Source organism: Erythrobacter sanguineus (assembly GCF_900143235.1).
In the GTDB taxonomy this organism is placed as follows: domain Bacteria; phylum Pseudomonadota; class Alphaproteobacteria; order Sphingomonadales; family Sphingomonadaceae; genus Erythrobacter; species Erythrobacter sanguineus.
The window spans coordinates 114,138-169,232 of the sequence record NZ_FRDF01000001.1 but is presented as its reverse complement, the minus strand read 5'-3'; the positions used below and the strand labels follow the sequence as shown (position 1 = coordinate 169,232).

At 64.6% G+C, this 55,095-nt stretch carries 55 protein-coding genes and 1 tRNA gene (2 of these 56 running past the window's edge); 24 read left to right on the top strand and 32 right to left on the bottom strand.

Annotated elements, in window-relative coordinates; genetic code table 11:
• Window positions 1–2,206: the 5' portion of a TonB-dependent receptor gene (locus BUA05_RS14650; RefSeq protein WP_158093673.1), read on the bottom strand. The gene continues 941 nt to the left of window position 1, outside the view; only the first 2,206 of its 3,147 coding nucleotides appear in the window; the start codon lies at window positions 2,204–2,206; the stop codon falls past the left edge of the window.
• Between the two features lie 223 nt (window positions 2,207–2,429).
• On the opposite strand from BUA05_RS14650, the gene infA reads away from it, so the two are divergent.
• The 7 genes from infA (at window position 2,430) to BUA05_RS00745 (ending at window position 8,661) form a co-directional block, all read left to right on the top strand.
• On the top strand, window positions 2,430–2,675 hold the full coding sequence (infA, locus tag BUA05_RS00775) for a translation initiation factor IF-1 (RefSeq protein WP_007163491.1): 246 nt from the start codon (window positions 2,430–2,432) through the stop codon (window positions 2,673–2,675).
• 15 nt (window positions 2,676–2,690) lie between these two features.
• Entirely contained in the window at window positions 2,691–3,275 is a 585-nt protein-coding gene (locus BUA05_RS00770; protein ID WP_072672755.1) for a Maf family protein, read from the top strand.
• A 58-nt stretch (window positions 3,276–3,333) separates the two neighbouring features.
• Window positions 3,334–4,245, top strand: a complete 912-nt coding sequence (locus tag BUA05_RS00765) for a ribonuclease E/G (RefSeq protein WP_072672862.1) — start codon at window positions 3,334–3,336, stop codon at window positions 4,243–4,245.
• Window positions 4,242–4,430: a DNA gyrase inhibitor YacG gene (locus BUA05_RS00760; RefSeq protein ID WP_072672754.1), complete on the top strand. Its 189-nt coding sequence runs from the start codon at window positions 4,242–4,244 to the stop codon at window positions 4,428–4,430. The genes BUA05_RS00765 and BUA05_RS00760 overlap by 4 nt, the downstream gene beginning before the upstream one ends.
• A 130-nt stretch (window positions 4,431–4,560) precedes the next feature.
• Window positions 4,561–4,635: transfer RNA gene (locus BUA05_RS00755), tRNA-Phe, on the top strand.
• Between the two features lie 39 nt (window positions 4,636–4,674).
• Window positions 4,675–5,478 (top strand): phosphoribosylaminoimidazolesuccinocarboxamide synthase, encoded by an 804-nt coding sequence (gene purC, locus BUA05_RS00750; RefSeq protein WP_072672753.1) that lies wholly within the window; start codon window positions 4,675–4,677, stop codon window positions 5,476–5,478.
• 330 nt (window positions 5,479–5,808) lie between these two features.
• Window positions 5,809–8,661, top strand: coding sequence for a M16 family metallopeptidase (locus BUA05_RS00745; protein WP_072672752.1), 2,853 nt, complete (start codon window positions 5,809–5,811; stop codon window positions 8,659–8,661).
• A gap of 110 nt (window positions 8,662–8,771) precedes the next feature.
• Here BUA05_RS00745 and BUA05_RS00740 read toward each other — a convergent pair whose 3' ends face one another.
• The gene (locus BUA05_RS00740) at window positions 8,772–9,074 is read right to left on the bottom strand and encodes a hypothetical protein (RefSeq protein ID WP_072672751.1); all 303 of its coding nucleotides are present in this window, start codon (window positions 9,072–9,074) and stop codon (window positions 8,772–8,774) included.
• A 99-nt stretch (window positions 9,075–9,173) separates the two neighbouring features.
• Here BUA05_RS00740 and purS point away from each other — a divergent pair, with 99 nt between their 5' ends.
• Complete coding sequence (gene purS, locus BUA05_RS00735; RefSeq protein WP_072672750.1) at window positions 9,174–9,413, top strand: phosphoribosylformylglycinamidine synthase subunit PurS; 240 nt, start codon at window positions 9,174–9,176, stop codon at window positions 9,411–9,413.
• On the top strand, window positions 9,413–10,117 hold the full coding sequence (purQ, locus tag BUA05_RS00730; RefSeq protein ID WP_072672749.1) for a phosphoribosylformylglycinamidine synthase subunit PurQ: 705 nt from the start codon (window positions 9,413–9,415) through the stop codon (window positions 10,115–10,117). Before purS ends, purQ begins: the two co-directional genes overlap by 1 nt.
• 11 nt (window positions 10,118–10,128) lie before the next feature.
• On the opposite strand, the gene BUA05_RS00725 is transcribed toward purQ, so the two are convergent.
• The 3 genes from BUA05_RS00725 to BUA05_RS00715 form a co-directional block, all read right to left on the bottom strand.
• Window positions 10,129–12,396 (bottom strand): putative bifunctional diguanylate cyclase/phosphodiesterase, encoded by a 2,268-nt coding sequence (locus BUA05_RS00725; RefSeq protein WP_084662401.1) that lies wholly within the window; start codon window positions 12,394–12,396, stop codon window positions 10,129–10,131.
• 174 nt (window positions 12,397–12,570) lie between these two features.
• A complete protein-coding gene (glmS, locus tag BUA05_RS00720; protein ID WP_072672747.1) occupies window positions 12,571–14,406 on the bottom strand; it encodes a glutamine--fructose-6-phosphate transaminase (isomerizing) in 1,836 nt (611 codons plus the stop codon).
• A gap of 43 nt (window positions 14,407–14,449) precedes the next feature.
• The gene (locus tag BUA05_RS00715; RefSeq protein ID WP_072672861.1) at window positions 14,450–15,349 is read right to left on the bottom strand and encodes a DMT family transporter; all 900 of its coding nucleotides are present in this window, start codon (window positions 15,347–15,349) and stop codon (window positions 14,450–14,452) included.
• 283 nt (window positions 15,350–15,632) lie between these two features.
• On the opposite strand from BUA05_RS00715, the gene BUA05_RS00710 reads away from it, so the two are divergent.
• Window positions 15,633–17,168 carry a TadA family conjugal transfer-associated ATPase gene (locus BUA05_RS00710; protein ID WP_086616474.1) on the top strand — a complete coding sequence of 512 codons (1,536 nt, stop codon included), beginning with the start codon at window positions 15,633–15,635 and terminating at the stop codon, window positions 17,166–17,168.
• A gap of 226 nt (window positions 17,169–17,394) precedes the next feature.
• Here the strand turns inward: BUA05_RS00710 and BUA05_RS00705 are convergent, their stop codons facing one another.
• Window positions 17,395–17,637 carry a hypothetical protein gene (locus tag BUA05_RS00705; protein WP_072672746.1) on the bottom strand — a complete coding sequence of 81 codons (243 nt, stop codon included), beginning with the start codon at window positions 17,635–17,637 and terminating at the stop codon, window positions 17,395–17,397.
• A gap of 65 nt (window positions 17,638–17,702) precedes the next feature.
• On the opposite strand from BUA05_RS00705, the gene BUA05_RS00700 reads away from it, so the two are divergent.
• Both BUA05_RS00700 and BUA05_RS00695 read left to right on the top strand, forming a co-directional pair.
• Window positions 17,703–18,626, top strand: coding sequence for a DMT family transporter (locus tag BUA05_RS00700; RefSeq protein WP_072672745.1), 924 nt, complete (start codon window positions 17,703–17,705; stop codon window positions 18,624–18,626).
• A gap of 46 nt (window positions 18,627–18,672) precedes the next feature.
• Window positions 18,673–18,804: an Entericidin EcnA/B family protein gene (locus BUA05_RS00695; protein ID WP_072672744.1), complete on the top strand. Its 132-nt coding sequence runs from the start codon at window positions 18,673–18,675 to the stop codon at window positions 18,802–18,804.
• Between the two features lie 18 nt (window positions 18,805–18,822).
• On the opposite strand, the gene BUA05_RS00690 is transcribed toward BUA05_RS00695, so the two are convergent.
• From BUA05_RS00690 to BUA05_RS00625, 15 genes are all read right to left on the bottom strand, one after another.
• The gene (locus BUA05_RS00690; RefSeq protein WP_072672743.1) at window positions 18,823–19,422 is read right to left on the bottom strand and encodes a DUF938 domain-containing protein; all 600 of its coding nucleotides are present in this window, start codon (window positions 19,420–19,422) and stop codon (window positions 18,823–18,825) included.
• Between the two features lie 13 nt (window positions 19,423–19,435).
• Window positions 19,436–21,001, bottom strand: a complete 1,566-nt coding sequence (locus BUA05_RS00685; protein ID WP_072672742.1) for a long-chain-fatty-acid--CoA ligase — start codon at window positions 20,999–21,001, stop codon at window positions 19,436–19,438.
• A 74-nt stretch (window positions 21,002–21,075) separates the two neighbouring features.
• Window positions 21,076–21,528 (bottom strand): ABA4-like family protein, encoded by a 453-nt coding sequence (locus BUA05_RS00680; RefSeq protein ID WP_072672741.1) that lies wholly within the window; start codon window positions 21,526–21,528, stop codon window positions 21,076–21,078.
• Entirely contained in the window at window positions 21,525–22,241 is a 717-nt protein-coding gene (locus BUA05_RS00675) for an NAD(P)H-binding protein (RefSeq protein WP_072672859.1), read from the bottom strand. Before BUA05_RS00675 ends, BUA05_RS00680 begins: the two co-directional genes overlap by 4 nt.
• Window positions 22,234–23,400 carry a deoxyguanosinetriphosphate triphosphohydrolase gene (locus tag BUA05_RS00670; protein WP_072672740.1) on the bottom strand — a complete coding sequence of 389 codons (1,167 nt, stop codon included), beginning with the start codon at window positions 23,398–23,400 and terminating at the stop codon, window positions 22,234–22,236. Before BUA05_RS00670 ends, BUA05_RS00675 begins: the two co-directional genes overlap by 8 nt.
• 304 nt (window positions 23,401–23,704) lie before the next feature.
• A complete protein-coding gene (locus tag BUA05_RS00665) occupies window positions 23,705–24,409 on the bottom strand; it encodes an aspartate/glutamate racemase family protein (RefSeq protein WP_072672739.1) in 705 nt (234 codons plus the stop codon).
• Between the two features lie 88 nt (window positions 24,410–24,497).
• Window positions 24,498–25,496, bottom strand: coding sequence for an alpha/beta fold hydrolase (locus tag BUA05_RS00660; protein ID WP_072672738.1), 999 nt, complete (start codon window positions 25,494–25,496; stop codon window positions 24,498–24,500).
• Entirely contained in the window at window positions 25,496–26,500 is a 1,005-nt protein-coding gene (locus BUA05_RS00655; RefSeq protein ID WP_072672737.1) for an SO2930 family diheme c-type cytochrome, read from the bottom strand. Before BUA05_RS00655 ends, BUA05_RS00660 begins: the two co-directional genes overlap by 1 nt.
• 10 nt (window positions 26,501–26,510) lie before the next feature.
• On the bottom strand, window positions 26,511–27,716 hold the full coding sequence (locus BUA05_RS00650; protein WP_072672736.1) for a parallel beta-helix domain-containing protein: 1,206 nt from the start codon (window positions 27,714–27,716) through the stop codon (window positions 26,511–26,513).
• A 60-nt stretch (window positions 27,717–27,776) separates the two neighbouring features.
• Entirely contained in the window at window positions 27,777–29,297 is a 1,521-nt protein-coding gene (locus tag BUA05_RS00645; protein ID WP_143150222.1) for a hypothetical protein, read from the bottom strand.
• A gap of 72 nt (window positions 29,298–29,369) precedes the next feature.
• Window positions 29,370–29,513 (bottom strand): hypothetical protein, encoded by a 144-nt coding sequence (locus BUA05_RS14645; protein ID WP_158093672.1) that lies wholly within the window; start codon window positions 29,511–29,513, stop codon window positions 29,370–29,372.
• Window positions 29,514–29,526: 13 nt separating this feature from the next.
• The gene (locus tag BUA05_RS00640; protein WP_072672734.1) at window positions 29,527–30,984 is read right to left on the bottom strand and encodes an NAD(P)(+) transhydrogenase (Re/Si-specific) subunit beta; all 1,458 of its coding nucleotides are present in this window, start codon (window positions 30,982–30,984) and stop codon (window positions 29,527–29,529) included.
• Between the two features lie 3 nt (window positions 30,985–30,987).
• The gene (locus BUA05_RS00635) at window positions 30,988–31,269 is read right to left on the bottom strand and encodes an NAD(P) transhydrogenase subunit alpha part 2 (protein WP_072672733.1); all 282 of its coding nucleotides are present in this window, start codon (window positions 31,267–31,269) and stop codon (window positions 30,988–30,990) included.
• Window positions 31,270–31,272: 3 nt separating this feature from the next.
• On the bottom strand, window positions 31,273–32,397 hold the full coding sequence (locus BUA05_RS00630) for an NAD(P) transhydrogenase subunit alpha (protein ID WP_072672732.1): 1,125 nt from the start codon (window positions 32,395–32,397) through the stop codon (window positions 31,273–31,275).
• A gap of 12 nt (window positions 32,398–32,409) precedes the next feature.
• Window positions 32,410–32,532 carry an aa3-type cytochrome c oxidase subunit IV gene (locus tag BUA05_RS00625; RefSeq protein ID WP_072672731.1) on the bottom strand — a complete coding sequence of 41 codons (123 nt, stop codon included), beginning with the start codon at window positions 32,530–32,532 and terminating at the stop codon, window positions 32,410–32,412.
• A 272-nt stretch (window positions 32,533–32,804) separates the two neighbouring features.
• On the opposite strand from BUA05_RS00625, the gene BUA05_RS00620 reads away from it, so the two are divergent.
• Together BUA05_RS00620 and BUA05_RS00615 are read left to right on the top strand one after the other, a co-directional pair.
• Window positions 32,805–34,250, top strand: coding sequence for a sigma-54-dependent transcriptional regulator (locus BUA05_RS00620; RefSeq protein WP_425429498.1), 1,446 nt, complete (start codon window positions 32,805–32,807; stop codon window positions 34,248–34,250).
• 31 nt (window positions 34,251–34,281) lie between these two features.
• A complete protein-coding gene (locus BUA05_RS00615) occupies window positions 34,282–35,040 on the top strand; it encodes an SDR family NAD(P)-dependent oxidoreductase (RefSeq protein WP_072672730.1) in 759 nt (252 codons plus the stop codon).
• Between the two features lie 68 nt (window positions 35,041–35,108).
• On the opposite strand, the gene BUA05_RS00610 is transcribed toward BUA05_RS00615, so the two are convergent.
• The 4 genes from BUA05_RS00610 to BUA05_RS00595 all read right to left on the bottom strand — a co-directional run bounded on the left by BUA05_RS00610 (window position 35,109) and on the right by BUA05_RS00595 (window position 39,509).
• Entirely contained in the window at window positions 35,109–36,287 is a 1,179-nt protein-coding gene (locus tag BUA05_RS00610) for an alkaline phosphatase D family protein (RefSeq protein WP_072672729.1), read from the bottom strand.
• An 83-nt stretch (window positions 36,288–36,370) separates the two neighbouring features.
• Window positions 36,371–37,486 (bottom strand): dihydropteroate synthase, encoded by a 1,116-nt coding sequence (folP, locus tag BUA05_RS00605; protein WP_072672728.1) that lies wholly within the window; start codon window positions 37,484–37,486, stop codon window positions 36,371–36,373.
• A gap of 17 nt (window positions 37,487–37,503) precedes the next feature.
• Window positions 37,504–38,688 (bottom strand): site-specific DNA-methyltransferase, encoded by a 1,185-nt coding sequence (locus BUA05_RS00600; RefSeq protein ID WP_072672727.1) that lies wholly within the window; start codon window positions 38,686–38,688, stop codon window positions 37,504–37,506.
• A gap of 197 nt (window positions 38,689–38,885) precedes the next feature.
• Window positions 38,886–39,509 (bottom strand): ribonuclease HII, encoded by a 624-nt coding sequence (locus BUA05_RS00595; protein WP_072672726.1) that lies wholly within the window; start codon window positions 39,507–39,509, stop codon window positions 38,886–38,888.
• On the opposite strand from BUA05_RS00595, the gene BUA05_RS00590 reads away from it, so the two are divergent.
• From BUA05_RS00590 to BUA05_RS00565, 6 genes are all read left to right on the top strand, one after another.
• Window positions 39,508–40,680 (top strand): PQQ-dependent sugar dehydrogenase, encoded by a 1,173-nt coding sequence (locus BUA05_RS00590; RefSeq protein ID WP_072672725.1) that lies wholly within the window; start codon window positions 39,508–39,510, stop codon window positions 40,678–40,680. The two genes, BUA05_RS00595 and BUA05_RS00590, sit on opposite strands and share 2 nt — an antisense overlap.
• Window positions 40,677–41,285 (top strand): GNAT family N-acetyltransferase, encoded by a 609-nt coding sequence (locus BUA05_RS00585; RefSeq protein ID WP_072672724.1) that lies wholly within the window; start codon window positions 40,677–40,679, stop codon window positions 41,283–41,285. Before BUA05_RS00590 ends, BUA05_RS00585 begins: the two co-directional genes overlap by 4 nt.
• A 54-nt stretch (window positions 41,286–41,339) precedes the next feature.
• Window positions 41,340–41,894, top strand: a complete 555-nt coding sequence (locus tag BUA05_RS00580) for a DUF1285 domain-containing protein (protein ID WP_072672723.1) — start codon at window positions 41,340–41,342, stop codon at window positions 41,892–41,894.
• On the top strand, window positions 41,891–42,517 hold the full coding sequence (locus BUA05_RS00575; RefSeq protein ID WP_084662388.1) for a CoA pyrophosphatase: 627 nt from the start codon (window positions 41,891–41,893) through the stop codon (window positions 42,515–42,517). Before BUA05_RS00580 ends, BUA05_RS00575 begins: the two co-directional genes overlap by 4 nt.
• Window positions 42,507–43,697, top strand: coding sequence for a CCA tRNA nucleotidyltransferase (locus tag BUA05_RS00570; protein ID WP_072672721.1), 1,191 nt, complete (start codon window positions 42,507–42,509; stop codon window positions 43,695–43,697). Before BUA05_RS00575 ends, BUA05_RS00570 begins: the two co-directional genes overlap by 11 nt.
• 238 nt (window positions 43,698–43,935) lie before the next feature.
• Window positions 43,936–44,541, top strand: coding sequence for a hypothetical protein (locus tag BUA05_RS00565; RefSeq protein WP_072672720.1), 606 nt, complete (start codon window positions 43,936–43,938; stop codon window positions 44,539–44,541).
• A gap of 78 nt (window positions 44,542–44,619) precedes the next feature.
• Here the strand turns inward: BUA05_RS00565 and parC are convergent, their stop codons facing one another.
• The 4 genes from parC to BUA05_RS00545 all read right to left on the bottom strand — a co-directional run bounded on the left by parC (window position 44,620) and on the right by BUA05_RS00545 (window position 49,547).
• On the bottom strand, window positions 44,620–46,914 hold the full coding sequence (parC, locus tag BUA05_RS00560) for a DNA topoisomerase IV subunit A (protein WP_072672719.1): 2,295 nt from the start codon (window positions 46,912–46,914) through the stop codon (window positions 44,620–44,622).
• 60 nt (window positions 46,915–46,974) lie between these two features.
• Window positions 46,975–47,304 carry a 2Fe-2S iron-sulfur cluster-binding protein gene (locus BUA05_RS00555; protein ID WP_072672857.1) on the bottom strand — a complete coding sequence of 110 codons (330 nt, stop codon included), beginning with the start codon at window positions 47,302–47,304 and terminating at the stop codon, window positions 46,975–46,977.
• Between the two features lie 2 nt (window positions 47,305–47,306).
• On the bottom strand, window positions 47,307–48,416 hold the full coding sequence (locus BUA05_RS00550) for a cysteine desulfurase family protein (protein WP_072672718.1): 1,110 nt from the start codon (window positions 48,414–48,416) through the stop codon (window positions 47,307–47,309).
• 159 nt (window positions 48,417–48,575) lie between these two features.
• A complete protein-coding gene (locus tag BUA05_RS00545; RefSeq protein WP_245790036.1) occupies window positions 48,576–49,547 on the bottom strand; it encodes a cysteine desulfurase family protein in 972 nt (323 codons plus the stop codon).
• A 200-nt stretch (window positions 49,548–49,747) separates the two neighbouring features.
• Between BUA05_RS00545 and BUA05_RS00540 the strand changes: the two genes are divergently transcribed.
• The gene (locus BUA05_RS00540) at window positions 49,748–50,404 is read left to right on the top strand and encodes an alpha/beta hydrolase (protein WP_072672716.1); all 657 of its coding nucleotides are present in this window, start codon (window positions 49,748–49,750) and stop codon (window positions 50,402–50,404) included.
• 293 nt (window positions 50,405–50,697) lie between these two features.
• Window positions 50,698–51,381, top strand: coding sequence for an energy transducer TonB (locus BUA05_RS00535; RefSeq protein WP_072672715.1), 684 nt, complete (start codon window positions 50,698–50,700; stop codon window positions 51,379–51,381).
• Between the two features lie 54 nt (window positions 51,382–51,435).
• On the opposite strand, the gene BUA05_RS00530 is transcribed toward BUA05_RS00535, so the two are convergent.
• A complete protein-coding gene (locus tag BUA05_RS00530; protein ID WP_072672714.1) occupies window positions 51,436–51,648 on the bottom strand; it encodes a hypothetical protein in 213 nt (70 codons plus the stop codon).
• Window positions 51,649–51,719: 71 nt separating this feature from the next.
• Between BUA05_RS00530 and BUA05_RS00525 the strand changes: the two genes are divergently transcribed.
• Both BUA05_RS00525 and BUA05_RS00520 read left to right on the top strand, forming a co-directional pair.
• The gene (locus BUA05_RS00525; RefSeq protein ID WP_072672713.1) at window positions 51,720–53,564 is read left to right on the top strand and encodes a DUF885 domain-containing protein; all 1,845 of its coding nucleotides are present in this window, start codon (window positions 51,720–51,722) and stop codon (window positions 53,562–53,564) included.
• 175 nt (window positions 53,565–53,739) lie between these two features.
• Window positions 53,740–54,039 carry an NAD(P)/FAD-dependent oxidoreductase gene (locus BUA05_RS00520; protein ID WP_072672712.1) on the top strand — a complete coding sequence of 100 codons (300 nt, stop codon included), beginning with the start codon at window positions 53,740–53,742 and terminating at the stop codon, window positions 54,037–54,039.
• A gap of 8 nt (window positions 54,040–54,047) precedes the next feature.
• On the opposite strand, the gene BUA05_RS00515 is transcribed toward BUA05_RS00520, so the two are convergent.
• Both BUA05_RS00515 and BUA05_RS00510 read right to left on the bottom strand, forming a co-directional pair.
• Complete coding sequence (locus BUA05_RS00515; RefSeq protein WP_072672711.1) at window positions 54,048–54,371, bottom strand: hypothetical protein; 324 nt, start codon at window positions 54,369–54,371, stop codon at window positions 54,048–54,050.
• Window positions 54,372–54,477: 106 nt separating this feature from the next.
• On the bottom strand, window positions 54,478–55,095 hold the 3' portion of the coding sequence (locus tag BUA05_RS00510; RefSeq protein ID WP_072672710.1) for a phosphoenolpyruvate carboxykinase. It continues 996 nt past the right edge of the window; 618 of the gene's 1,614 nt are visible here — the last part of the coding sequence; its start codon lies beyond the right edge, outside the window — the gene reads right to left on this strand; it ends in the stop codon at window positions 54,478–54,480.

The window sequence follows — 55,095 nt, the reverse complement described above, 5'->3', positions numbered from 1 at the left end:
GTGCAGGGTCGACACCGGGAAATTCTGCCGAAAGATCCGCGCCGCTATCGATGGCAGCCACCAGCCGCTGCATGAAGTCGAGCCCGTCATCGGCGCACAGCCGTTCGCGCAAGGCCATGAACTGTTCGCGCTGGGCCGCTGTCGGCGCACCACCTGCCGCAGGCGCACCGCCCGCGCCGCCCGCCGCCGGAGCAGCATCGCCGCCAGCCCCAGCCGGGCGACCACCGCCCGATGCACCGGGCCGTCCGCCGCCCCCAAAGCCGCCGCTTGCGCCCCCGCCGATATTGCCATTGGTCGACAGGGTGAACTGCAGCCGGTCGGCGCGGGTTTCGGCAAAGCTGACCGAACGCCGATCAAGCGCGATCAGGCGGCCATCTGCATCGCGCGTGACCCGTCCCGGGAACGCGGCTTCGACTTCGGGGGTGATCTGCGGAAAGGCGCTGACGACATTATCCGAACGGTTGCGGATATATTCCACTGTCAGCCGGGTGTTGTCCCAGAACGGCAGCCGCCAATTGGCGGCGAATTTCCAGTCGCGCTGGGTTTCTGCCGGAAGCGCGGGATTGCCCCCTGTGGTGACATCGGCCAGCACCACCTCACCGCGGCTGAAATCGAACACTGGCACATTCAGATTGACGATAATCGGATTGCCGAGCGCCCCAAGACCCGGCGCAACTTCGCGCCAGATATAGGTCGCCGACAGGTCGAGATTGCCGAACGGCGCCCAGGTCAGCCCCGCATTCCAATCACCCAGCACGCCGAAATCGGAAAGATCCTGCACCCCGGCCTGAAGGTTGAGGGTGAAGCTGCCAAGTGCATCGGCAAACCCGGCGCGGCTGCTGGTAAGCGGCACCACAAGGTTCGCACCGGTCGAAATCTGGCGGCGGGTCAGCGTGGCTTCGGTCAGGCTGCGGGTGTCGTTGCTCTCGATCCGCTGCCAGTCGATCCCGACATCGAAGGTCGCCAGCACTTCACCGGCGGGCAGTTCGCCCAGCGGGCCTTCGAGCGTGGTCAGCGACTGGCCGTTGATGGCCCGGCTGCGCGCCACGTCAAAGCCAGCCGCGGCAGTGGCGGGCAGCGGGCCGTCGGGCGCAAGCGTACCGGCAAGCGCGGCATCGACCAGCGCCTGCGTATCAAAGCGGCGGTCGATCTCGGTCTCGGTCTCGTCAAGCGTGGCATCAAAGGTGGTGGTGAGGCGGAAGGAATTGACCGGACGGGTGAGCGAGCCCGCCGCCGACAGCGAATCGGTCGACGAACGCCGCGCCAGCGGAGTCTCGGCACCAAAGGTTCGCACGATGCCCGGCACTGCGGGATCATCGGTCAGCACCACGGTATTGAGCCCGTCGAGGCTGCGGCTTTCATTGCGGGTGTAATTCAGATTCGCGCTGAGCGAAGTGCCGCTTTCAATCAGCGCCTTGGCCCACGAAAGATTCCCTTCAAAGCTGAAGGTATCGGCACGCAGGCTGCGGAATGCGGCCTGATCGGGATCGCCGGCGACCTGCGAGATCGAACCGGGGGTCTGCGGAATATCACGTTCATCCTCGGTCAGCAGCGAGGTATCGGTCAGTTCGAAATCGAGGTTGAACCTGCCGCCATCGGCAATCTTGAGATAGCCGAAATCCTGTTCGGTACGGAAAAATCCGCCGCGCGAGGGGGCCTCGAACTCGAATTCGACCTCGCGGTTGGAATAATTGTCCTTGAGGATCAGGTTGATCACGCGGCGATCGGGCGGAAAGCCGAACCGCTGGGCCACCTCTTCGGGGAACACCTCGACCCGCGCCAGCGCTTCGGGTGGATAGGAAGCAAACTCGCGGAACGAGCCGATGCGGATGCCGTTCACGAGGATCACCGGCCGTCCGCCGCCGCGCCCGCGTGCCGAACCGGTCTGAGCGCTGATCTGGGCGATAAGGTCGGTAATCGAGGTCACGCCCTCTGCTGCAATCGCCGCCTCGTCGAGCTCGAGCAGCGGGGCCTGTTCCACCACCAGCTGGCCGCGCAGCCGACCTGCGGTGACGACGATTTCGCCCGACGAGACCGCCGTGCCGCTGGCCGTTTCGGGATCATCATCCCGATCGGCCTGCGCCACCGCGCCCTGTTGTGGCTGGCTGGCCGTGGTTTCGCTGGCGAAAACCGGCATGGCTGCGGCGAGGCTGACGATACATGTGCCGGCGCGCAGTACGGCGCAGGAAAGTGGGGAGAGGTTCATTTTGTCCCTTTAGGTAAAGATCGTCAGCGAGGCCGTCTGTTAACGGTCCTCGTCCGCCGCCCGGCATACGGCAAAGGGCCGCAAGCAGGACGCAGAGTGCCCGGCCAATTCAGGCCCGCACGGCTCATAACGCTTGAGCCTTCCCTTTTGGTTCCTGCATCGCTAAAGCGCGCAGGCTTTTCGACAGGCGTCATTTGCGCCGCACCAGAGACAAAGGAAATACATGGCCAAGGAAGAACTCCTCGAAATGCGCGGGCGCGTGGTTGAGTTGCTGCCCAATGCGATGTTCCGGGTGGAGCTTGAAAACGGCCATGAAGTGCTCGGCCATACGGCAGGCAAGATGCGCAAGAACCGCATCCGCGTGCTGGTCGGCGATGAAGTGCTGTGCGAGCTGACCCCGTATGACCTCACCAAGGCACGCATCACCTATCGCTTCATGCCGGGCCGCGGTGGTCCCGGGCCGCAGTAAGCGTTCGCGCTGCTGATGGGCTGCCCAAGGGACAAGGCGCACATCACGCTGGCCTCAGCCTCGCCCCGGCGGCGCGAATTGCTCGCGCGGCTGGGCCTTGCGCCCGATGCCGTGACCCCCGCCGATATCGACGAAACGCCGCTGGGGGATGAATTGCCCCGCGCCTATGCCCTGCGCATGGGGCGCGAAAAGGCGCGCGCCGTCGATGCGCCCGGATATGTGCTGGCGGGCGATACGGTGGTGGCAGTCGGGCGGCGGATCCTGCCCAAGACCGAAACCGCAGCCGAGGCGCGGGCGTGCCTCGAACTGATCAGCGGACGGCGCCATCAGGTCCTGTCCAGCGTGGTGCTGCGTTCGCCCGACGGTTCCTTGCGCGAACGGTTGAGCGAAACGGTGGTGCGTTTCAAGCGGCTCTCCGACGCGGAAATCACCGATTATCTGGCGGGCGACGAATGGCGCGGCAAGGCGGGCGGCTATGCCATTCAGGGGGCAGCCGAAGGCCTCGTCGAATGGATCAGGGGCACCCATTCGGGGGTGATGGGTCTGCCGCTTTATGAAACGCGGGTGCTGCTGAAGGCGGCGGGTTTCGCAATTGGCTAGGCAAGCGCCGCCCGAGTGGCTGATCGAGCAGGGGATTGCCGAAACCCGCGCGCTGCTGATGGGCGGCGAACAGGTGCTGGCGGCACGGATCTATTGGCCGGGCGAACTGCGCGCAGGCGAACATCGGCGCGCCAGACTTATCTCCAAACTCGCCGGGACGCGGCGCGGCGTGGCATTGCTAGATGATGGCACCGAGGCGCTGGTCGATCATCTGCCACCTGGCGTGACCGAGGGGCAGACGATCGCGGTGGTGATCACCCGAGCCGCGCTGGCCGAGCGCGGGCGGCTGAAGCGGGCGCAGGCACGCGTCGCCAGCACGGATGCCCCCGTCGCGGCCCCACCGCTGCCCGAAGGCCGCGTGGTCCAGCGTTTTCCCGCAGGATCGTGGGATGAAGTGTGGCATGCAGCATCTTCGGCCAGTCTCGATTTTCCGGGCGGCGAAATTCTCCTCAGCGTCACCCCTGCAATGACCGTGATCGATATTGACGGGGTCGGCTCCCCGCGCGACGTCGCACTGGCCGCCGTCCCTGGAATCGCGCGGGCGCTGCGGTGGTTCGACCTTGGCGGGAATATCGGGATCGACTTTCCCACGCTGGCCGCCAAGGCGGATCGCCGTGCGGTGGACGAGGCATTGGAGGCAGCGCTGGCCGGCTGGCCGCATGAACGCACCGCGATGAACGGTTTCGGCTTTGTCCAGCTGGTTGCGCGGGCGCTGGGCCCCTCGCTGCTGCATCGCTTCGCGACCGCCCGGCTGGGGGCGGCAACGCGCATGGCGTTGAGGCGTGCCGAGTTGGCAGCCGCTGGCGGCACAGGCAGGACCTTGCTGCTGACGGTCCATCCGGCGCTCAAGGCGAAGATCAAGCAGCCGTGGCTGGCCGAGCTGTCGCGCCGGACGGGGCGCGCGCTGGAGGTTGCCGTCGATCCGGCCCTTGCCATCGAGGCCGCACATGCCCAGCTATTGCAGGCATGACCCGATCTGTTCCCAAACCCTGCCCGATCTGCCGCAAGCCGCGCCACAGCGATCACCATCCCTTCTGCTCGCAGCGGTGCCGCGACCGCGACCTTGCCCGCTGGTTTTCCGATTCCTACGCCGTCCCCGGCCCGCCTGCCGAACCCGAGGACCTGGCGCAGGAGAACTGGCGCGAGCAGGATTGAAAGCCGCCCGGGCCTTATCCGTGCCAGCCTGCGCAAAAGCCTCTTGCCAAGCGCCCCCCGCTTCGCCATAGGCGCGCACTCATTTGCTCGCCGGGGCAGCGTTTGATGCTGACCCGCCGCTGCAGCGAATGCCCGGGTAGCTCAGGGGTAGAGCAGCGGATTGAAAATCCGCGTGTCGGTGGTTCAAATCCGCCCCCGGGCACCATTCGCTGTTTGCACGGGCCGAGCTGGGAGTTGCGTTATCATGTCCCGCCGCACCAAGATCTACGAAGGCAAGGCCAAGATCCTTTACGAAGGGCCCGAACCCGGCACGATCATCCAGTATTTCAAAGATGATGCGACCGCCTTCAACGCCGAGAAGAAAGGCACGATCGCCGGCAAGGGCGTGATCAACAACCGCATCAGCGAACACGTGTTCACACGGCTCGCGCATATCGGCATCCCCACCCATTTCATCCGTCGCCTCAACATGCGCGAGCAGCTGGTCCGGCAGGTCGAAATCATCCCGATCGAAGTGGTGCTGCGCAATGTTGCGGCCGGATCTCTGTCGAAACGCCTCGGGATCGAGGAAGGCGAGCCGCTGCCCCACACCCTGATCGAATATTATTACAAGGACGATGCACTGGGCGATCCGCTGGTGGCCGAGGAACACATCGCCTGCTTCAACTGGTGCAGCCACGAGGAAATGCACGACATTTCCTCGATGGCGATCCGGATCAACGATTTCCTGTGCGGGATGTTCGCCGCGATCGATATCCGGCTGGTCGATTTCAAACTCGAATTCGGGCGGCTTTACGATGGCGATTACAGCCGCGTGATCCTGGCCGACGAAATCAGCCCCGATGGCTGCCGCCTGTGGGACATGGCCACCGGCGAAAAGCTCGACAAGGATCGCTTCCGCCGCGATCTCGGCGGCGAGGAAGAGGCCTATCGCGAAGTCGCGCGCCGGCTGGGCCTCCTCAACGGTGAGGATAATGGCCCGGGTGAGGTGTTCGACCTGTCGCACGCCCGCAGCCGCCTGCGCGGCCCCCCGCCCCTGAAGAAGTAACGAGGCGCGGAAAATCGCGCCTTTTCCGCGCCGCTCATCCTCGCATAATCTGACAAGCCCCGCGGGTGTTGCCGCGAAATAACCGTGCCCAAGGTGGTGATTCCGGACAATATCGGGCAGCCGCGGGGCGCGCTGCGGACAGGTCCGGCAATGTTCGAAATTGACTGGACGGGCCCCGCCCCACCCTGCCAGCCGACATGCGGACAACAAGCGGGCAAGCGACGATCGACACGGCCGCGAAATCAAGGGGCTGACACGGCGGGACTTTGCGCTAGTCTGCCCGCTTCCATGCCTTTGCGACCGGTTGCCTCTCCTCCGATAATCACAGGTTTGCGCGCTCTTGCGGCAGGCTTTCTGCTGGCGTTGTGCCCCCTTGCACTGACCGCACAGGATCGCCCGGTTGTCGAGGCGAGCACGGAGATATCCCGCGCGGCCCCGGCCTGGGCGTTCGACGTCAGCGATGTTCCGGTCGACCAAGGCTACACCTTTGGCCAGCTCGACAACGGGCTGCGCTATATCATCCGCCGCAATGCCACGCCTGAAGGGACGGCGCTGGTGCGGATGCGGATCGGCTCAGGGAGCCTTGAGGAGCGCGACGACGAACGCGGGCTTGCACATTTTCTCGAACATATGGCCTTCAACGGTTCGACCGGCATTCCCGAGGGCGAGATGATCAAGCTGCTCGAACGCGAGGGGCTGGCCTTCGGGGCGGACACCAATGCCTCGACCGGGTTCGAAAGCATCACCTACATGCTCAACCTCCCGCGCAATGACGAAGCGCTGCTCGATACCGCGCTGATGCTGATGCGCGAGACTGCGAGCGAACTTACCATCGCGCAAGGCGCGGTGGAGCGTGAGCGCGGCGTGATCCTTGCCGAACGGCGCGACCGGGCAGGCTTCCAGCAGCGCAATTTCGAGGACAATGTCGCCTTCCTCGCTCCCGGCGCGCGTTATGGCGAGCGCCTGCCGATCGGGACGCTCGACGTGCTGGAGAGCGCCGGTGCCGAACAGATCAGAGGCCTCTATGCGCGCACCTACACCCCCGCCAACGCCGTGCTGGTGGTGGTCGGCGATTACCCGGTCGAAGTCGTCGAAGCCGCCATTGCGCAGCACTTTGCCGACTGGGCGCCCGCCCCTGCCCCGCCGCAACCCGCCGCCGGGCCGATCGACGTCACCCGCAAGGGATTGACCGACATCTATCTCGACCCGGCGCTGGCAGAGGAAGTCACGATCTCGCGCCTGTCGGCGTGGCGCGACCAGCCCGATACCATTGCCAACCGCGATGCCGCGCTGGTGGAGCGGATCGGTTATGGCATCATCAACCGCCGCCTTGCGCGCCTTGCCCGCGGCGCTGACGCACCTTTTCGCGGGGCGAGCTTCGGCACCGGAGACCTGTTCGAGGATGCGCGCATCACCAGCCTCACCGTACGCGCCGCCGATGGCGAGTGGAAGCCGGGCATGCTCGCGGCAATGCGCGAGATCAATGCGGCGCTGGCCTATGGCTTCACCCGCGCCGAGGTGGACGAACAGCTGGCCAACCTGCGCACCGCCTATGAAAACGCGGTTGAAGGGGCCGAGACCCGCAGCCATGCCGTGTTCGTCGGCGGGGCACTGGCGCTGGCGAGCGACGAGCGGGTGCCGGCCACGCCGCAATGGCAACTGGCGCAGTTCGAACGGGTGGCCGCAACCCTGACGCCCGGGGCGGCGTGGGATGCGGTCAAGGCGGATGCTGTCCCGCTCGAAGATCCGCTGATCCGGTTTGAAGGCCGCACCGCACCTGTAGGCGGAGAGGCAGCCCTGCGCGCCGCCCTTGCCGAAGCGATGGCGCTGCCCATTGCTCCGCCCGCGGATAACGGCCCGCAGACCTTTGCCTATGACGATTTCGGCGCGCCGGGCGCGATCATCTCGGATATGCGCGAACCCCGGCTTGGCCTGCGGCTGATCCGCTTTGCCAATGGGGTTCGCCTGACCTTGAAGCCAACCACCATCCGCGAGGATCGCATCGCCTTCACGCTTGCAGTCGATGGCGGTGATCTGATGAATTCCGCCGAGGCGCCCCTGCGGGTGGCGTTGACGGATTCGCTCGCGCTGGGCGGGCTCGGGCGACATAGTCAGGACGAACTTTCAAGCGTGCTGGCCGGGCGCAGCGTCGGTTTCAGCCTGTCGAGCGCGGCCGATGCCTTCACCACCTCTGGCAACACCACCACCCGCGACCTTGCGCTGCAGATGCAGGTGCTGGCCGCATTGCTGAGCGATCCGGGCTATCGTCCGGAAGGTGAGGAGCGCTTCCGCAAGGGGATCGAGAATTACTTCGCCACGCTTGATGCGACCCCGGCCCGCGCGCTTGGCACGGCGCTGGGCGGGATCCTGTCGGACAATGACCCGCGCTTCACGCTCCAGCCCAAAGAAGCGTTCCTCGCGCTTGATTATGCGGGCTTGCGCGAAGCGATCGGCGACCGGCTGACAGGCGGCGCTGCCGAACTCGCGCTGGCGGGTGATTTCGACGAGGATGAGGCGATTGCCGCGGTTGCCGCGACATTGGGCGCGCTCCCGGTTCGCGAACCCGAATTCAACCCGCGCGAGGCGGCCCGCAACCGCCGTTTCACCGCAACCCGCGGCCAGCGCGTGCTCACCCATCAGGGCGAGGCCGATCAGGCGCTGCTGCGCTGGGTCTGGCCAACCACCGACGACCGCGATCAGGCGGAAACCTTGCGTCTCGCCCTGCTGGCCCGGGTGGTGCGGATCGCGCTGACCGAAAAGCTGCGCGAGGAACTGGGACAGGCCTATTCGCCCTCTGCCAGCGCATCGAACAGCCGCCATTATCGCGATTTCGGGACCTTCAGCCTTGGCGTGTCGGTCGATGTCGCACAGGTCGAGGCCGCCCGCGCGGCGGTGGAAGATGTGCTTTCCGAACTGCGTGCCGCGCCGCCCAGCGCCGACCTGATCGAACGGGCGCGCCGCCCGCTGCTCGAAAACTATGACAATGCGCTCAAGGACCTGGGGGGCTGGATCAGCCTTGCCGCACGCGCGCAGAGCGATCCCGCACGGCTCGACCGCTGGTTTGCCGCGCCCGATCTGATCCGCGCGGCAACCCCTGAAGACCTGCAAGCCGCTGCGGCAAGGTGGCTCGCCGAAGGCGCTGCCGTGGAGGTGATGGTGGTGCCCGCAGCCAACGCCGATTAGGCCGTTGCAGGCACGGGAAGACCGGCAGGATCACCCCTGCCGGTTGTCCGATTGCGCATTCCCTCAACAGGGACGGCGCGATCAGTAACTGATCCCGAAGGATACCCCGATCACGCCCGGTTCGTTGACGAAGGCGGTGTTGTTGTTGAAATCGGCCACGCCCAGCACATTGTCTTCATTGGTGATATTGCGGGCAATGGCGGCGATTTCCTACTCGGCTTGCCAGCGATATAACCCACGCGAAGACCGCCGGTGACACGCGGGCTTTCGGTCAATGCGCAGCTGACCTGACCGAACAGCGCCCAGGCTTCGTTGGTGTGGTTGACCGTGACCGGCGGCGGGAAATCGAAACTGACGGTGGTGACATCGAAATCGCTGTCGAAATAGAAGCCGCGCGCGGTGCCGCGCGTCACGGCGTGAACAACCGGCAGGCTTGCGATTGCACCTTGGCGCGCGCGCGCTATATCGGCGGCAGATTTCGTCCCGGCCAGCCCTGCGAGGAACCATTGCCCATGAAAGTTCGCGTCCTTGTCCGTTTGAAGCCCGGCGTGCTCGATCCGCAGGGCCGTGCGGTGCATCATGCGCTTGAAGGCCTCGGCTTTGCCGGGGTCGAGGATGTGCGGATCGGGCGGATGATCGAACTCGACGTGGCCGATGGCACCGATCCTGCGACGCTGACCGAAATGTGCGAAAAACTGCTCGCCAACACCGTGATCGAGAATTTCACCATCGAGACCGGGGACAACATCTGATGGCCTTCCCGGCGAATGGCTTCAGGGCCGCCGTGGTCACCTTCCCCGGCTCGAATTGCGACCGCGACATGGCTGCCGCGCTTGAGGCCGTGTCGGGACAACCCGCGGTCAGGGTATGGCACGGCGATGCCGATCTGCCCGAACGGCTCGATTTGATCGCCCTGCCCGGCGGCTTTTCCTATGGCGATTACCTGCGTTCAGGCGCGATGGCCGCGATGAGCCCGATCATGCGCGCGGTGGCTGCTGCTGCGGCACGCGGCGTGCCGGTGCTGGGCGTGTGCAACGGCTTTCAGGTTCTGACCGAGGCACGGCTGCTGCCCGGCGCACTGATGCGCAATGCCGACCAGCGCTTCATCTGCCGCACCGTCACGCTCAAGGTCGAGAACACCAGTTCGCTGTTCACCAATGGCTTTGCGGCGGGTGAGAGCCTGCGCATTCCGGTGGCGCATCACGATGGCAACTATTTTGCCGATGCCGAAACGCTTGACCGGCTCGAGGGCGAAGGCCGGATCGCGTTCCGCTATGCCGAGACCTGCAATGGTTCGGCGCGCGATATTGCCGGTGTCCTGAGCGACAATGGCCGGATTCTGGGCATGATGCCGCACCCCGAGCGCGCGATCGAACCGGCGGCTGTGGCATCGCTTGGCGGGGCCGACGGCCGGCGCCTTTTCGAAAACATCCTCTCAGCGCTTGCGAGCGCCTGAGAAGACGCGCGTCAGGCGCGGCGCTGCGCCAGTCCCGGAAACAACTGCCGGGCATCATGGCTCGCCATCGGGCGGCCGAAATAATAGCCCTGGATCTTGTCGCATCCCAGATTGCGGATCAGTTCGGCTTCCTCGGCGGTTTCCACCCCTTCAGCCGTAGTGGTCATATTCAGGCTGTTCGCCATCGCCACCACCGCGTTGATGATGGCAAGGCTTTCCGCGCTGCCCTGAGCTGCACCCTGCACGAAGGTGCGATCGACCTTGATCGTCGAGAACCGCAGCTTGCGGATGTATCCTAGCGAGGAATAGCCGGTTCCAAAATCGTCAAGCGCGACGGAACAACCCAGCGCCATCACCTGTTCGAGCGCGTTGCGCGCAACGCTGGCATCGCGCAGGAAGATGCTTTCGGTCACTTCCACTTCGAGCCGTTCGGGCCTGAGACCGCTCGCCGCCAAGGCCTCAACCACCTCCTGATGGAAACCTGGCTCAAGCAGCTGCTCGGGCGAGACGTTGACATTGACCTTGATGTGGTCAGGCCAGTTGCGCGCTTCCTCGCAGGCCTTGCGCATCACCCACTTGCCGATCGGCACGATCAGGCGGGTATCTTCTGCCAGCGGAATGAACTTGCCGGGGCTCACGAAGCCGTGATCGGCGCTGTTCCAGCGCACCAGCGCCTCGAAACCGACCACACTTTCACTGCGGGCATCGACCACGGGCTGGTAATGCAGCTCCATTTCGTCTCGGCCCAACGCCTTGCGCAGCGCCACCTCAAGCTGGCGGCGTTCCTCGGCCGAGGCGTGGAGCACAGGCTCGAACTGGCAGTGCTCGGCCCCGCCGGTATCCTTGGCGCGGTAGAGCGCGAGGTCCGCGTTGCGCATCAGTTCCTCAACCGATTTGCCATCGCGCGGGCCCATGGCCGAACCCACACTGGCCCCGACATAAAGCGTGTGTTGATCGACCTGATAGGGCTCCGACAGACGGTCGATCACGCGCTTCGCAAGCTGGTTCATTTCGTCGGCTTTTTGCAGATCGCGAATGACGATGGCGAACTCGTCACCACCCAGACGCCCGCACATCTGGTTCTCCTCCATCAGCGATTGCAACCTGGCTGAAACCTGCGCCAGCAGCTTGTCGCCGGTCATGTGCCCGAGCGAATCATTGACCGACTTGAACCGGTCGAGATCGACCATCAACAGCGCGCAGCGCGAACGCCATTGCGCGGCATAGCGCAGCGCCTCGCCCAGCGCTTCGGTCAGCTGGAGGCGGTTGGGCAACTGGGTCAGCGTATCATAGCGCGCAAGGTAGGCGATCTTTTCCGACGACTTGCGCTGTTCGGTAACGTCGGAACCGACCCCGCGGAAACCGGTGAAACGCCCATGTTCATCGCGCATCGGTGTGCCCGACAATTCCCACCAGCGTTCCTCGCCAAGGATCGAGACCTGCACTGGCATGTTCGAGAAGTTTTCGCGGTTCTTGAGCTGCTCGGCAAGGTCGTGCAGGCTCTGCGGAAACTGGCCACTCGCCCAGCTCCGGCCGGCAACCAGTTCAAGCAACGGCATGCCCTCAACTTCGACCTGCGGCCGTCCCAGCGCAAAGGCGAAGCGCGGGCTGACTGATCGTAGCCGGCGGGTGACATCGATTTCCCACAGCCAGTCGGCCTCGTTCTCCTCGAATTCGCGCAGCAGCAGCGAAACGACCTGTTCCTTTTCGGCGATGGTTGCCTCGGCAAGCCGCGCGGTCAGGAAGTTGCGGCCCATCTCGATCGTCCCGAGCAGCGCCACGATGACAAACAGCAGGGTTGCAACCATGGCAAACCAGGCACCGGCAAAGGCGAGTTGGATCATCGTGCAGGCGCCAAGGATGATCAGGAAGAAGACAATCCCGATCGGCGCGGCGGTGTAGAAAAACACCGACGCCGCGCAAAGGATCGCGATGACCAGCAGCATCGCCATCAGGTCGGCCAGATTGCCGAAGAAAGGGAAGGTCAGAACAGCGCCGCCCCAGACCAGACCGGACAGCACCGCAGTCAGGGACTGCTGGCGCAACTCCGTACGGGTAATCCGGCATCGGTTGATATCAGCAAGCGTGAGATTGAGCCGCGTACTGCGCCATTGCAACGCAGCCAGCAGCACGGCCCACAGGCCAAATCCGATCAGCCCGACCTTGCCTAGGTAGATCTGGGCCACGAACACCGCAAGGATGGCGTTCGCGATGGCCCGATAGAGCGACAGCTTGGCCGTCGCTGCCAATTGCAGCCCGCGCAGCCGTGCCCAGTCCATGTCGCCCTTGTCCGACAGACCAAGCACGACAGAAACAGGCAGATCGGCCGACAGCAGGCTGGCAGAAGAGGTGGACGGTTCGGTCACCCGTTCGGCGTTAACCGTCAAAGGTTAGGTTGCGGTAAATTCCCGCGGGCTGCACGCCGAAGCGATAGTTAACCGCTTGTCCCGCGTTTACTCGACAGTCACCGACTTGGCGAGGTTGCGCGGCTGGTCGACATCGGTGCCCTTCACCACCGCCACATGATAGGCGAGCAATTGCACGGGGATAGCATAGACCAGCGGCACGATCAGCGGGTGAACCACCGGCATTTCGATGGTGGCAATGCAGCCTTCGCCGGCCTCTTCCAGCCCCTTGGCATCGGAAATCAGCACCACCTGCCCGCCGCGCGCGCGCACTTCCTCCATGTTGGAAACGGTCTTTTCGAACAACGGCCCCGATGGGGCGATCACCACCACCGGCACTGATTCGTCGATCAGAGCGATCGGCCCGTGCTTCATTTCACCCGCGGCATAGCCTTCGGCATGGATATAGCTGATTTCCTTGAGCTTCAACGCGCCTTCCAGCGCCAGCGGATAATCCTGCCCGCGCCCGAGATAAAGCACATCACGCGCCGGAGCGATAAGGTGGGCCATGGCGGCAATGTCGTCATCATGGTCGAGCGCTGCATTCAGTGCGGCGGGCGCTTCTAGCAGGTGGCGCACGATGTCCGCCTCCTGATCGCGGGTGAGTCGGCCCTTCTTGACCGCCATATGCGCGGCCAGCGCGGCCAGCACCGCCAGCTGGCAGGTGAACGCCTTGGTCGAGGCGACGCCGATTTCCGGCCCGGCATGGGTCGGCAGCAACAGATCGGCCTCGCGCGCCATGGTGCTGGTCGGCACGTTGACCACCACTGCGATAGTCTGCCCGTGCGCCTTGCAATGGCGCAGCGCGGCGAGCGTATCGGCGGTTTCCCCACTCTGCGAAATGAACAGAGCAAGGCCACCTTCTTCCAGCACCGGTTCGCGGTAGCGGAATTCCGAAGCGACATCGATATCCACCGGCACGCGGGCGAATTGTTCAAACCAGTATTTCGCCACCATCCCGGCATAGAAGGAGGTGCCGCAGGCAACGATCGTCAGGCGGCGCACCTGCGACAGGTCGACCTCCATCTGCGGCAGTGCCACCGAATTATCCGAACGGCGCAGATAGGAGGCGAGGGTCTGCGCCACGACGGTCGGCTGCTCGTAGATTTCCTTCTGCATGAAGTGGCGGTAACTGCCCTTCTCCACCGCCGCCGCCGAAGCGCCCGAGGCGCGGATTTCGCGGGTAACTCGCTGGTTCTCGACGTCGTAGATCTGCGCGCTGTCGCGCGCGACAACGACCCAGTCGCCTTCTTCGAGATAGGCGATGCGCTGAGTCAGGGGGGCGAGTGCCAGAGCATCGGAACCCAGATACATCTCGGCCTCCTCGCCTTCGGGGCCATAGCCCAGCACCAGCGGCGAACCAAGCCGCGCGCCGATCAACAGATCAGGATGCCGGCGAAAGGCGATGGCCAGCGCGAAGGCTCCGCGCAGTCGGGGCAGCACCTCGCGCACGGCTTCGACCGGGTCGGCACCGCGCTCGATTTCGGCGGAGATCAGGTGGGCGACCACCTCGCTGTCGGTCTCGCTTTCGAACACGCGGCCATGCGCGGCCAGTTCGGCGCGCAATTCCCTGAAATTCTCGATGATGCCGTTGTGGACGATCGCGACCTCGCCGGTCGCGTGCGGATGGGCATTGGCCGCGGTCGGGGCGCCATGCGTGGCCCAGCGGGTGTGCGCGATGCCAACAGTGCCGAGCGCCGGATCGGCATCAAGCACGCGGGCGAGATTGGAAAGCTTGCCTTCGGCCCGGCGCCGCACCAGCGCGCCTTCATGCAATGTGCAGATCCCGGCGCTGTCATAACCGCGATATTCCATGCGCCTGAGGCCGTCGACCAGCCGTTCGGCGACACTGGTGCTACCCACGATACCGATTATGCCGCACATTGCCTGCCTGTCCTTCCTTTCGGCCCGCCGACCGCTCTAGCCATTAGCGGTTGATCGGCAAGGCCCCGCGTGCGCTACCGTGCCAAAGATAGAGCCCGGCAGAAATAATCAGCCCGGCCCCGGCAAGGGTGTAGAGATCGGGCCGGTCATCGAACCACCACCAGCCCAGGGTGATCGCGACCAGCATCTGCACATAGATCGCCGGGGCAACCTGCGCCGCGCCAGCCTTGGTGGTGCCGATATAGGCAAGCCAGTGCGCGGAGCTGGCGGTAACCGCAACCACCGTGCAACGCGCTGCCACATCCCATGTCGGCCAACCGAAATCGAACGCCGGGATCCCCGACAGCTTGGCCGCTGCCGCGCCCGCAATCAGAATCGGCGCGCAGAAACCGGCGATGAAAACCTGCGCCGAAAGCGCGCTGCCCAGCCCGGCGCTGGCGCGGTTGGCGACCATCATCAGCGCAAAGAACAGCGCCGAATTGAGCGGCAGCAGGGCGACAAGACCAAGCTCTGCCAGATTGGGCCGCAGCACGATGGCCACGCCCGCAAGCGCGACCAGCGACGCCAGCCAGACGCGGCGCTCGACCCGCTCGCCCAGCAGCAGCCCGGCCAGCATCTGGGTCAGCACCGGCGCAAGAAATCCGATCGCCATGGCCTCGGCCAGCGGCATCAGGTAGATCGCCGAAAAGAAGCTGACCGAAGCCACTGCCAGACATACCCCGCGTGCCGCCTGCAGCCACGGCCGCACCGGCACAAAGGCATGCAGGCCCTCGGTTCTGAAAAGCAGCAGCGAAAGCCCCGCAGCGCCGATGGTGAAACGCAAGGCCGCGACGGCAAAGGCGGGCCAGGCGCCAGCCATCGACTTGACCACCGCATCCCCGACAGAAAGAATGGCAAATCCGGTGACGGCATAGGCCAGTCCGGCGCGGCGCTGATCAGTCATGCCCATCCGCCTAGAGCGTTCTGGAGCCGGATGGAATCACCCGTTAACCCTGAAAACGCGGTAAATCAGAATTCTGGAGCAGTTGATCCAATACCATCGGATTGCAAACCGCCCCAGAAGCGCCGGGCCTACCCGCGCAATACCCTTCACCATTCACGAGAGCGCCCGCGCGGCCTTAGGGAAAAAATAAGCTTTCCTGCCTATTCACCATTTTTCGGAAGACACCCTTCGCAAGAATGGCGGAAGGGGGACAGAACATGATGACAAGCCTCGGGGGCTGGGAATGAGCGCATTCGGCAAAAAGGGCAATGCTGGCGGAATGAAGCCCGGCAGCAGGCCAGCCTTCGGGGTCGCAAGGCCGATGAAGGGGGCTGGCAGCGCCTCGTCCGGCGGTCAGCGCGGTGGGGAGCAGTTTCCGCCGATCCCGGGCGAGCCGGCCAAAGCCGCACCGGTCCCATCACCCGCCCCAAGCCGTCCGACCACAAGTGCCGAGGCGATCGACCGTCTGAACGAGCGCATGGCCTCGGTCAACGACGGCAATTCCGAAGTCGGCGGGTTCGAAGCGAGCGTCCACAAGATCAAGGAACAGGTGCTGCCGCGCCTGCTCGAACGGGTCGATCCCGAAGCGGCGGCAACGCTGTCCAAGGAGGAACTCTCCGAGGAATTCCGCCCGATCATCATGGAAGTGCTGGCCGAACTGAAGGTCACATTGAACCGGCGCGAACAATTCGCGCTGGAAAAGGTGCTGATCGACGAGTTGCTCGGCTTCGGCCCGCTCGAAGAATTGCTCAACGATCCCGACGTGTCCGATATCATGGTCAACGGCCCGGATCAGACCTACATCGAAAAGAAGGGCAAGCTGACCCTCGCCCCGATCCGCTTCCGCGACGAACAGCACCTGTTCCAGATCGCCCAGCGGATCGTAAACCAGGTCGGCCGCCGCGTCGACCAGACCACGCCGCTGGCCGACGCCCGCTTGAAGGACGGTTCGCGTGTGAACGTGATCGTCCCGCCGCTGTCGCTGCGCGGCACCGCGATCTCGATTCGTAAGTTTTCCGAAAAGCCCATCACGCTCGACATGCTGCGCGATTTCGGGTCGATGTCGGACAAGATGTGCACCGCGCTGAAGATCGCAGGCGCATGCCGGATGAATGTCGTCATTTCGGGCGGTACGGGTTCGGGTAAAACCACCATGCTCAACGCCCTGTCGAAGATGATCGACCCGGGTGAGCGCGTGCTGACCATCGAAGACGCGGCGGAACTTCGCCTGCAACAGCCGCACTGGCTGCCGCTCGAAACCCGCCCGCCGAACCTTGAAGGGCAAGGCGCGATCACCATCGGCGACCTTGTGAAGAACGCCCTGCGTATGCGTCCTGACCGCATCATCCTGGGCGAAATTCGCGGCGCGGAATGTTTCGACCTTCTGGCCGCGATGAACACCGGTCACGATGGGTCGATGTGTACGCTCCACGCCAACTCCCCGCGCGAATGCCTTGGCCGTATGGAAAACATGATCCTGATGGGCGACATCAAGATCCCCAAGGAAGCCATCAGCCGCCAGATCGCCGAATCGGTCGATCTGATCGTGCAGGTCAAGCGTCTGCGCGATGGTTCGCGCCGCACCACCAACATCACCGAGGTGATCGGGATGGAAGGCGACGTGATCGTGACGCAGGAATTGTTCAAGTTCGAATATCTGGACGAGAGCGAAGACGGCAAGATCCTCGGCGAATTCCGCTCATCGGGTCTGCGCCCCTACACGCTCGAAAAGGCCCGGCAATTCGGGTTTGATCAGGCGTATCTTGAGGCCTGCCTCTGACGAGGCAGACGGGATCGGCCTAACCGGCCGGCGGCCAGTCGGCCTTGCGAACCCTGCGGGTTCGTTCTGGAGGCCTGCCTCTGACGAGGCAGACGGGATCGGCCTAACCGGCCGGCGGCCCTGCAGGTGTGCTTCGCACGTCTGCGCCTTCGGCTTCGACTCCGGCCTTGCGAACCCTGCGGGTTCGTTTTTGAGGCCTGCCTCTGACGAGGCAGGAGCACGAAACTCAAAGGCTCCCCAGCACCACCGGCAGGCTCATCGCCAGCATCCCGCCGCCGATGACTGCGCAAGCCATGAACAGGCCAAGCCACGGCACCCAGCCGACCTGTTCGAGCCGGGAAACATCGCGCCGCTTCATCCGGCGGCGCTCCATCACACCGGCAAAACCTGCGAACGCCCAGAACAGCCCGCCGGTAATCGCAAACTGTGCGGCATCACTGAGGAGCATAAAGCGGTCGAGGAGTTCCATCGCGCGCTGATGTAGGCGCCTTGCCCGCTTGCGCAATCCCCCGGCCTGCGCCAAGCCCCCGCGCGATGGATGGCTCGATCGCCCGCCCCCGCCCCTTGCTCGCGCTCGGCATCCGGTTGCTGACCGCGCTGGCGCTGGCGACGATGGCAATGCTGGTGAAGCTGGCCGGGGAACGCGGCGCGCATCTGGTTGAACTGATTTTCTGGCGGCAATTGCTCACCACCGGGCTGATCGCCGTTGGACTGGCGCTGACTGGCCGCCTCGCAATGCTGCGCACCACCAGACTTCCGGCCCATGCGCGGCGTGCGGCGACCGGTCTTGTCGGCATGCTGTTCACCTATGGCGCTGTGTTGCTGTTGCCGCTGGCCGAAGCGACCACGCTCTCCTTCACCGCGCCGATCTTTGCCGTGCTGATCGCGCTGTTGCTGTTCCGCGAGAAAATCGGGCCCTATCGCTGGGCGGCAGTCGTCATCGGCTTTGCCGGGGTGCTGGTGGTGATGCAGCCGGGCAATGGCACAGCCGAAGGCGTGACGCTGACCGGCGTGATCGTCGGCCTGATCGCCCCCCTCATGGTGGCGCTGATCAGCTTCCAGATCCAGGACTTGAACACCACCGAAACCCCGTGGAGCATCGTGTTCTGGTTCGCTGCATTGAGCACGCCGGTTGCTGCGCTCGCCCTGCCCTTCGTGATGGGCTCGCATGATGCAACCACCTGGGGCATCATCCTTGCCATGGCGCTGATGGGAGCCTGCGCGCAGATGCTGCTGACCACCTCGCTGCGGTTCGGTTCGGCGGCGGTTATCCTGCTGATGGATTACACCGCCCTGCTGTGGGCAAGTTTCTACGGCATCTACGTGTTCGATCGCGCCGCGCCAGCCAGTCTATGGCTGGGCGCACCATTGATCATTGCCGCAGGCTTGCTGATCGCCTGGCGCGAGCGGCAGCTTGCCAGACAACGAGCCACCGCTTCACGCGCTGGTCAGGAATAAATATCAATGCTCGTGCGTTGAAGGATTCGACAAGAGGACCACACCGATGATTCGCAAGACCTTGATCGCGGCCGCGCTCGCCGCACTCACCCTGACCGGCACTGCCTGCAACACGGTGGACGGGCTGGGAGATGACATCAAATCAGTCGGCCGGGCGGGCAAGCGCGCGATTGATTGATGGCGTGCAGGCGCCTTTCTAGCCCCGATAGACCAGCATGATGTTGTTGGCCGGCATGGCATGGCGTGCGCTGCGGTTCATGCCGTGGCTTGCCGCCAGCCTGTCCAGATCCTCGGCGGCCCGCAATCCCCAACGGGGGTCGCGAGACTTGAGACTGGCGTCGAAGTCGAGATTTGAAGGCGCAGTTTCCACGCCCCGCTCAAGATAGGGGCCATAAAGGATCAATGGCCCGCCGCTGCTGGCCAATAATCGGGCAGCGCCAGCGATCAGCCCCTCGGTCGCTTCCCATGGGCTGATATGCACCATGTTGATGCACAAAATGGCATCAGCCGCCGCCACGGCCCAACTGGCGGGTATCGCAGCATCAAGCAGCACCGGATCGGCGAGATTGCCTCCCGCGTAATCCGCGCGATAGGCCTTGATCGAGGCGAGCGCCTCTGGCGAAGGATCGCTAGGCTGCCAGTGCAGTGCGGGGAAGCTTTCGGCAAAATGGACGGCGTGCTCCCCCGTGCCGCTGGCAATTTCCAGCACCAGTCCCGCGCTCGGCAATTCGCGCGCCAGCGCCTCGGCAATCGGCTCGCGGTTGCGCAGGGTGGCGGGGGCGTGCTGCTTTGCCATCAGGACAATATCCTCACGAGATCTGCCGCTCCTGGCCTTCCCAATAGGGCGCGCGCAGTTCGCGGCGCAGGATCTTGCCGCTGGCATTGCGCGGCATCAGCGGGATGACATCGACGCTTTTGGGCGCCTTGAACGCCGCGATCCGCTCGCGCGCCCATGCGATGACGTCGGCGGCGTCAATCTCATGCCCCGGTTTGGCGACGACGCAGGCCTTAACCTCCTCGCCCCATTTGGCGCTGGGCACGCCGATGACAGCAACTTCGGCGATGGCGGGGTGGCCATAGATCGCGCTTTCAACCTCGGCGGGATAGACGTTCTCGCCGCCCGAAATGATCATGTCCTTGATCCGGTCCTGAATATAGACATAGCCGTCTTCGTCCATGATCCCGGCATCGCCGGTGTGCAGCCAGCCATCGGGATCGATGGTGCTGGCGGTGGCCTCGGGCAGTTTCCAGTAACCGGCGGTGTTGGACGGCGAAAGGATGCAGATTTCGCCGATCTCGCCGGTCGGCACCGGCTGGTTGTCAGGTCCGCGCACCTCGATCCTGACCCCCGGCACCGCCTTGCCCGCCGAGCGCATCCGCCGGTTGCCGCCGACATCGTGATCCTCGGGCGGCAACAACGACACGGTGCCGGTGGTTTCGGTCATGCCGTAAAGCTGGATAAAGCCGGTCGCCGGCATCATCTTGACCGCTTCCTTGAGCAGTTCGAGCGGCATCGGCGCAGCGCCATACATCAGATATTTGAGACGGCTGAAATCGGTCGTCGCCGCGCGCGGATGCTGCATCATGAACTGCACGGCGGCAGGCACCAGAAACAGCAGGGTCGTGCCTGCCTCGATCGCGGCGAGCGTGCCGTCGGGCGTGTATTCGGGCAGGACATGCACGGGGATGCCGTTCGCCACCGCAATCGGGCCGCTGCCGGTTCCGCCGATATGGGCAATCGGCATCGCGCCGAGCAGGCAGTCCTGCGCATCGAGTTTGTCCCACGGCATATTCGCCACGCGGCTGGCGCGGCGCAGGCTGAACAGGTTGCGGTTGGACAGCAACACGCCCTTGGGATTGCCGGTCGTGCCGGAGGTGTAGAGTTGCAGCACCGCCTCATCAGGATCGGGCTGTGCGAAGCTGGCAGCAGGCTCCATCCCTGCGGCCTCGGCAAAGGCCGCAGCCGCCTCGAACACCGCCGGGCCATTGTCGATCCCGGCTTCGACCGCCTGTGCCGCTGCGACGAAATCCTCGCCCGCGATCACCAGCTTCGATTCCGTATCGGCGAGGATATAGCCCACCTCGCGCGGGGCGAGGCGCCAGCCGACCGGCGCGATCACCGCGCCCATGCGCGCAGCGGCAAACAGCAGCAGGAAATAGCGGTCCGAATTCTTGCCATACCAGGCAAAGCGATCACCCCGACCAACGCCATGCGCTTGCAGAAAGGCGATCAACTGGCGGGTCAGCACCTCGGCCTGGGCATAGGTGGTGCGCCGCTCGCCTTCCACCAGCGCCAAGCCATCGGGGCGCTGCGCCGCCCAATGGCGCAGGAACTCATCGAAGGTGATATAATTGAGCACTGGCGTGCTTGCCATCGCGTCTCTCTCCCCGGCTGGCGTGTTTTAGGCGGGGAGACTAGCAGGGCGTCGGGCCTCGTCCAGCCGCGTTTTTAGCGAAACCGCCCTTGCCTGCGCGCGGCAGGTTCGCGCAGCAGCAACCACAACAGCAGGCCGAGCGGCCCGGCCATGAAGGTGGTCAGCAGGATCGGTGCCTGAATGAAGCGCGAAATATTCTTCGCATCGCCATCACGCGCGATCCACAGGCCCACGAACAGATCGAAGGCCAGATAATGGGTCCAGCCGATCGTCGCCCCGGCGCGGGTAGCAAAGATCGCCTGCACGCCTTCGATGCTGGTAAAGTCCGCCCCGCCGCCTTCGACATTCGGAATCAGGCCGCTCACCAAGCCGATCAAACCGGCGGCATAGATCAGACAGAGCAGGCCAACGCCCAGATACATCACGCCCGAAAGCAGTGCGGGCCAGCGCGGCAGCAGGATCAAGCCGGCCCATGCAATCAGCGCCAGCAGGTTGACCATGCTGAACAGGGCATCCCAGTCGATCATTCCGCGCTCTCCGTCTCGCGCACCCGCCGCCATTCACGCGCGGCACGGCGCATCGCCTCGTTGTCATGGGTAAACCGCCCGCCAGCCCGGCGCAACGCCAGACCCAGTGCGGCTTCGGCCACCAGCGCGGCATCGATCGAACGGAACCGCTCCCACGATCCCGACAGCAGCGGATCAACCAGCGGCGCAGCGATCAACGCGGCGCGCTCTGCCAGGCGCAGGTCGTTCTCCCGGCTCCCGCGCAGCAGGCCGGGATGCAGAATATCGAGCCGTTTGAACCCCACGCGCAAAACCGCGTCCTCCGCCTCGCCCTTGACGCGCATGTAGAGGCTTTTCGAACGCGCATCGGCCCCGGCAGCGCTGACCAGCACCATGTTCGGCACACCGGCGCGGTGCGCGGCCTGCGCTGTTGCCAGCACCAAATCGTGATCGACACCGCGAAACGCGGCTTCATCGCGCCCGGCCTTTTTCCAGGTGGTCCCAAGCGCACAGATCAGCGCGCGCGGGCGCACCGCTTCGAACACCTCGCCCCACTTGGCAGGATCGGCCACGAACATCTCCATCCGCGCACCCGGCGGCAGCGGCGCTTCGCGCCGGGCAACGCCGACGACCCGCGCCTCATCGCCCGCGCTGGCCAGTTCGATCACCTTGCCGCCGATCAGTCCGGTCGCACCAACCAGCGCGATGCGCACGGGGCCGCGGGTCTCAGACATTGACCAGTCCCGCCGGTCGTTCGCCATAGATCGCGCCGCAGGCCTGCATGGCGAAATGATCGCTCATCCCGGCGATGAAATCAGCGATCACTCTGGCGCGCTGGGGATCCTGCCCGGGCAGCCGCGCCTGCCAATCCTCGGGCATCAGCCGCGCATCTTGCGCATAGGCGGCAAACAGCCGGGCAACGACATCGCGGGCACGCTCGGCAGCGGACACCTGTTCGGGGTGGTAATAGAGCCGTTCATACATGAAGGCTTTGAGCCGCCGTTCCTGCGCCGCCATCGCGGGCGAAAATCCCGCAATCTGCCGCCCGGCCTCGCGCACCTCGGCAACCGCGCGAAGGCCGGCGGCCTGATCTCGCGTGTGTTCGAGCACGTCGTTCACCATCAATCCGATCTGATCGCGCACCATCTCGCGCAGCAAGCGATCGCGCGGGGCATGGGGAAAGCGTTTTTCGACCGCGCGCCACTGGTCCGCGACGAAATCAAGCGTCAGCAGGTCGTCAAGCTCAAGGAAGCCTGCACGCAGGCCATCGTCGATATCGTGGTTGTCATAGGCAATGTCGTCCGCCACCGCCGCCACCTGCGCCTCCAGCGAGGGCCAGGTGCCGAGCATCAGCGGAAACGCATCATCAAGCTCGGCCAGCGCCCAATTGGGAGCCACGACCGGCCCGTTGTGCTTGGCCAGCCCTTCGAGCAGGTCCCAGGTCAGGTTCAGCCCGTCATGTTCGGGATAGGGGCATTCGATCCGCATCACCGTGCGCAGCGCCTGGGCATTGTGGCAAAAGCCGCCGTGGCGCGCCATCGCCGCCGAAAGCGCCGCCTCGCCCGCATGGCCAAATGGCGGATGCCCAAGATCATGGGCAAGACACAGCGCCTCGGTCAGGTCTTCGTCCAGCCCGAGCGCGCGGGCGATCACCCGTCCGATCTGGGCGACTTCAAGGCTGTGGGTGAGGCGCGTCCGATAGTGGTCGCCCAGCGGCGAAATGAAGACCTGGGTCTTGGACTTCAGCCGCCGGAAGCTCATCGAATGGATGATGCGATCGCGATCACGCTGAAAGGCGCTGCGCGGCCCGCGCTGTTCGCCGCTCGTCTCACGGCCCCATTCACGCCCGCCATGGGCCTGCGGGTCGGCAGCATAGGGCGCGCGGAAAGTCACCCAAGCGCGATTAGGTCAGCATGCGCCGCGGCTCAACCGGAACAGATGCAAAACATCGGACAAATGCGCATAAACTGCGCGCGGACGCGGTCGCCGCCGGAACTTTATGGGGCCGCTTACCGGTGATTGGGGGGGGGAGGTAAGGCGGCCCCATGGGCCTGTCGGTGCGACCCGAAGACCCGGAACCTGCCTCACTCACGTTATGACAAATCCCACGGGCGCCCTTAGACGGCCCCGGACAAGGTTGCATCCCTTGCAAACAATTGCTGCGCCGGAATGTTTCGGTTAAGAGACGAAGTGGTGACTAATGCACCGCTTCTTGTTCAAGTATCCAGTTGGCCGCCGCCTCGCAATGGATGCGGGTGCTGTCGAACACCGGCAAGACGTTGGCATCCACATCGACCACCAGATCAAGCTCGGTGCAGGCCAGCACGATCGCCTCGGCCCCTTCCTGTGCCTTGTTGGTAATGATCGTCTTCAGGGTCCGCTGCGCCTCACGCGTGACCTTGCCGACCATCAACTCGTCATAGATGATCTTGTCGAGCATCTCGACGAACTCCATCCTTGGCGGCAGCAAATCGATGCCGTGGGCGACCAGCCGCTTGCGATAGAAACTTTCGGTCATCACGTTGCGGGTGCCGATCAGCGCGGCGCTTTTATGGCCTGCGCGCTTGATCGCGGTGCCGACATATTCGGCGATGTGCAGGATCGGGATGTTCACGCTCGCAGCGACATCATCATACAGCCGGTGCATCGAATTGGCACCGATGATCAAGCCTTCGGCCCCGGCACCTTCAAGCCGCCTTGCGCTGTCGACAAGCACGCTGGCCGCGCGCTGCCAGTCACGCTCCTCGACAAGGGCGTAAAGCTGGCAAAAATCCAGACTTTCGATCAGCAGCGGCGCACTGGCCATCGGCGCGGCGCGTTTCTGGACGATGCGGTTGATCCGATCGTAATACATCGCCGTCGACACCCAGCTCATGCCGCCGATGATCCCCAGTTTGCGCAAAGGCGTATCCTTCTAATTCATGTGCAGTTGCCAACGGATGTAGCGAGGAAGGGCGCGTTGCGTCCATAGGCCGCATATACGGCGCGTCTTACCGGGGGGGCGTATCATCGGTCAGACGGGCAAGCCAGGGCACAAGGTCGGCAAGCGTCTCCGCCACCGCCTCTTCCTGCGGCAGATGACCGATCGCGGGATAGACCACCAGCGTGCTGTCGGGCATTGTCTGATCCAGCCAGCGTCCGGCCTCGACCGGGATCAGGCGGTCTTCCTCGCCCCACAGGATCAGCGTCGGCACGGCAACCGCGGCAATTTCGGCTTTGGTCAGCGGGTCATAGGGCTGCGAGAAACGCTTCAGCGTGGCGCGGCGGTTGCCGGGATAGCGCAGCAGTTCCCAGTAACGGGTCACGGCTTGCTCGCTTGCCACCGATTTGACCGAAACCGATTGTTCAAGGCTCTGCGCTATCAGGCTGCGCGGCGTGATCTGTTCGACCAAGAGGTTGATCCCGGGCGTCTGGGCAATCGTGAAGCCGATATTGCCGCTGCCCCCGGATTTCTTCTTCGGTTCGGCAGCCTCCTTTTTGCCATCGAGCATCGGACCGCCGCTGCCATCGACCAGCACCAGGCCGCTGACACGTTCGGGATGGGCGACGGCAAAGGCCAGGGCATGCTTCCCGCCCATCGAATTGCCGCCGAGGATAAAGCTCTCCAGCCCCAGCGCATCGGCCACCTCGCGGATATCGGCGACATAATTGGCGCGGCTGTAATCATGCGCGGAATCAGGGCCGGTGAGCCCGTGGCCGACCTGATCGAAGCGGATGACGCGATAGTTCGCCTTGAGCGTCTGCACCCAGGGCTCCCACGTGTGCAGATCGGCGTTGGAGCCGTGCAGCAGCACAATGGCAGGCGCATCTTTGGGCCCCTCGTCGCGCAGATGCACCGTCACTCCATCGCCAATTTCGACGAATTGGGACGGCGGCCCGCCATATTTGGCACGCATTTCCGCAGCGTCAGTATCCGGAGTGCGGAAGATCAGGAACAGGACCACCACCAGCGCCAACAGCGCCAGAACCCCGCGAAAAACCCATTTCATTATTGCTGCATCTCCGCAATCCAGCGGCGCACCACCGCCACGCCTTCACGATCCACCGTTGATTTGCCCAGTTCGGGCATCGCGATCCCCGGTTCGGCCGAGTTCATGCGGTAAAGCAGGATCGATGTGTCGGGCTGACCGGGCAGCACCGAGAAATCATGTCCGCCAGCTCCACGCCCCGCCGCGACCGGGCGTTTCAGGATGCCAAGCGCATGGGGATCATCCTGTTCCCAGCGCAGATCGAGCCCGGAATTGGACGCGCCCCCGCCGGGCTGGTGGCAATGCGCGCAATTGACATCAAGATAGGCGCGGGCAAGCGGTGCGGCGGAGCCGGTAGCATGAGTGCTCCAGTCAGGCAGGCTGTCCGCACCATCCGGCATCTGGTCAAGCAGCCCCGCCTGCGCCATCTGCCCCAGCCATTCACCGGACAGGTTGCGGGCCTTGGGGCCAATCGGGATCACCTCGCCATCCTTGCTGTGGCAGGTCTTGCACTGGTTCTTGTTGGGGATGGCATAGGAAATCGTCTCACCCGCCGGGGTCAGCAGATCCATCCTGCCGCCCGCCAGTGCCAGCGTGGCATCGGTCTGATCGGCATTCCAGCGATAGGGCAATGCCACCCAGCCATCCGCGCGGTGCAGCAGCAAACGGGTCTCGATCAACCGGCGGCCCTCGCCTTCCCCAAATCCAAAGGTCTTGATGATTGCGCTGCCGACCGGGAATTGCAGCAGGCCGTCTCCATCGGCGATCAGCTGCGTGCCTTCGGGCAGATAGACAAACCGCAACTTCTCCGCTCCGTCCGACCATAGCGGGGTATTCAACGCATAGGGTGCAACCCCCGCCCCCGGCACCTGCCGCGCGCCATCGGCGAAAAAGCCGTAGTCGGACAGATTCTTCACCATGCCCGCCAGCACCGCCGCATCATCGACCCGCGCCGGGCCGCGCGCACCCGCGATCGAGGCGAGGAGCGCCGCCAGAGCAAGGGCGAGGAACGCGCCGTGTCTCATCAATTGTGCCTCACTTCAGCCGCGCTTCCAGCTCGGGCGGCGCGCCGATCCCATCAAGCGACCAAGCCGCACCGGGCGCGGGCACATTCAGCGGCCCCGGCTGCGCTTCGGCAAGCGCCTGGCCCTGCCGCTGCAGATTGAGCGACCACCCGGCAAGCCCTGCATCGACGAACAGCGGCGCTGCCCCCTTCGGATCATTCAGCCCGTCACCGATCACCGGCGGCAGCATGCCTCCGAACGCTGCGAGCAGCATTTCGCCGCCTGGCAGGTCAGGATCGCTGGCGCCATCATCCACCACATTGCCCGCAATCACCACCTCGCGCGGGTAGGGGTTGTAACGCGCATCCTCGTATTCCTGGGTGTAGGCGATCACCATGAAGGGCGCGGTCGGGTTGTCGTAGACGACATTGCCCTCGATCCACACGCGCTCGTTGGCCATCACCATGATCCCGGTTCCACGCGGCACCCCGGCGACGATGTTGCCCGGCGGCGCGAAGTTCGGCGTGTTGTTGCCCGCAACAAGGTTGTTCGTGACCAGCACATTGCCCCCGCCCATCACCGGCAGGCCGGGCAGGTCGAACACCAGAATGCCCCCGGTGTTGCGGCTGACATAATTCTGGGTGACGATCGCATCGCGGCTGTTCTCGATCTCGATTCCCGCCACATTATCGGTGGCGACGGAATTGCGCACGGTGATCTTCGAGGACTGGCCCACGTAAATGCCGGCGTCAGACGCGCCCGAAACATCGCTATGGCTGACCAGCACCCCGGTGCTTTCGACCGGGTAGATGCCATAGGCCCCGTTCTCCGCCTTCGGGCCGCCGGTCCATGTCACGCGGATGCGGTGGTAGATGATATTGTCGGCGCCTTTCGACTTGATCCCGTCACCCTTGGGGTTTTCGAGAGCGAAATCGCGCAAGGTCACGTTGTCAGAGGTAACCAGCAGCCCCTCGCCTGCGCCCTGCTGGGTGGTGAAATCAAGTATGCTCTGGGCCGGCCCCGCGCCGCGCAAGGTCACCCCATCGACATCAAGGCTGAGCCCGTCGGTAAGGATGTAACGCCCTGCTTCAAGCACGATCTCGTCACCCGGCTCGGCAAGAATCAGCGCTTCCTGTAGGCGCTCCTGCGCGCCCTCGCCGGAGGCGATCATGTGGGTTTCGGCAAGCACCGGGGCGGCGGATGCCAGCAGCGCAGCAACCAAAGCGGGTTTTATCATGAAACTCTCTCCCTCCAATGCGCCTATGTGGCCCATCGAAGGCGGCGATGACAAGTGCCCTCAACCTTGCGTCGCAGCTTCGAGCCCCCTGAGCGACAACAGCCGTCCCGGCGCGAAGGCGAGCGACTTGCGGAACGCATCGGCGGCCTCGGCCTTGCGGCCCAGCTTCAACAGTTCCTCGCCGAGCAATTCATAGCTCGGTTTGGCAATCGCGGGCGGGCCGAATATGGTCGGCAACGCGGCCTCGGCTTCGGCAGCTGCGCGCAAGGCAACGAGCCCGCTTTCCCTTTCGCCCGATGCCAGCAGCCGGATCGCATCGACCTGCGCAATTGCGCGCTCCACCCAGGGCATGGTCGTGCGATCATCCGGTGCCATCCTTGCCAGTTGTGCGAGCAGGGCTTCGGCATCGCGGCGCATCGTTTCAACGGCCTGCGCCAAAGCCCCTGCATCATTGCTGTGCCGCAGCGCGGCGATGTGGGTCATCGTCACACGCGGAAGCGGGAATGCGCGCGCATCTTCGCCAAGTGGTTCCGGCCAGATCCCGGCATCGACCGCCTGCCATGCGGCCATGACCGAGTAACTCCTGACCGGGCCATAGGCGATCTCACCGCCCGCGCTCTGCCCGGCCTCGGCGCGGCAGGCAGACACCAGATCGCTCGCGTCCTTGCCGAGTTGCAGGCGGGCATAGACCAGCCATTCGTTGTAATGGCCGCAATCGGCAGGATCGCGCCCGGCAGCGATGCGCTGACGATCGACCACGGCATCGGCCTTCACATTGGCCGCTTCCGACGCTTCCCAATCGGCCAGCGCGTGGAAGATGTGGCTCACCATATGTTGCGCGTGGCCCGCATCGGGCGCGACCACGGCATAACGCTCCGCCATGCGCTCGCCCAGCGGGGCATGCACCGGATCATCGTAGGAATGGATCAGGTAGTGCAGGATGCCGGGATGCTTCTGGTGCGTCATGAAGCCCGGTTCGAGGATACCTGCCGCCTCCATGTAGATCGGCACTTGCCGCCCGCCATGCGAGGAGCCGAGCACCGCAAGGCCGGTAAAGGCGTGCACATCAATATCTTCGGGCCATGCAGCCAGCATCGCGCGCATCTTTGCAAGATAGGCGAGGTCGCGCTGTTCCTTGGTGCCTTGTTCGCCATAAAGCGTCTCCAGCGCATCCAGCCATGCCTTTTCGCCGGGTGTGCCAGCCTTGGCCGCACGGGCTGCGGGCGTGGGGGCAAGCCGGGCGAGGATGGCGCGCGCCGCACCACGATCCTGCTGTTCCCACAGCGGGTGATTATGGGTCATCGCCTCGCCCCAATAGGCCATGACGAACCCGGGATCGGATGTCTGGCTTTCGCGGAATGCGGCGGCGGCACGCGCGTATTCGAAATTGTGGAGCAGCGCGAGCCCGCGCAGGAAATGCGCGCGCGCCTGCGGGTTGGTGTCTGCTTCAAACACCATGAATTCGGTGCCGACGCGTTCGCCTGCCGGATCGCCAGACTGCGCATGGCCGGAAGCCATGGGAATGGCGCTGAGGGCCAAAGCGGCGGCGGCCAGCGTAAATCTCGGCAAAAATCTGGGCATCAGGTTCTCTCCTCGCTTGCCATTGTGCGGCAACGAGGAGCGCAAAGGCAAGAGCGTAACGGGGTGGCCGCGCTATCCGACCCCGATCGCGCAGAGAGCCGCACTGGCGGTGAGCACGCCGACCGCCTCGCCATCTTCCACCCGGCGCAAGCGCTTGACCAACGCGCCGCCCGCCAGCAAGGCGAGCAGCAGCACCGCAATGATCAGCTTGCGCATCGGCGAACCTGCATCAATCGAGCGACTTGACGATTTCCTCGACCATCTTCTTGGCATCGGCCAGCAGCATCACCGTCTGGTTCATGTAGAACACGTCGTTATCGACCCCGGCATAGCCGACGCCCCCCATCGAACGCTTGATGAAGAACACCTGCTTGGCCTTGTCGACATCGAACACCGGCATCCCGTAGATGGGCGATGACTTGTCGGTCTTAGCCGCGGGATTGACCACGTCGTTTGCGCCGATGATGAAGGCAACGTCCGCCTGCGCGAATTCGGAGTTGATGTCCTCCAGTTCGAACACCTCGTCATAAGGCACGGATGCTTCGGCGAGCAGCACGTTCATGTGCCCCGGCATGCGCCCTGCGACGGGGTGGATGGCGTATTTCACCTCCACACCCTTTTCGCGCAGCTTGTCGCCCATCTCGCGCAGCGCGTGCTGGGCCTGCGCCACCGCCATCCCGTAACCGGGGATGATGATGACCTTTTCGGCCTGTTCGAGCATGTAGGCCGCATCTTCCGCGCTGCCCTGCTTGTAGGGTCGCTGTTCGCGCGCGCCGCCAGCGGCGGCGGCGCCTGCATCGGCGCCAAACCCGCCCGCGATCACTGAAATGAAGCTGCGGTTCATAGCCCGGCACATGATGTAGCTGAGGATCGCCCCGGAGGAGCCAACCAGCGCCCCGGTGATGATCATCGCGCTGTTCCCCAGCGTGAAGCCCATCGCCGCGGCCGCCCAGCCCGAATAGGAGTTCAGCATCGAAACGACCACCGGCATATCCGCCCCGCCAATCGGGATAATCAGCAGGAAACCGATGATAAAGGCCAGCAGCGCGACCGCGATAACGAGATAGCCCTGACCAGCGCCGCCTTCTGGCGAGACGGTGTAAATCCCGATCAGCGCAAGGATAGCCACCAGCGTGCCGAGGTTGATGACGTGCCGCCCCGGCAGCATGATCGGCGAACCGCTCATCCGGCCAGACAATTTCAGGAACGCGATGATCGAGCCTGAGAAGGTGATCGCCCCGATGGCGATACCGAGGCCGAGTTCGACGCGGCTGACCGCAAGGATCTGATCCGCCGCATCGGTAATCCCGAAGGCTGCGGGGTTCAGCCACGCAGCAAAGCCCACCACCACGGCAGCCAGACCGACAAGGCTGTGGAAGCCTGCCACCAGTTCCGGCATCGCGGTCATAGCGATCCGCCGGGCAATCGTCACACCGATGATCGCACCGATGAAAATCGCGATGGCAATCTCTACGATGTTGGCGATGTTGTGGGTGACCAGCGTCGTGATTACCGCCACCGCCATGCCGATCATGCCATTGCGGTTGCCCGCCTGGCTGGTCGCCGGGCTGGAAAGCCCACGCAGCGCGAGGATGAAGAACACGCCGGCGGCAAGATAGGCCAGCATCGCCCAGGCAGGCACCGCGCCTTCGCCGGAGGCCCCGGCGGCAAGAATGGAGAAGTCCATCACTTACTTCTCCTTTTTCTTGTACATGGCGAGCATTCGCTGCGTTACCGCGAACCCACCGAAGATATTGACGCTGGCGAGCACCACCCCGAACAGGCCGAGGTACTTGGCCACCGGGCTCTGCGCCTCGGCCGCCGCGATCAGCGCGCCGACGATGATCACCGAGGAGATCGCATTGGTTACCGCCATCAGCGGAGTGTGAAGCGCCGGGGTCACCGACCAGACAACGTAATAGCCCACGAAGCAGGCCAGTACGAAGATGCTGAGAATTGAAATGAAGTCCATGGTTTAAGCCCCCAGCAGCCGTTCGTTAACGACCTTGCCGCCCTGAGTCAGGCGGATCGCGCCTCCGATTTCCTCGTCGAGCACGGGCCGCTGCGCCTCCTTGTCCCAGAAAGCCGACAGGAAATTATAGTGGTTGCGCGCAAACAGCGCCGAAGCATCGGCGGGCAGGTGCGCAGGCGTGTTGGAAAAGCCGATGATGTTGACGCCGTGACTGACCACGACCTCATCCGGCTTTGATCCTTCCACATTCCCGCCCTGCGCCACGGCGAGATCGAAGATCACGCTGCCGGGCTTCATCGTTGCGATCTGCGCGTCGGTGATCAGACGCGGCGCGGCGCGGCCCGGGATCAGGGCCGTGGTGATGACGATGTCCTGCTTGGCAATGTGCGAGCTGACCAGTTCGGCCTGCGCCTTCTGGTATTCCTCGCTCATTTCGGTGGCATAGCCGCCCGAACCTTCGCCTTCGATCCCCGCGACATTTTCCACGAAGATCGGCTTCGCGCCCAATGACTGGATCTGTTCCTTGGTGGCAGAGCGCACGTCCGTGGCTGACACCTGCGCGCCCAGCCGCCGCGCGGTGGCGATCGCCTGAAGGCCCGCCACGCCCACCCCCATGATGAAAGCGCGTGCAGCCTGCACTGTGCCCGCTGCCGTCATCATCATCGGAAAGGCGCGGCCATAGACATCGGCTGCCGCCAGCACCGCCTTGTAACCGGCCAGGTTCGATTGCGAAGACAGCACGTCCATGCTCTGGGCACGGGTGATGCGCGGCATGAATTCCATGCTGAGCGCCTCAAACCCGGCAGCAGCATAGGCATCGACCACATTGCGGGCCGCGAACGGATCAAACAGCGCCGCCACCCATGCACCCGGCTTTGCACCCTTGAGCAGCTTCAGGTCAGGTGCCTGAATGCCCAGCACGATATCCGCGTCCTTCACCGTCGCGGCGGCAGTGCCGATGCTGGCACCGGCTTCGGCATAGGCTTCGTCGGTGACGGAGGCGGCAAGCCCGGCTCCCTTCTCGACGGCGAGCGACAGGCCAAGGCCGGAAAACTTCTTTACCGTTTCGGGCGTGGCTGCGACGCGCGTCTCACCGGGCGCGCGCTCCTTCAGAATGGCGATCTTCATGTTTGCCCCGCCCTAACCCGCGATCAGCATGATGACGAACAGGACGATCAGCGCAATCACCGGAACAGCCCATTTCAGCGCCGTCATGAACCCGCTGTAGGTCGCTTCGGCCTTTTCAATGTCGTGAACGTTCATCTCGTGTCTTTCCCCTTGGGCTCTTCAACACCGCAGGCGGCATTTGGTTGCAGCAAAACGCACGGTGCCGGAATTTCTGACCGTCCCCGTATCGAAGCAGAGCCTTGTGCTCAAGTCACCTTTAATGAGAGTCCTCCGCCCACGGCTGCCAAACAATGCCTCTTTCGCTCGTACAACAGCCTTAATCCCGTCTTTACCCCTGCGTCTTATGCAGAGGGCCTGTGTCAGCCCGGCAAAAGAGATCGGGCCAGGAAAGGCGAGCGGCAAGGTTGATGGCTGAAATGGATTGCCACCCCGAGATTGATGGCGATGCGCGAATCGTGATGCTGATCGACGATGAGCCTGCGCAATCGCGGCTCGTTTCGGCGATTGCCGCGCGCGATGGATGGCGCACCATCGTCGCGCCCGATGCCGAAACCGCGATCGCCATGCTCGGCACGCGCGAAGGGATGCTGCTTTCCGCCATCCTGCTCGACCAATGGGTGCCGGGTGACAATGCCTGCGAACTGATCGCCGAACTGAAATCGCGGCGCCCCGCGCTGCCGATCCTGATGCTCACGACCAGCGCCTCGCCGCTGCTGGCAGTCGAGGCCATGCGCGCAGGCGCCAGCGATTACCTCGTCAAGCCGGTCTCTCCCGACCGCCTGATGGAAGCCCTGCGCAGCGCCACCACCCGCGAGTCCCCGCGCGATGAACTCGCCCCGCTGACCGAAAAGATGTCGGCCAGCCTCGATTTCGACGCGATGATCGGCACCGCCCCGCCCTTTCGCACCGCGCTGGCGCAGGCGGCCAAGGCTGCGCGCGGCCACGGCCATGTGCTGATCGAAGGCGAAAGCGGCACCGGCAAGGAAATGCTGATGCGCGCGATGCACGCGGCCAGTCCGCGTGCCAAGGAACCCTTGCGGACCATCGCCCTTGCCAGCGTTCCGCAAGGCTCGATCGAATCCGTGCTGTTCGGGCACGAACCCGGCTCCTTCCCCGGCGCGTTTGACCGCCAGATCGGTGCGTTCCAGCATTGCGACGGCGGAACACTGGTTCTGGATGATGTCGACCGCCTGACCCCGGTGCTGCAACAGCGCCTTGGCGAGGCGCTTGAAAGCGGAATCATCCGCCCGGTGGGCGCGAGCTATGGCTACAGGTTCGATGTGCGGCTGCTGGTGACCAGCAATGTCGGGCTCGACCGGATGGTCGAAGCCGGGCAGTTCGACGCCGCGCTTGGTGCAAGGCTCGGGGCCACCCGCATCCACCTGCCACCTCTGCGCGAGCGGACCGGCGATATTTCGGCGCTTGCTCGCCATTTCCTTGCCCGGATCGGCGAACAGCCGGGCCTGAACCACCTGTCTGTTTCCGAAGGCGCGCTGACGTTGCTGGCGGCCTATGACTGGCCGGGCAATGTCCGCCAGCTGCAATCGGTGCTGTTCCGCGCCGCGGTCTATTGCGAGAGCAACACGCTGACCGCCGAAAGTTTTCCGCAGCTGTCCGAATTGCTGGGCGAACAGGGCAACGCGCGGCCGCTGGATGCGCATGATGGCGTGGGCATCATGCTCTACACCCCGGACGGCAATCTGCGCCCGCTGGAGGAAATCGAGGCGGACGTGATCCGGCTGGCGATCGGGCATTATCGCGGGCGCATGACCGAAGTGGCGCGCCGGCTGGGGATCGGGCGTTCGACCCTGTATCGCAAGCTTTCCGATCTCGGGATCGATAACGCCGCTTGATTGGTGCGGCTGGCAGGCCTAGCCGGTCAACATGACACAAATTCAGGATTTCCAAGGGCGCTCGGCGCTCGTTACCGGGGCGGCATCGGGCATCGGGGCCGCCTGTGCACGCTCGCTGGCGGAGCGCGGGGCAGCGCAGCTGTTTCTCGTCGATGTCGATGGCGCGGGGCTGGATGCGCTGGATCTTGCGGGCAATGTCCACCGCATCACCGGCAGCGTCGCCGACGAAGCGCTGTGGGCCGAACTCGAACCGCAGATGACCGGCCTCGATCATTCGATCGTCAATGCCGGGATTGGTTCGGGCGGGCCGATTGCCAGCCTTTCGCTGGCCGAATGGCGCCGCGTGATGGCGGTCAATCTTGATGGCGCCTTCATGACCCTCGCCTCGTCGTTGCGGGCGATGGGAGAGAGCGGCGGCAGCGCGGTGGTGGTCGCCTCGACCACCGGGATCAAGCCGGTGGCCGGCATTGGCCCCTATGGCGTGTCCAAGGCCGCGGTCGCCCACATGGCGCGGATCGCGGCGGTGGAAAACGCGAAGCTGGGCATTCGTGTCAACGCCATCGCACCCGGCGGGGTCGACACCGCGATCTGGGAAAGCGGGGAGGATTTCAAACGCTCGGTCGCCGCGATCGGGCGCGATTCAACGCTGAAGGCCATGGCCAAGACCACGCCTTCGGGCCGCTTTGCCTCCTCGGAAGAGATGGCCGAGACCATCCTTTACCTGCTGAGCGATGCCGCTTCCAACATCACCGGACATGTGATGGTTTCGGACGGCGGCTTTACGCTTTGAACTGACAGGATTTTTTCACGCAGATCCAACATGGCCGGAAATGTTCTACGTGAAACATTTCAAGAACATCACCAGTTGAACGTCTGTTCTGCCAGCGTCCCGCTATCATTGCCTTTCAGCGTCATGGTCAGCGCCCTCGCTTGCCAGTCGATATCGACCAGACCGTAATTCTCGACCGAGAAGAACTTGCTCACACGGCGCCCATCGGGCTCGCGCGCGGTGCTGCGGTCATTGTCATTGCCGAAGGCGAGGTTGAGCGAGGAACTGGTCAGCTCCCACAAGGTCTCCCCCTTGTGCTCGGTCTTGTAGATGCCGCCTGCGTGGCGATCGCCTGACAGGATCACCAGCCCGCTGTCTTCGCGGTCTGCCAGCAGATCATACAACCGGTCGCGCTGGGCGGGCATGTTGGTCCAGCCTTCGAACTGGTGCGCATCGGTAATGACCTGCACCGATGAGACGAGAATGCGCAGGTCGGCGGGCTTGGCCAGCTCACCTTCGAGCCAGGCCCATTGTTCCGCCCCCAGCATGGTCTTGGCCGGGTTGTCATCGGGCAGATAGCCGCCCAGCGGCGGGCGCGCGCGGCTCCATTCCATGCGCTTCAAGTCGGAACGGAAGAACCGGGTGTCGAGCAGGATCACCTGCACGCGGCGCCCTTCCGGCCCGGTGATGCTGCTGTCATGGACCCCGGGGCGCGCGCGCACCGCATCTGACGAATTCCAGAACGTCTCGAACAATTCCTCGCCCCAGCGCCGCATCGGGAAGCTGCCGCCCGCATCATTGAGGCCGAAATCATGATCGTCCCACGTCGCCATCATCGGGAACTGCGCGCGAAAGCCCGCGAATTCTGGGTGCGAGGCCTGAAGCGCATAGGATTTACGCAAGCTTTCCAGCCCGGCATCGGCATCCCAGCCATTATCGCCATAGACATTGTCGCCGATCATCAGGAACAGCTGCGGGTTCTGGGCGGCAATCTGCGCCCACATGTGCTGCGGGGCGGACTGGTGGTTGCAACTGCCAAAGGCGATACGGGTGAGCGTGGTGGCGGGGTTTAGCGCCGGGTTCGGCCCGGCTTCGGGCATGACCACCTGCTTGCGCAGCTCGGCATAATAGGGCGCAAGCAACTGATCGGGCGCAAGGCTGACTGCAACCGGCGCATCATTGCTCGCCGCATGATCATCGGCCATGAGCGGCCCGGCGGCGAGACCGAAAGCGGCAAGAATGGTGGCGGCAAGCAGCGACTGGCGCATCAAAAGGCTCCTTGGGAGATTCGCGATTGGCGATGTTCTGGCCGCGCTGCATGACAGATGTGTGGCGCGCGCGAAAGACCGGCTCAAAGAGGCGGGAGCTGCGAAAAATCCGTCAGCGCCGCATCGCGCAGACCGCGCCACACATTGCGCGCCTGCACCGTCTCGGCAACATCATGCGCGCGCAGCAGGTGAACCCCGGCCTCCATGCCCCTGACCGCAAGAGCGATCGATCCCGCCAGCCGGCCAGCCGCCTCTTCCTCGTGCGACAGCGCACCGATCATGCGCTTGCGGCTGGCACCCAGCAACAGCGGGCTGCCCAGCGCATGGAACAGCGGCAAGGCATTGATCAACCCAAGGTTCTCGCCCAGCGACTTGCCAAAGCCAATGCCGGGATCCAGCATGATGCGTTCTTCGGCGACCCCGGCGACAATCGCCCTTTCGCGCGCCAGCCGCAGGAAATCGAACACGTCGCACACCACATCGTGATACTTGCCCCCGGCGTGGAGATCCTCGCCGCTGCCGGGCGCGTGCATCAGCACCACCGGGCAGCCCAGTTGCGCCGCGAGTTCAACGCTGCGCGGATCATAGCGCAAGGCCGAGACATCATTGGCCATGTGCGCGCCGGCAGAAATCGCGGCCTCCAGCACTCCGGCGCGGCGGGTATCGACGCTGATCGCCGCACCCATATCGGCAGCGGCGCGCACAGCCGGTACGACCCGGCGGATTTCCTCGTCCTCAAAGGTCGCGGCTGCGCCCGGGCGCGTGCTTTCCCCGCCAATGTCGATGATCGCCGCGCCTGCCTCAAGCATGGCAGCGGCATGCGCGCGCGCCGCATCGGCGCTGTCGTGCTGCCCGCCATCGGAAAAGCTGTCAGGCGTGACATTGAGGATGCCCATCACCTGCGGCTGGTCGAGCCGGATCGTGCGCCCACCCAGTTGCAGCGGGGCATGGATTTTCCGGATGTTGTTCCACTGCCGCTCCGCCTCGCGCGCGGCAAGATCGGGCAGGCGCGCCATCGCCTCGTCCATGCCCGCCGCCGTGGTGACGATCCGTTCGGTCACACCGCCATCCGCCCCGCGCAGCACCAGCGCGAATTCGCGGGCATAGGCCATCGACCCGCCTAGCCGCACGGCATCGCCATCCACCGCCTGCGGCCCTGAGATAAGCGTGAGCGGGTGGAGGTAGATGCAGTCAGTCATGGGAAGGTCTGCGGCAATCAGTCCTCGTTCGCCAGCAGGTAAAGCTGGCGCGCGGCGTCGATCGGCTGCACGTCACCGCCCTGTTCATAATGCCAGAAGGCCCAGCCATTGCACGAAGGCGCGCCCTGCAATTCCTTGCCAAGGCCGTGGATCGAACCGGTCTTGCCGCCGCATTCAAGGCTGCCATCGGTGCGCACGGTGGCAATCCAGCGGCGCTTCTTGTCGAACACTTGCGTGCCGGGCGGGATCAGCCCGCCTTCGACCACCGCACCAAACGCCACCTTGGGCGCGGAGCGGGCGGATTGCATCGTGGTCAGTGCGCTTTCATCCAGCGGCAGTTCCTTTTCGATCCGCTTCATCGCGACTTCGCGGTAGAAATCCTCGCGCTCGCAGCCGATCCATTCGCGGCCCAGCCGCTTGGCCACCGCGCCGGTCGTGCCGGTGCCGAAGAACGGGTCGAGCACCACGTCGCCCTTCTCGGTCGTCGCCAGCAGCACGCGGTAAAGCAGCGCCTCGGGCTTCTGGGTCGGGTGAGCTTTCTTGCCGTTTTCCTTCAGCCTTTCGCCCCCTGCGCAGATCGGCATGACCCAATCGCTGCGCATCTGAAGTTCATCATTCAGCGTCTTCATCGCGCGGTAATTGAACTGATAACGCGCCTTTTCGCCCATGCTCGCCCAGATCAGGGTTTCATGCGCGTTGGTAAACCGGGTGCCCCTGAAATTGGGCATCGGATTGGTCTTGCGCCAGACAATGTCGTTGAGGATCCAGAACCCCAGATCCTGCAGGATCGCCCCGACGCGGAAGATGTTGTGATAGCTGCCGATCACCCAAAGCGCGCCATCGGGCTTCAGCACGCGCCGCGCCTCGGTCAGCCATTCGCGGGTGAACCTGTCATACACCGCCATGCTGTCGAACTGGTCCCAGTGATCGGTCACGGCATCGACATGGCTGCCATCAGGCCGGTTGAGATCGCCCCCGAGCTGGAGATTATAGGGCGGATCGGCAAACACCAGATCGACGCTGTTGGTGGGCAGGCTGCGCATCGCTTCGATACAGTCGCCCGGCAGGATATGGTTGAGCGGCAGATCGGACGAACGTGCAGTTTCCAGCGTCTTTACAACGCTTTTCGCCCGCGACTTTACCTTTTCTATCACACTCACCGGAATGGCCCCGCCTGTTGCCTGCAACTTATCCACAGGCATGAGTCTTTGAAGAGTCCGCGTCAAGCACCTAATTTTGCGCAGCTTATGCTTAACACGCGGTAAAGGGCGCCGCCGATGGGTGGAACGAACCGGGACCGGCACAAGATGTTGAGTCCCCCCTGCCTTGGGGGACTCGATATGCAGCGGTGTGGCCCGAAGGACTCACCGCGCCATCATCATGGGATGGAAAAATCCGATCAGACAAGCGTCAATTGCGCGACGGGCGCAAAGCTGCGGCGATGCAGCGGCGTTGGCCCATGCACCCGCAGCGCGTCCATATGTTCGACCGTGCCATAACCCTTGTTGCGTTCCCAGCCGTAATGCGGGTGCGCCTGCGCGGCCTCCACCATCATCCGGTCGCGCCATTCCTTGGCGATGATAGAGGCAGCGGAGATGGCCGGTTCGATCCCGTCACCGCCAACAATCGCTCGCGCAGGCCAGCACCATTCGCCGCAGCGGCCTGCCGGGGTCATGTTGCCATCGATCAGCACCTCGTACGGGCCAGCACCCAGCGCGGCTGTCAGACTCGTCACCGCGCGGGTCATGCCCAGCATCGTCGCCTGAAAGATGTTCACACGGTCGATCTCGTCGGGCGCGACCACTGCCACCGCCCAACAGCAACCCGCGCGCACCGCCTGATCGAGCACGCCGCGGCGTTTTGCGGAAAGACGCTTGGAATCGTCGAGCCCCGCAGGTATCTCGCGCCCAAGCACAACCGCCGCGGCCACCACCGGCCCGGCCAGCGGCCCGCGACCGGCCTCGTCGACGCCAATGATGATCTTGCCGTTCGTGACAGTAAAACCCGGAGTGACCCCTAGCATGATCCGTTCATCCCGTTACCTCGCCGCACTGTCCCTGCCCACGCTGATGCTGGCAAGCTGCGGCTATGCAAAAACCGGGGCTGAATCCGGGGAAAGCGCCACTTTGGCAACAGACGGGGCCGCTTTTCAGGTCGCCGAGATGGCCACATTTGCCGAACCCTGGGCCATCGAATTCGCCCCCGGCACGCCGATCCTGTTCGTGACCGAGCAAGCCGGAACGATGAAGTTCCTCGACACAGCAAGCGGAACAGTCGGCACCGTCAGCGGCCTGCCCGAGGTTGCCTATGGCGGTCAGGGCGGGCTTGGCGACATCGCCTTTCTCGCATCCGAAGCTTCCGCCGAGCTGGGCCGCCGCACCATCTATCTGAGCTGGGCCGAGGCCGGGGCGGACGATACCCGCGGCGCCGTGGTCGGCAAGGGCACGCTGGTCTGCGCCGAGGCTGAAGCCTGCGCCATCGAGGGGCTGGACGTGATCTGGCGCCAGACCCCCAAGGTAACGGGCCGCGGGCATTATTCGCACCGCATCAGCATCTCGCCCGATGGCGAATATCTCTACATCGCCAGCGGCGAGCGGCAGAAGATGCAGCCTTCGCAGGACACATCAAACACCCTCGGCACCATTGTGCGTCTCAACCTCGACGGCACGCCTGCAGCCGGCAATCCGATGGCCGACAAGGGCGGGGTCACGGCGGAAATCTGGTCCTATGGCCACCGCAATATTCTGGGCATGGACTGGGATGCCGAAGGGCGCCTGTGGGAAGTTGAACATGGCCCGGCGGGCGGGGATGAATTGAACCTGGTTCAGCGCGGCGCCAATTACGGCTGGCCGATCCGTTCCAATGGCGAACATTATAATGGCGACCCGATCCCCGATCATTCGGCGGATGATGGGTTCGCTCAGCCAGTCATCAGCTGGACCCCGGTGATCGCGCCGGGTGACATGATCCTCTATTCGGGCGAGATGTTCGGCGCGTGGCAAGGGCAGGCGCTGATCGCGGGCCTCAGCACCCAGGCACTGGTGCGGGTCGCGATTGAAGGCGACAGCGCACGCGAAGTCGCCCGCCACGAATTCGACCGGCGGCTGCGCTCGGTCGAACAGGGGCCGGACGGGGCGATCTGGATTGCCGAGGACGGCGAGGACGGGCGGGTGCTGAAGCTCACCCCTCAATGAACGCCGCCGCCACTGCCACGCTGATCCCGCTCGAGGCGGTCGATCCCGCCATGATCGAGGCGGTGCTCGACCGTGCCTTCGGGCCGGATCGCCACGCGCGCACGGCCTATCGCATCCGCGAAGGGATGCCGTGGCTGCCCACCTTGAGTTTCGCCGCACTGGACGAGGACGAGCTGCTGGTCGGCACGATCCAGTGCTGGCCGATCGCCTTGCAGACCAAACAGGGGCAGGTGCCGCTGGTAATGGTCGGGCCGGTTGCGGTCGTCCCCGAACGGCAAGGCGAAGGCTTTGGCGTGGGATTGATGAGCGCGATGCTCGATGCCGATGCACGGCTCGCGGCAAACGGCCGCGGGGCAATCCCGTCCTCAAGTAGCGGAGCGGTAGGGCAGAGAAGCCCGTCCTCAAGTAGCGGAGCGGTACGGCAATCGCGCTTGCCGCAGGTGCTGATCGGGGATGCGGATTATTACGGGCGCTGGGGCTTTTCCGCCGCCATGACCGGCGGCTGGCGCTGTCCCGGCCCTTATGAACCTGATCGCTTGCTGGCCCGCGGCGCGGCGCTGGCGGCCATGCCGGCCGAAGGGATGCTGGGGCCGTGGGAGGCCTGAGTCTTTGCCCCTCTTGGCGGGAACCCCTGCTTCTGGCATCGCATTGAACATACCATGCCTTACGAACCGCCCCCATACCTTGCCGAACTGACGCTTGCGCAAATCGCCGATCTCGTCGCGCAGCGCAAATTGCCGGCGGTGGAAGGCTGGGCGCCGCAAAGGCAAGGCGACAGCTTCATGCGGATCGCTGCCGATGGGACATGGTACCACGAAGGCGCGCCGATCCGGCGCGAGGCGATGGTGCGCGCCTTTGCCGGGCTGCTGAAGCGCGAGGAGGCCGGTCAGCACTGGCTCGTCACCCCGTTCGAGAAGCTGTCGATTGAAGTCGAGGACGCGGCCTTTATCGCCACTGATTGCGCGCGCGCCGATGATGCGCTGGTGTTTCGACTCAACACGGATGACCTCGTGATCGCCGGACCGGAGCACCCCTTGCGCGCTGCGGGCGATGCCGAAACCCCGGCGCTTTACCTCCAAGTCCGACACGGCTGCGAGGCGCGGCTCAACCGTTCGACCTATGCCCAGCTCGCGGACATCGCGCTGGCTGAAGGCGCCCAGGACAAGGGCTGGCAGATCGCGAGCCGGGGCGCGACCTTCTCGCTGCTGCCATGACCATGCCTGCCCGCCCCAGCCTTTACGAGCCGCTGTCCCGCCTGTTCGCGGAAGGTCACGCGCGCGACATCCCCGACCTGCTCAGCGATGCGCAATTCGCCCGCGATGGCCGTGCCACGCCTGCCGCCGTGCTGATCGCCGTGACCGATGTGCCCGATGATCCGCAGGTCATCCTGACCCAGCGCCCCCGATCGATGCGCGATCACCCGGGGCAGGTCGCCTTTCCCGGCGGCAAGATCGATCCGGGCGAGGACGCCGTCACCGCCGCCCTGCGCGAGGCCGAGGAGGAACTTGCCCTGCCGCCCGAAGCAGTGCGGGTGATCGGCACCAGCGATGTCTATCACACCGGCACCGGCTTCATCGTCACGCCAGTGCTGGGCGTGGTCCCGCCGGGGCTCGACTTGCAGCCCGATCCGATCGAGGTGGCCGACTGGTTCGAAGCGCCGCTTTCGCTGTTGCTCGATCCCGCCAGCTGGACCACCAACGAGGTGTTCTGGCGCGGAGCCACGCGGCGTTATCTCGAACTCGACTGGCAGGGTTTCCGGATCTGGGGCGTGACCGCGGCGATCATCGCCAACCTTGCGCGCCGCATCGCGGTGGAAAGGCTGAAGGATGCTGCGTGATCTGGCCGAAGCCGAATGGACACGCCGCGCCGGGCTGGCCACGCTGACTGCGGCGCTGGGCGCCGAGAACATCCGCTGGGTCGGCGGCGCGGTGCGCGACAGCCTGCTGGGGCAGCCGGTGCGCGATGTCGATTGCGCCACCCTGCTCACCCCCGATGCGGTGATTGACCGCTGCCGCGCAGCGGGCATCCGCACCGTGCCGACGGGAATCGACCACGGCACCATTACCGCGATTCTCAAGGATGGGCCTGTCGAGATCACCACTTTGCGCCGCGATGTCGCCACCGATGGGCGGCGCGCGACCATCGTCTTTGCCAGCGACTGGCGCGAGGATGCCGCAAGGCGCGATTTCACCATCAACGCGCTCTATGCCCATCCGGAGACGCTGGAGATTGCCGATTTCTTCGGTGGCCTCGCTGATCTCACCGCACGCCGGGTGCGCTTCATCGGCTCTGCACGCGCACGGATCGCCGAGGATCACCTGCGGATCCTGCGCTATTACCGCTTTCAGGCGCGGTTCGGATCGGAACTGGATACCGAGGCCGAACAGGCCTGCACCGAACTGGCTCATACCCTGAAAGGCCTCAGCCGCGAACGCATTGCAGCCGAGCTGCTGGCGCTGCTCGCGCTGCCCGATCCGCACCCGACGCTGGAACGGATGCGGACGGGCGGCGTGCTCGGCGTGATCCTGCCCGAGGCCTGCGCCGCGCAGCTTGCCGCGCTCGAACGCCTGATCGCCGCCGAGCTGCGCCAAGGCTTTACCGCCGATCCGGTTCGCCGCCTCGCTGCGCTGCTGCCGCCCTCGCCCGATGTCGCCGAAACGGTGGCCGCGCGGCTGCGGCTGTCAAAAGCCCAGCGCAACCGGTTGGTTACCGCTGCCGAGCGCAAGGCGGACGACAGCGACAACCCCCACGCCCTCGCCTACCGTCTCACCATGCCGCTTGCCGTCGACCGGCTGCTGCTGCTGGGCAGCGACGCGCGCGCACTGGCGGAATGGCAGATACCGGAGTTTCCGCTCAAGGGCGGCGCGATCGTGGCGCGCGGTATCACCGCCGGGCCGGCGGTCGCGCGCATCCTGCAAATGGTCGAGCAAAGCTGGGTGGCGGAAGGCTTTCCCGGCCCCGCCCGGATCGAGCAACTCCTGACCGAGGCACTGGACGGATACAGCCCGGCGGGGTGAACCGCACCATAGGGACGACAAACGGAAGCTCCCGCACGGCCGATGCGGTTGTCAGCCGCCGCTTTGACCGTCTAGGAACCCGGCGCGGGTTTCGTGCATTTACTGCATGGACGTTCAACCTCAACCGGTGCTTTTGCCGGCCTCTCGCCCCGGTCTTTTGGCCACCCGGCATTGCGTATCCCGCCGCCTCTGCACTCGGGCAGTGCTTCTATGAAATGCAAAGATGGAGATAACATCGATGAAATCCCTCAAGCTGGCGCTGCTGGCCACCCTGCTCGCCGCCGTTCCGGCCCTGACTCCCGTTGCCGCCAATGCGCAGGATGTCGGCGCGACCGTCTACGGCAATGATGGCAACCCGATCGGCACGGTCGAAGCTGTCCAGGACGGCGTGGTGCTGATCGACACCGGCAAGCACAAGGCACCGATCCCCGCTGAACTGATCGGCGCGGGCGAAACCGGTCCCAGCATCAACGCCACCAAGGGCCAGATCGATGCGATGATGGACGCGCAGGTCGCCGAAGCCAATGCCAAGCGCGATGCCGCGCTGGTCGAAGGCGCTGCGGTGGTCAGCGCCGATGGCATGCCGGCCGGCACGATCTACACCATCGACAGCGAAGACGCCGTGATCATCCAGAATGACGCGGGCATCGTCAGCCTGACCCGCGAATCCTTCGCCGTGAACCCCGAAGGGATGCTGATGGCGCTCTATTCGGCCCAGCAGCTGGCCGCGAACACCGTCGAAGTGCCCGAAGGCGCCGAAATCCTGACTGCCGCACAGGCCCGGGCCAAGGAAACCGCCAGTGCTACGGGCGATGACGACGGGGCAAGCGGCGCCGCGCAGTAAGCCGCAGGCCTCAACACCTAACAGCGAAAGGCCGGGGCGGCGCCGACAGCGTCACCCCGGCCTTTTTTGCGCCCGGCGTCAATCGAAGCGGTTGGATTTGGGGAACCCCTGCGGCGGCATCCGCCCGGCTGCGCCGCGCGCCACCTTCCACATCCGGATTTCGGTCTCTGTCCGGGTGCGTTCGCCCGATCCGCCCATCTGCCAGCTGAGGCCATCGCCGAGCACGAAGGTGATCGCGTCCGACAATCCCCCGTCGCGGAAACGCTGCAACTGCACCCCCTGCCCGCGGGTCATCACCGGCAGTTCTTCAAGGTTGAACACCACCAGCTTGCGATTGTCGCCGACGCAGGCGACGTGATCGTGGCCTTCGGGAATCTCGCGGATCACCCGCAGCACCGCGCCGTCCTTCAGGTTCACCACCTGCCGGCCCTTGCGGGTCTCGGCCAGCAATTCCTCGGTCTGTGCAACAAAGCCCTTGCCGTGGTTTGAGGCGAGCAGCAACCGGCCGCCGGGACGGTGCACCATCATCGCTGCAACATTGGCCTCGCTTTCAAGGTCGATCATGGTGCGAACCGGTTCGCCAAAGCCGCGCGCGCCGGGAAGCTTGTCGCAACCGAGCGTGAAGAACCGTCCGTCGGATGCGGCCAGCAGCAGCTTGTCGGTGGTCTGCGCGTGGGCGATGAAGGCAAGGCCATCGCCCTCCTTGTACTTGAATTCCTGATCCAGCGGCACGTGGCCGCTGGCTGCGCGGATCCAGCCCTTTTGGCTGAGGATCACCGTCACCGGCGCCTTTTCAATCATCGCATCCATCGAGAATTCGACCGTCGGCGCAGCTTCGGCAATCAGCGTCCGGCGGCGGCCAAGCGGCGTATCCTCGGCATAATCCTTGCGCAGGGCCTTCAGATCGCGCTTCAGCCGGGTGCGCTGGCGGGCGGGGCTTTCAAGCAGGGCGTTGAGTTCGGCCTCCTCGGCCAGCAATTCGTCCTGCTCCTTGCGCAGCTGCATTTCTTCAAGCTTGCGCAAGGACCGCAGGCGCATGTTGAGGATTGCCTCGGCCTGCCGGTCGGTCAGCTCGAATTCGGCCATCATCACGGGCTTGGGCTCGTCCTCGGTGCGGATGATTTCGATCACCCGGTCAAGGTTGAGGAACGCGATGATATAGCCGCGCACCAGTTCCAGCCGCTTTTCGATCTGGTCGAGCCGGTGGCGCGTGCGGCGCTGGAGAATGTCGATCTGGGCTGCGGTCCAGTGGTCGAGCAGTTCCTTCAACCCCATCACCATCGGGGTGCGGGTCGCATCCAGCACATTGAGGTTGAGGCTGAAGCGGGTTTCCAGATCGGTCAGCTTGAACAGGCTTTCCTTGAGCAGATCGGGATCGACATTGCGGCTTTTGGGCACCAGCACGATCCGGATCGCCTCGTCGCTTTCGTCGCGCACATCTTCAAGGATCGGCAGCTTGCGATCGGCAATCGCTTGCGCGATCTGTTCGATCAGCTTGCCCTTGGCCACCTGATAGGGGATTTCGGAAATGACCAGCTGCCACTGGCCGCCGCCCAGCCGCTCGATCCCCGCAGCAACATCATCGGGCTCCTTCGCTTCGGGCGCATGGAACATGCCCCGCACCCGGAACGCCCCGCGCCCGGTGCGATAGGCCTCGGCAATGCTCGCTGCGCTATCGATCACCTGCCCGCCGGTGGCGAAATCGGGGCCGTGGAACAGCTCCATCAGCCGTTCGTGGGTGACATGGGGATTGTCGATCAGTTCCAGCGTTGCGTCGATGATTTCCGCGACATTGTGGCTGGGAATGCTGGTGGCCATGCCAACCGCAATCCCGCTCGACCCGTTGGCAAGCAGGTTCGGAAACAGGCCCGGCATCAATTCGGGCTCTTCTTCCTCCCCGTTATAGGTGGGAATGAAATCGACGGTGCCTGCGTCCAGACCTTCCATCAATTGCATTGCTGTTCTGGTCAGCCGGGCTTCGGTGTAGCGATAGGCAGCGGCATTATCGCCATCGACATTGCCGAAATTGCCCTGCCCTTCGACCAGCGGGTATCGCAGCGAGAAATCCTGCGCCAGCCGCACCATGGCATCATAGGCCGCCGTATCGCCATGCGGGTGATACTTGCCGATCACTTCGCCCACGACGCGGGCGCTTTTCTTGAAGGAATTGCCCGGATCAAGCTTGAGCTGGCGCATCGTCCACAACAGGCGGCGATGGACCGGTTTCAGCCCGTCGCGCAGATCGGGCAAGCTGCGCGCGGTGATGGTGGACAGGGCATAGACCAGATAACGCTCGGACAGAGCGGCATCGAAGGGCGCATCGACAATCGCGTCGAACGGGTCTTCAGTCGGGGTGATAAAGGGATCGGACATGAGACTGGTCTAGCAATCCCGCGCGGCGCGAGGGAGAGGTGTTTCCACAGGGTTGAGGGCTTACATCCGCCTGAGATCGTTGCTTTGCGAAGGGACGCTGACGGTGAGGCCGGCCATATCCGCTGTCAGTTCGATCTGGCACGACAGCCGCGAGGTGCGCCGCGCACCGGCGGCGAAATCGAGCATGTCTTCCTCCTCCTCCGAGGCGGGCGGCAGGCGGTCGAACCAATCGGCGGCGACGATCACGTGGCAGGTCGAACAGGCCATCTGCCCTTCGCAGGTGCCTTCCAGCGGCAGGCCTGCGGCCTGCCCTGCGCGCAGCAGATTATCGCCGGGTTCGGCATTGGCGGCGACCGGCTTGCCATGCGGGTCGAGGAAGGTGATGGTGATGCTCACAGGCCCTGCTCCCTGGCGGCGGCATTGATGGTGGCGGCAGCGGATTCGATATCCTCAGGGGTCGTATAGCGCCCGAAGCCCAGCCGGATAGAGGCCTTTGCTTGCCAATCGGCAAGGCCAATGGCTTTCAGCACATGGCTGGGCCGACCCGATCCGCTGGCGCAGGCGCTACCGGCGGAGAACATCACATTGCGGCAATCGCTCATCAGCCGGGCGACATCAAGGCCCCCATGCTCATTGGCGCGGCGGATGTTGAGATTGCCGTGCCAGCGATGTTCGGCGCTGCCGTTGAGCTCCCACCCGGCAAAGGCCGCGCGCGCGCTGCGCCAGAGCCGTTCGATATGGAGCGAATCCTCACCCATGCGCTCGGCAGCCACCTGCGCAGCCGCGCCGAACCCGGCGCACAAGGCGGGCGAGAGCGTGCCCGAACGAAGCCCCGCCTCCTGCCCGCCGCCCAGTTGCAGCGGCGCTGGCGCGGGCGCGCCTTCGCGCAGCCACAGCGCGCCGATCCCCTTGGGACCATGGATCTTGTGCGCGGAAATAGCGATGTAATCGGCCGGGACCTCCACCGGCACACGGCCATAGGCCTGCACCGCATCGACCAGTACCCGCGCTCCGGCGGCGCGCGCGATGCGGGTGATCTCGGCGAGCGGGTTGCGCACCCCGATCTCGTTGTTGATTGCCATCGCAGCAACAAGGCCGGTCTGCGGCGTGATTGCGGCCTGCAGCGCGTCCAGATCGGCGCGGCCATCGGGGCGCACGGGCAGCACCGTGAAGCTTCGCCCCTGCGCCTCGACCACGCGGGCGCAATCGAGCACGGCAGCGTGTTCTGTGGCGAAGGTGATGACATCGCCCGGCGTGCCTTGCAGCGCCATGTTGAGCGCCTCTGTCGCACCGGAGGTGAAGATAAGTTTGCCGGCTTCGGGCAGCAGCGCGCCGACCCGCTCCCTCGCGGTCTCCACCGCCGCCGCCGCCATGCGGCCCATGCGGTGCGGGCTGTGCGGATTGCCGAAGGTGTCACTATCCGGCCCGCCGAGCCAGCGCAGCATCGCCTCACGCGCTTCGGGCGCGAGCGGGGTGGTAGCTTGGTAGTCGAGGTAGATCATGGGGTCACCAGCCGTTCAGACCGGCCCGCCAAAGGACGGGTCGCAAGGGCGACTGCCAGCCCGCAGGCGCCGGTAGCGAAGCGAAGGAGCAGCGCCGAGGACTGCGCGCCGGAAACAAGAAAGCGGGGCCCCGGGTCAAGCCCGGGGAGACGAACAAGGTCAACATAGCGAAGCCCACGCCGCTGCAAACCGCTCCAGCTCCTCGGGCGTAGTGCTCCACCCCAGACTCACCCGGATGGTGCGCGCGGCCACATCGTCCGGCACACCAAAGGCATCGAGCACCCGGCTTTTCTTCAGCGTGCCCGAGGAACAGGCGCTGCCTGCGGACACGGCAAAGCCCATCGCGTCGAGGCGGATCAGCAGGGCTTGGGCTGAGAGGGTAGGGTGGGCGACGGCGAAGATGTGGGAGCACTGAGAGCCAGGTGCGATCACTTCACCATGACTGAAAAGTGCGTTCTTGAAGTCGAAGTGCTGTTCGACTGTGGTTGCCCAACTGTCCAACCCGCCAGCTTCCAGCGCTGCCGCCATGCCCATTGCTCCGGGCAGGTTCTCGGTGCCTTGCCGATAGCCGCGTTCATGCCCGCCGACGGGGTCGATCAGGTTGAAATCCCGCACAAGCAACGCGCCAATTCCTATCGGCCCGCCAAATTTGTGTGCGCTGACAACAAGCATATCGGCTTCGGGTAGTGCAATTTTGCCCGCACTTTGTGAGCAATCGACGAGCAGTTGCCCGCCCCCATCTCGAACCGACTCCGCCAGCTTGCTCTGCACGTATGGCATTAAATTCGTGCCAGTTTCGGAATTGACGTACTGCACTGCCGCAAGTGCGCCTGCGCTGTTTGACAGCGTTTCGGGATTAACTTCGCCGTCAGTGACCGGCACCACCTCGGCATCCGGCGCGGCACGAAACACCGCGTCATGCTCGACCGCGCTGACGATCCGGCGCTCCACCTTCGCCCGGTTGAGCGCAATCCACAGCGCCTCGCTCGCGCCGCTCGTAAAGATCAACTCCCCGTTCCACCCCAGCGCCGCCTTGATCCGCTCGCGCGCATCCTCCAGCGCAGCCCTCGCCTTGCGGCCTTCGGCGTGGGGGGACGAAGGGTTGGCCCACAGCCTGAACCCCTCCTCCATTGCCGCCTTCGCCGCAGGGCGCAGAGGCGAAGTTGCGGCGTGATCAAGGTAGACCCGCTCAGCCATTTGCGTCCCTCACGGCGCGGGGCCGCACAAAAAATTGCGAATTTGCCATCGCGCCCTATATAGAGCGCGCTTTCGCGGGCGCCACCGGCGGTTTGCGGCCACTTGATCACGCCTCTCGTTCATAAGGTTCACCGATGCCATCCGTCATCTTTCCCGGCCCCGAAGGCCGTCTTGAAGGCCGTTTCTCCCCGCCGCCGCGCCCGCGTGCGCCAGTGGCGATGATCCTCCATCCGCATCCCGAAGGCGGGGGCACGATGAATGACCGGATCGTGCAGCGACTCTACAAGACCTTCGCTGATCGCGGGTTTGCGACCTTGCGTTTCAATTTTCGCGGCGTGGGGCGTTCTCAGGGCAGCTTCGATTCCGGCGTGGGCGAATTGTCCGATGCGGCCTCGGCGCTCGACTGGGTGCAGTCGGTCCATCCCGAAGCGCAGAGCACCTGGATCGCGGGCTACAGCTTCGGCGCGCTGATCGGGATGCAATTGCTGATGCGCCGCCCCGAAGTGCGCGGCTTCATCTCGGTCGCGCCGCCCGCCAACATGTATGATTTCAGCTTCCTCGCCCCCTGCCCTGCCAGCGGCATCTTCGTGCAGGGCGCGGCCGATACCGTGGTGCAGCCCGCCGCAGTGCAGAAGCTGGTCGACAAGCTGCGCACGCAAAAGCACATCACCATCCACCACGAAGAAATTCCGCGCGCCAACCACTTCTTCGAGAACGAGATGGATGAACTGATGGGGTCGGTGGACAATTATCTCGACTTCCGGCTCTCACCGGACTGTCCGATTAAATAGTCTTGTTGGCTGCACGCCCTCCGGCGTGCAGTCCTCGGCGCTATTCCTTCGCTACGCTACGGGCACCTGCGGACGCGTGGTCACACTTGTGGCCCGTCCGTTGGCGGGCCAAACTCTTGCAAATCTCGGGACTTATTGCATCGCGGCAAGACAAGGTTCTGAAACGCAACGCGAAACTTCTTCGCCCCTAGCAAAAATCATAGTACTCTGGCGCCTGAGCGGGGCCGGAGGCTTTCGCTCGTCATCGGCGCTCCGGCCACCGCTCCCACGATGATGGAGAGAGGAACCCCCTGATGAACTATGCCTCCAACACCCGCCGTCCCAATCCTGTCGCCCTTGCCGGGGCGCTCGGCATACCCGCCGGAGTTGCCGCGCTGCTGGTGGTCGGCCTCGCGGTCAAGGTCGTGATCGCGCCCGAACCGCCCACGCTCAAGGGGTTCACGATCAAACCGATCCCGATCCCTCCGCCGCCGCCCGAGCCGATTGAACAGACCAGCGCCGCCGCTACCCGCCCCCAGCAGTCAACCACCACCACCGTGACCCGCCCGGACAATATCCCGATCGACTTCGGCAGCAGCCATCCGATTGCAAGCCTGCCGGGCGTGGACGAACTGGTCGGGCCAGTGACGGGGCCGGTCGATTTCGGCATCCCCGGCCCTGCCCCCAGCGCATCGCCCTATCAGCCGGTTACCGCCGCCCCGCGCGGCAATCCCGGGCGCTGGGTGCGCAACAGCGATTACCGCATCCGCTGGATCAGGGAGGGCCTTTCGGGCACGGCGCGCTTTGCGCTCACGATCGACGCGGCGGGCAAGGTGACCGGCTGCACCATTACCCGTTCGAGCGGGCATGCCGCGCTGGATGCAGCGACCTGCGAACTGGTCGGCAAGCGCGCCAGCTTTTCCCCGGCGCGCGATGCCTCGGGCAAGCCGGTGTCGGGCAGCTATGCGAGCATGATCACCTGGACAATTCCCGATTGATCCGAACCGATTGACCCGAAACGTTTAATCCGAACAGGGCCGCCGGAGGAAGCCTTACCCTTCCCCAGCGGCCTTGATCTGCGAAATCGGCGCTTCGCCAGTGCTGGTGGGCACCGTCCAGATCAGCACGTTGAGCACCGCGATCACCGCCAGCAGCACCATCAGCGCAGGCTGCTTCACCTGCCCCGTGCGCCGCCACAATGCGTAGGCCCCAGCAAGCAGCGCCAGCGCGGCCAGCATCACGATCGAGAGCACGATATCGGTCATGCGCGCGCTCTAGCCCGCCAAGGCAGCGCTGCGCAATTGACTTGATCGGGCCGTCCGGCCAAATCTGCTGCATGAGAGAGAGATATGCTGATTTCACCCGCCGCCAGACACTTGCCGGGCTTGGCGGAGTTTCCGCCCTTGCCCTGCTGCCTGCCTGCGCGCGCGGCGATATGCCGCCGGCGGGAGCGCCGGTTGCCGATCTTGCCCCGGATGCCGCGCTGGACCGGATCGCCTACCGGATGCTCGCCCACGAACCGGGCCGGGCGACGGGATTGGGGGTTGATACCGGCCAATATGCTGCATGGCGATCCACCTTCGGCACCCCGGGTGCGGATGGGCGCAGCGATTATGCCGCGACGCTGAAGGAACTGATCGCCGAGGCCCGCGCCTATCCCAAAGAAGGTCTGACCAGCGACCAGCAGACGGGCTTCGAAGTGGTCGAAACGGCCTTTTCCAAGGCATTGGAAGGCATGGCCCTGCCTTATGGCGATGTCGCGGTCGGCAGCTGGCGCAACGCGCCCTATGTGGTGATCCAGAATGTCGGCGGCTATATTGATCTGCCGCGTTTTTTCGGCTCGACTCAGCCGCTCAAGACGCCTGATGATATCGGCGCCTATGTGGACCGACTGTTCGAAGTTCCCGCGATCCTCGATGGTGAACTGGAGCGTATCCGCGCCGCGCGCGGCATGGGCCTTGTGCCTCCCGCCTTTCTGCTCGACAAGGCCATCGCCCAGATGGAAGCGAGCATCGCTGGCGCGACCAACAGTTATGTCGGCCCGCTGGTTGCGGCAGAGACCGACGGGGCAGAACGATCGACTCCGGTGGTCGCGCGTTTTGTCGCGGCCGGTATCGTCCCCGCACTCGAACGCCAGCTCGCCGAACTCAGGCTGCAGCGCGCCGTCGCGACGGACAATGCCGGCATGTGGGCGCAGCCTATCGGCGAGGAATATTACAGCTGGGCGGTCAGCGCTTCGACCACCACGGCGATGACCCCGGACGAAATCCACCGTCAGGGTCTTGCCGAGCTGGATGAAATCCACGGCCGGATGGACCCGATCCTGCGGGAAATCGGCTATACCAAAGGCAGCATCGGTGACCGGATGCAGGCGCTGTCCAACGACCCGCGCTACAAATTCGCCGAGGGCGATCCGGGGCGGGAAGAAATCTTCGCCTTCATCAACGACCGGGTCGCGTGGATCCGGTCGCAGATGCCGCGCGCGTTCAACCAGCTGGTCGATCCGCCGCTGGAAGTGCGCCGGCTACCCCTGACCGAAGAGCCCGGCGCACCGGGGGCCTATGGCGGCGCGGGCAGCAAGGATGGTTCGATCCCCGGACGGTTCTGGATCAACCTGCACACCACCGATCTGCACCGCAAGTATGATCTGGCCGACCTCGCCTACCACGAATCGATTCCCGGCCACGTGTGGGAAGGCGAATTTTCCAACCGCCTGCCGCTGATCCGCTCGATCCTTGCCTTCAACGCCTTTTCCGAAGGCTGGGCGCTTTATGCCGAACAGCTGGCCGATGAACTGGGCGCCTATGACGAATTCAAGGTCGGGCGGCTGGGCTATCTGCAAGCCCTCGCCTTCCGCGCCTGCCGCTTGGTGGTCGATACGGGCCTGCACTCCAAACGCTGGACCCGCGAACAGGGGCGGCAGTTCTTCGTCGAGCGCAATGGTTCGAAGGCGGAGGAAGTGGCGAGCGAGGTCGATCGTTATTGCAGCTGGCCGGGGCAGGCCTGCGGCTACAAGATCGGCCACAGCGAAATCGTCCGCCAGCGCGCACGGGCACAGACGGAACTGGGCGCGGCTTACGACTTCAAGGCGTTCAACACCGCCGTGGTGCTGGGCGGGAATGCCCCGCTCAGCGTGCTGGGCAACACTGTCAGCCGCTATATTGCCGGGGCGAGGGCCTGACCCCAACTTGCATCCTCCGGCGCAGATACCGGCTGCACTGATGATCGGCGGAGGCGTGCGTGGAGACGTTGGGACAAGAGCTTGAAACCATGCGCCGGGTGCCGCTTGCCCCGCCCATGTCGATGCCATCTGCGCGATCGGGCGCGAGCTTACCTATCCGGCGGGCAGCATCGTGATGGATATCGGCGAACCGCTCGACCGGTTCGTTTACGTCGCCGAAGGCGAGATCGAGGTTGTCGATCCCTATACCGGCTGGCTTTCCGGCCTTGCTGCTACCGATGCCAAGGGCTTCGCGATCACCGGTGCAGGCGCAGGGCAGGCGGATGATTACGCCACCACCGCGCCCGGCATATTCGCGGTCGGCGACGTGCGCGCCGGATCGGTCAAGCGCGTGGCAAGCGCCGTGGGCGAAGGTTCGGTGGTGGTCAGCCGGATCTGGCAATATCTTAAGGATACCCGAGCCAAACCCGGCTGACGACACCTTCAGCTCTTGCCGAACAGCCCCTTGGCCATACCCATGATGTCATTGATCGGATTGCCATCGCCGTCGCGATCGAGAACCGACGCGAAATTGGCAAGCGAACCTTCACCGCCGATTGCGCCGACAATCTGATTGAGCAGATCGGGGCTGAGCCCGGTCTTTTCCGCTGCCAGCGTGACCGTGTCACCCTCAAGCACATGGGTCTGGCCGAGCGTAGCAATCGCCTTTTCGACCATCGCCGGATCAAGCCCGACCTTGGCGGCGAGATTGGCCACGTCATCGGGCGCGCCGCCGATGTTCTTCAGGATACCATCGAGAATGCTCATGCCTGCCCTTCCTTGCTGATGAAACCACACGATCCGCCGGCAAGGTTACGCCATGATGGCGCAGCATGCCAGAAAATCAGGGGCGGAAATCAAGCAAGTCCGTAAATCAGGCGGCAACGGGGGCCGGGGCTGCCTGGCGCACGCCTTCGTCGACATGCTCGGCAAACTGGGCGAAGTTGTCGATGAACAACTGCACCAGCTTGCGCGCCGTGGCATCATATTCAGCCCCGTCGGCCCAGGTGCTGCGCGGATCGAGGATCGTCTGGTCCAGCCCTGCTTCGGCCAGCGCGGGCACGAACACCGGCACGTCAAACCCGAAGTTCGGGTCCTTGCGGAATTCGACGCTGTCCATCTTGCCATCGAGCACGGCGTTCAGCAGCGCGCGGGTCGCCTTGATCGGCATGCGGCTGCCGGTGCCGTACTTGCCGCCGGTCCAGCCGGTGTTGACCAGCCAGCATTGCGCCCCGCCCTTGCCGATGCGTTCCTTCAGCAGGTTGCCGTAAACGCTCGGGTGGCGCGGCATGAAGGCAGCGCCGAAACAGGTCGAGAAGGTCGCTTCCGGCTCGGTCACGCCGATCTCGGTCCCGGCGACCTTGGCGGTGTAGCCTGACAGGAAGTAATACATCGCCTGATCCGCCGTCAGCCGCGCAATCGGAGGCAGCACGCCAAAGGCATCGGCGGTCAGCATGATCACGTTGGAGGGCGCGGGGCCGAGGTTCTTCTC

What these genes read in the sequence shown, in the direction of transcription:
- BUA05_RS00525 (WP_072672713.1), top strand. Translation starts at nt 51,720, where the DNA reads ATGAGAGAGAGATATGCTGATTTCACCCGCCGCCAGACACTTGCCGGG.
- BUA05_RS00590 (WP_072672725.1), top strand. Translation starts at nt 39,508, where the DNA reads ATGATCCGTTCATCCCGTTACCTCGCCGCACTGTCCCTGCCCACGCTG.
- BUA05_RS00550 (WP_072672718.1), bottom strand. Translation starts at nt 48,416, where the DNA reads ATGATCTACCTCGACTACCAAGCTACCACCCCGCTCGCGCCCGAAGCG.
- infA (WP_007163491.1), top strand. Translation starts at nt 2,430, where the DNA reads ATGGCCAAGGAAGAACTCCTCGAAATGCGCGGGCGCGTGGTTGAGTTG.
- BUA05_RS00620 (WP_425429498.1), top strand. Translation starts at nt 32,805, where the DNA reads ATGGCTGAAATGGATTGCCACCCCGAGATTGATGGCGATGCGCGAATC.
- BUA05_RS00570 (WP_072672721.1), top strand. Translation starts at nt 42,507, where the DNA reads ATGCTGCGTGATCTGGCCGAAGCCGAATGGACACGCCGCGCCGGGCTG.
- BUA05_RS00695 (WP_072672744.1), top strand. Translation starts at nt 18,673, where the DNA reads ATGATTCGCAAGACCTTGATCGCGGCCGCGCTCGCCGCACTCACCCTG.
- BUA05_RS00575 (WP_084662388.1), top strand. Translation starts at nt 41,891, where the DNA reads ATGACCATGCCTGCCCGCCCCAGCCTTTACGAGCCGCTGTCCCGCCTG.
- BUA05_RS00585 (WP_072672724.1), top strand. Translation starts at nt 40,677, where the DNA reads ATGAACGCCGCCGCCACTGCCACGCTGATCCCGCTCGAGGCGGTCGAT.
- purS (WP_072672750.1), top strand. Translation starts at nt 9,174, where the DNA reads ATGAAAGTTCGCGTCCTTGTCCGTTTGAAGCCCGGCGTGCTCGATCCG.
- BUA05_RS00595 (WP_072672726.1), bottom strand. Translation starts at nt 39,509, where the DNA reads ATGCTAGGGGTCACTCCGGGTTTTACTGTCACGAACGGCAAGATCATC.
- BUA05_RS00625 (WP_072672731.1), bottom strand. Translation starts at nt 32,532, where the DNA reads ATGAACGTTCACGACATTGAAAAGGCCGAAGCGACCTACAGCGGGTTC.
- BUA05_RS00700 (WP_072672745.1), top strand. Translation starts at nt 17,703, where the DNA reads ATGGATGGCTCGATCGCCCGCCCCCGCCCCTTGCTCGCGCTCGGCATC.
- BUA05_RS00675 (WP_072672859.1), bottom strand. Translation starts at nt 22,241, where the DNA reads ATGTCTGAGACCCGCGGCCCCGTGCGCATCGCGCTGGTTGGTGCGACC.
- BUA05_RS00650 (WP_072672736.1), bottom strand. Translation starts at nt 27,716, where the DNA reads ATGATAAAACCCGCTTTGGTTGCTGCGCTGCTGGCATCCGCCGCCCCG.
- BUA05_RS00765 (WP_072672862.1), top strand. Translation starts at nt 3,334, where the DNA reads ATGGGCGGCGAACAGGTGCTGGCGGCACGGATCTATTGGCCGGGCGAA.
- BUA05_RS00705 (WP_072672746.1), bottom strand. Translation starts at nt 17,637, where the DNA reads ATGGAACTCCTCGACCGCTTTATGCTCCTCAGTGATGCCGCACAGTTT.
- BUA05_RS00770 (WP_072672755.1), top strand. Translation starts at nt 2,691, where the DNA reads ATGGGCTGCCCAAGGGACAAGGCGCACATCACGCTGGCCTCAGCCTCG.
- BUA05_RS14645 (WP_158093672.1), bottom strand. Translation starts at nt 29,513, where the DNA reads ATGCGCAAGCTGATCATTGCGGTGCTGCTGCTCGCCTTGCTGGCGGGC.
- BUA05_RS00540 (WP_072672716.1), top strand. Translation starts at nt 49,748, where the DNA reads ATGCCATCCGTCATCTTTCCCGGCCCCGAAGGCCGTCTTGAAGGCCGT.
- BUA05_RS00655 (WP_072672737.1), bottom strand. Translation starts at nt 26,500, where the DNA reads ATGAGACACGGCGCGTTCCTCGCCCTTGCTCTGGCGGCGCTCCTCGCC.
- BUA05_RS00615 (WP_072672730.1), top strand. Translation starts at nt 34,282, where the DNA reads ATGACACAAATTCAGGATTTCCAAGGGCGCTCGGCGCTCGTTACCGGG.
- BUA05_RS00530 (WP_072672714.1), bottom strand. Translation starts at nt 51,648, where the DNA reads ATGACCGATATCGTGCTCTCGATCGTGATGCTGGCCGCGCTGGCGCTG.
- BUA05_RS00515 (WP_072672711.1), bottom strand. Translation starts at nt 54,371, where the DNA reads ATGAGCATTCTCGATGGTATCCTGAAGAACATCGGCGGCGCGCCCGAT.
- folP (WP_072672728.1), bottom strand. Translation starts at nt 37,486, where the DNA reads ATGACTGACTGCATCTACCTCCACCCGCTCACGCTTATCTCAGGGCCG.
- purQ (WP_072672749.1), top strand. Translation starts at nt 9,413, where the DNA reads ATGGCCTTCCCGGCGAATGGCTTCAGGGCCGCCGTGGTCACCTTCCCC.
- BUA05_RS00565 (WP_072672720.1), top strand. Translation starts at nt 43,936, where the DNA reads ATGAAATCCCTCAAGCTGGCGCTGCTGGCCACCCTGCTCGCCGCCGTT.
- purC (WP_072672753.1), top strand. Translation starts at nt 4,675, where the DNA reads ATGTCCCGCCGCACCAAGATCTACGAAGGCAAGGCCAAGATCCTTTAC.
- BUA05_RS00725 (WP_084662401.1), bottom strand. Translation starts at nt 12,396, where the DNA reads ATGGACTGGGCACGGCTGCGCGGGCTGCAATTGGCAGCGACGGCCAAG.
- glmS (WP_072672747.1), bottom strand. Translation starts at nt 14,406, where the DNA reads ATGTGCGGCATAATCGGTATCGTGGGTAGCACCAGTGTCGCCGAACGG.
- BUA05_RS00580 (WP_072672723.1), top strand. Translation starts at nt 41,340, where the DNA reads ATGCCTTACGAACCGCCCCCATACCTTGCCGAACTGACGCTTGCGCAA.
- BUA05_RS00715 (WP_072672861.1), bottom strand. Translation starts at nt 15,349, where the DNA reads ATGACTGATCAGCGCCGCGCCGGACTGGCCTATGCCGTCACCGGATTT.
- BUA05_RS00535 (WP_072672715.1), top strand. Translation starts at nt 50,698, where the DNA reads ATGAACTATGCCTCCAACACCCGCCGTCCCAATCCTGTCGCCCTTGCC.
- BUA05_RS00520 (WP_072672712.1), top strand. Translation starts at nt 53,740, where the DNA reads ATGGATATCGGCGAACCGCTCGACCGGTTCGTTTACGTCGCCGAAGGC.
- BUA05_RS00645 (WP_143150222.1), bottom strand. Translation starts at nt 29,297, where the DNA reads ATGCCCAGATTTTTGCCGAGATTTACGCTGGCCGCCGCCGCTTTGGCC.
- BUA05_RS00680 (WP_072672741.1), bottom strand. Translation starts at nt 21,528, where the DNA reads ATGATCGACTGGGATGCCCTGTTCAGCATGGTCAACCTGCTGGCGCTG.
- BUA05_RS00685 (WP_072672742.1), bottom strand. Translation starts at nt 21,001, where the DNA reads ATGGCAAGCACGCCAGTGCTCAATTATATCACCTTCGATGAGTTCCTG.
- BUA05_RS00710 (WP_086616474.1), top strand. Translation starts at nt 15,633, where the DNA reads ATGAGCGCATTCGGCAAAAAGGGCAATGCTGGCGGAATGAAGCCCGGC.
- BUA05_RS00640 (WP_072672734.1), bottom strand. Translation starts at nt 30,984, where the DNA reads ATGGACTTCTCCATTCTTGCCGCCGGGGCCTCCGGCGAAGGCGCGGTG.
- BUA05_RS00690 (WP_072672743.1), bottom strand. Translation starts at nt 19,422, where the DNA reads ATGGCAAAGCAGCACGCCCCCGCCACCCTGCGCAACCGCGAGCCGATT.
- BUA05_RS00760 (WP_072672754.1), top strand. Translation starts at nt 4,242, where the DNA reads ATGACCCGATCTGTTCCCAAACCCTGCCCGATCTGCCGCAAGCCGCGC.
- BUA05_RS00600 (WP_072672727.1), bottom strand. Translation starts at nt 38,688, where the DNA reads ATGCCTGTGGATAAGTTGCAGGCAACAGGCGGGGCCATTCCGGTGAGT.
- BUA05_RS00660 (WP_072672738.1), bottom strand. Translation starts at nt 25,496, where the DNA reads ATGAAATGGGTTTTTCGCGGGGTTCTGGCGCTGTTGGCGCTGGTGGTG.
- BUA05_RS00610 (WP_072672729.1), bottom strand. Translation starts at nt 36,287, where the DNA reads ATGCGCCAGTCGCTGCTTGCCGCCACCATTCTTGCCGCTTTCGGTCTC.
- BUA05_RS00630 (WP_072672732.1), bottom strand. Translation starts at nt 32,397, where the DNA reads ATGAAGATCGCCATTCTGAAGGAGCGCGCGCCCGGTGAGACGCGCGTC.
- BUA05_RS00635 (WP_072672733.1), bottom strand. Translation starts at nt 31,269, where the DNA reads ATGGACTTCATTTCAATTCTCAGCATCTTCGTACTGGCCTGCTTCGTG.
- BUA05_RS00545 (WP_245790036.1), bottom strand. Translation starts at nt 49,547, where the DNA reads ATGGAGGAGGGGTTCAGGCTGTGGGCCAACCCTTCGTCCCCCCACGCC.
- parC (WP_072672719.1), bottom strand. Translation starts at nt 46,914, where the DNA reads ATGTCCGATCCCTTTATCACCCCGACTGAAGACCCGTTCGACGCGATT.